The following is a 56,739-nucleotide window of genomic DNA, read 5'->3' on the forward strand; positions in this document are numbered from 1 at the left end:
ATGCGCTCGCCGATCAGGCGCCGGTCGGTTTCGAGCTGCGATTCACCGGGGCCGCGCAGGCCGATACCGCCTTTTTGACGCTCGAGGTGCGTCCACGCACGCACGAGGCGCGTGGACAGATATTGCAGTTGCGCAAGCTCGACCTGCAGCTTGCCTTCGTGACTGCGCGCACGCTGCGCGAAGATGTCGAGAATCAGGCTCGTGCGATCGACGACACGCCTGTTAAGCAAGCGCTCCAGATTACGCTGCTGCGCCGGCGACAAGGCGTGATTGAAGATGACGAGATCGATGTTGTTCGCTTCGCATGCGAGGCGCAATTCTTCCGCCTTGCCGCTGCCGACGAACAGCGCGGCGTCGGGGCTCGAGCGGCGGCCCGTCAGCGTGACGGCAGGATGGGCGCCCGCGCTTTGCGCGAGCAGACTGAGTTCTTCGAGACTGGCGACGAAGTCGATCTTGCCGAAATCGATGCCGACAAGTGCTGCGTTGGTCAAATTGGCGGGTGTCAAAGTGGAAGCGGCCGCATGGGCGCTATTGAAGCGGCCGGTGCGCAACGCCGTCAGGCGGCATGCGTCGACCGGCCGCGACAAGGTTTAGGACGATTCAGAATCCGGGTGGAAATTCACCGGACGCGCGGGCACGACCGTCGAGATAGCGTGCTTGTAGACCATCTGGGTAACCGTGTTACGGAGCAACACAACGTACTGGTCGAACGATTCGATGTTCCCTTGAAGCTTGATGCCGTTGACCAGATAGATCGAGACCGGCACGTGCTCTTTACGCAGCGCGTTCAAAAACGGGTCTTGTAACAATTGCCCTTTGTTGCTCATAGCAAACTCCGTGTTTTTTTGCAGGTTGACTTAATTGACGACGAAGAAAAAGAAATCCGCCGTCAATCGCTACACTATAGCCGATTTTCCTTTATGCGCGCTTTGCTGAGGCGTTCGGCCTAAAGCGGCCAAACCCAACGTGCACGGGGCTTTCAGCCTTTGTCCGCATAAGGGTTCGTCGACGATCGGAACTCTATTCGCAATGGAGTCCCAGTCAGCGCGAAAGTTTCCCTGAAGCGGTTTTCGAGGTAGCGCTTATAGGTGTCCGTCACCGCATCGAGCGCATTGCCATGAATGACGATGATCGGCGGGTTTTGTCCTCCCTGGTGCGCGTAGCGCAGCTTCGGACGCACCGGCCCTTTGCGGCGAGGCTGCTGGAATTCGACCGCGTCGATCAGCGCGCGCGTGAGCTTCGGCGTCGGCAGCTTCGCCATCGCGGCCGCATACGCGGCGTCGACCGAGCGCATCAACGGGCCGATGCCGGTCTTTTCCGCAGCCGAAATGAAATGGAACTTCGCGAAGTCGAGGAATTTTAGCTTGCGCTCCAGGTCGGCTTTCGTGCGCTCACGCACGTGCGGATCGAGCCCGTCCCATTTGTTTACGCCCACCACGAGCGCGCGGCCCTGCTCGACAACGAAGCCGGCGATATGCGCGTCCTGGTCCGAAATGTCCTGCTGCGCGTCGAGCAGCAGGATCACGACGTTCGCGTCGGAGATCGACTGCAGCGTCTTCACGACCGAGAATTTCTCGATCGCCTCGAAGACCTTGCCGCGCCGGCGCAAGCCCGCCGTATCGATCAGCGTGTACTTTTTCCCCTGGCGTTCGAAGTCGACGTAAATCGAGTCGCGCGTCGTGCCGGGCATGTCGAACGCGATCACGCGCTCTTCGCCGATCAGCGTGTTGACGAGCGTCGACTTGCCGACATTCGGGCGGCCGACAATCGCGATCTTCACGCCGTGCTGCGCTTTTTCTTCTTCGGATTCTTCCGGCTGGCCCGCGTAGGCAACGTCGAGCGCTTCGCCGATCATTTCGGCGACGCCGTCGCCGTGCGCGGCCGAAATCGCGCGCGGGTCGCCAAGGCCGAGTTCGTAGAATTCAGCCGAGACCATGCCGTACTTCATCCCCTCGGCCTTGTTGACCACGAGGAAGATCGGCCGGCCCGTCTTGCGCAGATAGTCGGCGATCGACTTGTCCTGCGGCGCAAGACCGTTGCGGCCGTCGACGATGAACACGATGATGTCCGACTCCTCGACCGCCTGGCGCGTCTGACGCGCCATCTGGTAGAGGATGCCCTCTTTCGCGACCGGCTCGAAGCCGCCCGTATCGACGACCAGATACGGCCGCTCGCCGCCGACGCGTCCTTCGCCGTAGTGGCGGTCGCGCGTGAGGCCCGGCAGGTCCGCGACAAGTGCGTCGCGCGAGCGCGTGAGACGGTTAAAAAGCGTGGATTTCCCCACATTGGGGCGCCCGACGAGGGCAATAACGGGTTTCATCTGATGTTGTTCACTGTGAGGCGCGGGCTTCCGGATCACGGTCATTCAGCGCCGATCTGGCGAGACGGCCGATGAGGCCCGCGCTGGGCCGCTGCCCGCGCGGCCCGCGCAACCATTGGGCGGCATTGAGTCGCCGCTACTTCATTTGTCGCAAATTAGCACGAAATCGGCCCGCTCCGGATGCGTGGACGGCGTGGGCGTAGGGGATGCAGGTTGATGGCTCGCGTTGGTGCAGCGATTTGCGCAGTCGCGGCGCGTTGGCTCGTGCGGTGCAAGTACGCTGCCCGGATGGCAACACGTACCGGCATCAAAATGCGCCTGGAACGAGCGGGCGGCTTGGGTGCCAAAACGTGGCAATGATGCGGTACCGCTGCCCGGCCCGGCCTTGACGCCGGCCGGCTACCGCGCCTTGACCGGATGTCGATGACGGCCCGGTCGCGCCGCGTTCCGGCCGTCGTATTGCTCGCACTGCAGTTCGCACTGTACGCGCACCACCGCGCACGATGGTGCGTTCAGCGTCGGCGCCGCACCCTCTGCTTAGCGCGGCCGGAACCCGTACAGGTCGCCGTCGTGCGTCTGCACGACGAGCGTATCGCCCGCCAGCACCGGCGCCGCGGTAATCTCGCTGCCGTCCGTTTTCATGCGCGCAATGAATGTACCGTCATCGCGCGACAGGAAGTGCACGAAGCCCTTGTAGTCGCCGACCACCGCTGCGTGGCCGAGCAGCGCCGGCACGCTGACGTCGCGGCTCTTCAACTGCTCGTTACGCCACAACTGCTTGCCGGTCGTGACATCGAACGCGGTCACGATCGACCAGTCGTCGCCGCCCACCACCACCTGTTCGTCCTGCGCGATACCGCTCGTGCTCGAAAATGCCTTTTCCCAGATCGCGCGCCCCGAGTTGGCGTCGAAGCAGCCGAGCTGTCCCTGGAACGTCACTGCGCAGGTTTCCGCGCCCACCAGCGTGGGCGGTCCGGTCACGTCGTTGATACGCTCGACTTCGGTCACACCCTTCGGATACGACACCGGCGTCTGCCAGTACGCATCGCCGTTTTGCAGATTGATCGCCGCGAACTGGCCGCCCGGGAAGCCCGCCAGCACGGCGGCGTCGCCCGCGAACGTCATGCCGGCCGTGACACGCAGATTGAGCGGCACGGCGCGGTTACGGAACACCCAGCGCTGCTCGCCCGTTTGCCCGTTGAACGCGATGATCTGGCCGTCGATCGTGCGCACGATCACGAGACCGTTGCCGACCAGCGGCGGCGACAGGATTTCACCCTGCACCGAGCCTCGCCACAGCAGCTTGCCGTCCGGCCCGAGCACGTTCACCGCGCCCTTGAGCCCGCCGACCGCGGTCAGGTTGCCGTCAGTGCCGACACCGGCCGACAGGTCGTCTTTCAGTTTCACACGCCAGATGTCATGGCCGGTCTTCGCGTCGATCTTCGCGACCGAGCCGTTCGCGCCCGCGGCATAGACGGCGTCGCCGACCGCGACCGGCGCGAACATGTAGCGGCCCGCCTTGCCGACGCTCGCCTTCCACGTCTGCTGCACGTCGAGCTGGGGTTTGAATTCAGTCAGCGGCGTCGGCACGCGGCGCTCGTCTTTCGACGACGAGCATGCCGCCATCGTGAGCACGGCGAGCGTACAGGCGACGGGCACGGCGTAACGTTTCAGCAGATTCATCGGTGAACGAAGCATGTCTGGTTTAATCAGTGAAGTGAAGGCGGAACGCGGCGCCGGCTCAGCGGCGCCAGATGACGTTTAGCCGCCCAACGCGTCGAGCTTGAACTGAATCAGCTGACGCGTCGAAATATCGTTTTTCGGCAGCGCATCGAGCGCGACCTTGTAGGCCGCGCGCGCGTCGTCGCGCTTGCCTTGCGCGGCAAGCAGATCGCCGCGGCTATCGGCGACAACACCCTTGAAAGCGTCCGATTCCGGTTGCGCGACGAGCGCGAGCCCCGCGTCGTAGGCCTTTTCATCGAGCAGCAGCGAGGCGAGACGCAGCTTCGCGATCTGCTTGAATTCAGCGTCTTTCGCGTGATCGGCCGCCCATTGCAGCTGCGCTTTCGCGCCGGGCTCGTCGCCGGCCTGATACAGCGCTTTCGCCGCGGCTAGCGCCGTCATCTGGGCGTAAGCGGTGCCGCCGAACTTGTCTTCCATGTCGGTGGCGATGCGCGTGACGGTTGCCTTGTCGGCCTTGTCGCCGGCTGCGGTCGCCTGCTGCAGCTGGTCGTAGAGCACCGCCGCTTCGGACGCCTGATGGCGCTGCCAGTAATTCCAGCCGTTCCAGGCCGCCGCCGCGACGACCGCCACCAGCAGAATCCACGTGGTCGCGTTACCCCAGCGCTCCCACCATGCCTTCACGCTTTCTAATGTTTCCTGCTCGTCGTGGTAACTCATCGCGAAGCGATTCCTTCCCTATTGATGCTTTAGCCGTTTTCAAATGTTTTCAACTGTTTTGCGCGCGAAAAGCGCCGAAAAACGCTGAAATCAGTCGGTCTCGTCGTCAGAGGACGCAACCATCGCATTGATTAGAAATTCGGTCAAGTCTTCGGCCGCTACCGTCTGCTGTTCGCTTTTTGCGCCAGCCGCGCCGACGTCGCGCAGCGGCTTCACGCCGACCGTGCCGTTGGCGATTTCGTCGTCGCCGAGAATCACCGCGTACGCCGCGCCGCTCGCGTCGGCACGCTTCATTTGCGACTTGAAGCTGGCCATCGCGCCGTCCGCACTGCAGTGCAGGATCACGTCGAGCCCTGTGTCGCGCAGCCGCTCCGCGATGATAAACGCCTGGTCGCGCGCCGCGTCGCCCTGATGCACCACGTAGACGTCGCAGCCCTCTTCCTCGGGCACGAGCTGCTCTTCCTTCAGCAGCTCGAGAATGCGCTCGACGCCCATTGCCCAGCCGCATGCCGCCGTCGGCTTGCCGCCCAGCTGCTCGATCAGCGGATCATAACGGCCGCCCGCGGCGACTGTGCCTTGCGCGCCAAGCTTGTCGGTGATCCATTCGAACACGGTCAGATTGTAGTAATCGAGCCCGCGCACGAGCCGCGGATTGATCGTGAACGGGATATTGTTCGCTTTCAGGATGCGCTGCAGCCCCTCGAAGTGCGCCAGCGATTCAGCGCCGAGGAAGTCGATCAGCTTCGGCGCATTGCGCGCGATGTCCTGCAGCGCCGGGTTCTTCGTGTCGAGCACGCGCAGCGGGTTCGTGTAGAGGCGGCGCTTCGCGTCCTCGTCGAGCGCATCCTGGTGCTGTTCGAGATACGCGATCAGTTCGACGCGGTGCGCGGCGCGCTCATGCGCGAGACCGAGCGAATTGATTTCGAGCTTGATGCCGGCAAGACCGAGGTCGTCCCACAGACGCTGGCACATCAGGATGATTTCCGCGTCCGCGTCCGGGCCCGCGAAACCGATCGCCTCGACGCCGACCTGGTGAAACTGACGGTAACGCCCGCGCTGCGGACGCTCGTGACGGAACATCGGACCCACATACCACAGACGCTTCGGACCGTCGTACAGCAGGTTGTGCTCGATCGCCGAACGCACGACCGCCGCGGTATTTTCGGGGCGCAGCGTCAGGTTTTCGCCGTTCAGCGCGTCGGTGAAGCTGTACATTTCCTTTTCGACGATATCGGTCACTTCGCCGATACCGCGCGTAAACAGCTGCGTATGCTCGACGATCGGCGTACGAATATTCTGGTATCCGTAAGAACGGAGCATCGACTTGACGGTCGATTCGAAAAATTCCCACAGTTGGGCGTCTTGCGGCAGGACATCGTTCATGCCCTTCACGCCGGACAGTTTTTCGAGCTTTTTCTTCTGTTCAGTCATCTGTATTCAGTCGCGGAGATTTAGCTGAGCACTTCGGTGCGGCCGTAACGGCGCTCGACGTAGTCGCTCACGATTTGCTGGAACTCTTCGGCGATGCGCTCGCCGCGCAGCGTCTTGACCTTTTCGCCGTCGATAAACACCGGCGCAGCCGGATTCTCGCCCGAACCCGGCAGGCTGATGCCGATATTCGCCTGCTTCGATTCGCCCGGCCCGTTGACGATGCAACCCATCACGGCGACGTGCATCTTCTCGACGCCAGGATAGAGATCGCGCCACACCGGCATCTGCGTACGCAGATACGTTTGAATTTGCGAGGCGAGCTCCTGGAACAGCGTGCTCGTCGTGCGGCCGCAACCGGGGCATGCGATCACCATCGGCGTGAACGAGCGCAGGCCCATCGTCTGCAGGATTTCCTGGCCGACGATCACTTCGCCCGTGCGCGACGCGCCCGGTTCCGGCGTCAGCGAAATGCGGATCGTGTCGCCGATGCCCTGCTGCAGCAGCACAGAAAGCGCGGCCGTCGACGCGACGATGCCCTTCGAGCCCATGCCCGCTTCAGTCAGCCCAAGGTGCAACGCGAATTCGCAGCGGCGCGCGAGCTCGCGATACACGGCGATCAGATCCTGCACGCCGCTTACCTTGCACGACAGAATGATCTTGTTGCGCGCGAGACCCAATTCGACCGCACGTTCGGCCGAGCCGATCGCCGACTGGATCAGCGCCTCGTACATCACGCTTTGCGCTTCCCACGGCTCGGGACGCGCGGCGTTTTCGTCCATCATCTTCGCGAGCAGGTCCTGGTCGAGACTGCCCCAGTTCACGCCGATACGCACCGGCTTGTCGTATTTGACAGCCGCTTCGATCATCTGCGCGAACTGCGTATCGCGTTTCGCGCCATGGCCGACGTTGCCCGGATTGATCCGGTACTTCGACAGCGATTCGGCGCACGCCGGATAGTCGCGCAGCAACAGGTGACCGTTGTAGTGAAAGTCGCCGACGAGCGGCACCGTGACGCCCATGCGGTCCAGCTGCTCACGGACGGCCGGCACGGCCGCCGCTGCTTCCGGCGTGTTGACCGTGATGCGCACGAGTTCCGAGCCCGCCTGCGCAAGTTCCTTGATCTGAATTGCGGTACCGATCGCGTCGGCGGTGTCGGTGTTGGTCATCGACTGCACGCGCACCGGCGCGTCGCCGCCGATCGTCACGAGGTTGCCGCCCCAACGGACGTCGACTGCGTTCGATGCGCGGCGCGGCGCATGGCCGCCGAAAACCGGCTCGGTCGAACAAATTTGACTGGTGGTGGATTGCATGGAATCGGAGTGCATCGATAAACCCGCCATTGAAGGCTGCGCCTTGAAGTGTGCCTTTGAAGCCGGCTCTGCTGTCGCAGTTCGCTGCAGTCTGGCTATGAAACGCTCTCTGCAGCGAGCCGGCTATTGAAATCTGCTGTTGGACCCGCTTTGAAACTCGTATCGAGCGGCGCGGCTCGCATTGCCTCGCGCTGGCCGCGCGCTCGTATTGTAACTATGCCGTATGCATCGGTCGGCGGGCGTAACGCCGGTTCGCTTCACCAGCTGTTTCACCGGTTTGTTATCGCTTCGCCCGCCGCCCGCCCGAGCCCGGCGATGAGCGTGGCGCACCACGCGAGCCGTGCAGAGACCGCCGCGCGGAGTCATCAAGGCAATGCGAAGCGTGCCACATTCCCCTTCGCCGATGCATATTTGGCCGGATCGACGGGCTGTCCGTCGAGCGTCATCGAATCGAGGCCGGCCTTGTTGCCGACCGTCACCTTGAACGGCGCCTCGCCGCTCACTTCCTTGCTGTCGCCCGCGTGCACGAGGCCCGAAAACATTTCCTTGCCGTCTTTCTGACGGATGCTGAACCAGCTGTCCTGCGTCACCTTGACCGTCACCGTCGATGAGCCCGCGGGCACGGCCGGCTGAGTCGCGCTTGCCGCGGCCGCGTTCGTTGCTGTCGTCGTCGCGCTGGCCTGCATTGCGGCGTTGGCCGTAGCCGCAGCCGCGTTCGCCGAACTTGCCGCCACGTTTGGCGCGGCCGCTGCCGGAGCCGCTGCCGCCGGTTGCGCCTGCTGTTCGTCAGACTGCGACGCCGCTTGTGCAGCACCCGCCGTCTGCGCATCCGATGCTTCGGCGTTGTCGGCCGCCTGCACCGTCGTCGAGCCCTGCGCCACATTGGCGGCTGCACCACTCGCGCCGCCCGCGGCACTCGTCGAGCCCACGCCGCTCGCGGTCGCCTTCAGGCGCGCGAGCCATGCGCTCGAGTCGCCCCCGTTCGTATGCCACATCGCCAACGCGATCAACGCGACGACCACGGCCGCCACGCCCCACAGCCATGAACGCCGACGCGGGCCGTTGCTGCCAAGCGACAGCGATACCTTGCCACGCGGTAAGTCGGCGCCCGACGACGCGGGCATCGTCAGGTCCGGCGCCGGCACGCCGCGTTCGCGGCGCAGCGCCTGCGTATAAGGCGCCGGATCGGCGCCGAGCATTTTCGTGTAGCTGCGCACGACGCCGAGCGCGAAGGTCGTATCCGGCAAATGACTCAGATCGCCCGCCTCGAGCGCGCGCAATTTGGTGACCGATACTTTCAGTCGCGCGGACACATCTTCGATCGACCAACCTTTCGATTCGCGCAACTGAGCAAGACGCGCCCCCACCGAAGCAAGCGACTCGTTACCCGCCTGCATGGCCGGCTGCAGCGTAGCAGGAGCGGCGACCGGCGCCGGACGCCCGGCATGTCTATCGGTGTCGTGCGGTTGCGGGTGCTGCGGCTCACTCATCCCAAATCCTTTCGCGTCGATTCTTCTTGTACGACCCGCTCAAGCTTATGACTCGAGCCGCAATCGCAGACCGTTTATAACAAAATGTGCGGGCCTATGTGCAGCTTTTCTGTGCGCCGCTCATGTGCCATTCATGCGCCACTCATGCGCCAGACAGACACTGCGGCCGGCCCCGCACAGTTACACGGCGCGAACCTCGATAACCTTCGCCGCCTTCCCCATACGTTCAGCAAGCCGCGTGCGATCCTTGATCGCACCGGCTAACTGGCCGCAGGCAGCATCGATGTCGTCGCCGCGTGTCTTGCGCACCGTCGTGACGACCCCTGCGTCGATCAGCACGTGCGCGAACCGCTTGATCTGTTCCTGTTTCGAGCGGAAAAGCCCCGACTCCGGGAACGGATTGAACGGAATCAGATTGAATTTGCACGGCACGTCGCGCGTCAGCGCGAGCAGTTCGCGCGCCTGCGCTTCGCTGTCGTTCACGCCGTCGAGCATGCAATATTCGAAAGTAATGAAATCTCGCGGCGCGACTTTCAGATACCGCTGGCACGCGGCCATCAGTTCGCGCAGCGGGTACTTCTTGTTCAACGGCACGAGCATGTCGCGCAGATCGTCGGTGGGCGCGTGCAGCGACACCGCGAGCGCAACCGGCAGATCGGCGCCGAGCCGGTCCATCATCGGCACGACGCCGGACGTGGACAGCGTGACGCGCCGGCGCGACAGGCCATACGCGTTGTCGTCGAGCATCAGGCGCATGGCCGGCACGACCGCGTCGTAGTTCAGCAGCGGCTCGCCCATGCCCATCATCACGACGTTCGTGACGACACGCTCGCCCTTGCCGTCGCCACCCGTTGCGCGGCCGCCATCGACACCGAGCGACGCGCGCAGCGCGAATTCCGCCATGCGCAGCTGGCCAATGATTTCGCCCGTGCTCAGATTGCGTGAAAAGCCTTGCTTGCCGGTCGAGCAGAACCGGCAATTGACCGCGCATCCGGCCTGCGACGACACGCACAGCGTGCCGCGCCCTTCTTCCGGAATGAACACGGTTTCGACTGCATTGCTATTGCCGACGTCGATCAGCCACTTGCGGGTGCCGTCGGCAGAAATATGGTCGCTGACAATGCCGGGCATCGTGATCGATGCGCGGCTTTTCAGCTTTTCGCGCAGCGACTTCGCGAGATCGGTCATGCCGTCGAAGTCCGCCGCGTTGTACTGGTGAATCCAGCGCTGCAATTGCTTGGCGCGAAACGGCTTCTCGCCGAGGCTGCCGCAGTATGCGGCGAGCCCTTCGGCGTCGAGATCGAGAAGGTTGACGGTGGGACTGCTCGTCATATCGAATCCTGCCATTTCAGTGCGAGACTGCGTTCACCCAGCAAGCTGCATGAACGCACTGCCGTTCGCGCCCGTTCCGGCGTTGTTACTACACCATCGCGGCTTAGCGCGAATAAACATTCACTTCCGGGAAGAAAAACGCGATTTCGACGCGCGCCGTTTCGGCCGCATCCGAACCATGCACCGCGTTCGCGTCGATGCTGTCGGCGAAATCGGCACGGATCGTGCCCTTCTCGGCCTTCTTCGGATCCGTTGCGCCCATCAGGTCGCGGTGCTTCAGGATTGCGTTTTCGCCTTCGAGCGCCTGCACGACGACCGGGCCCGAAATCATGAATTCAACGAGGTCCTTGAAGAACGGACGCTCACGGTGCACAGCGTAGAACTTCTCAGCGTCGGCACGCGACAGTTGCACCATCCGCGACGCCACGATCTTGAGGCCCGCGTTTTCGAAACGGGTATAGATCTGACCAATTACGTTCTTGGCCACAGCGTCCGGCTTGATAATCGACAGAGTGCGTTCGATCGCCATAAAAACTCCAAAAAATTAAGAAGTTACAAATTCAAATGAATCCGCTATTGTAGCATGTTCCAGGGTATGATTGCGATTGAACCCTTACATCTTGAAAGAATCAAAGCAGAGTGCCCACCGCGGCTTACAGAACCCAAGGAAACAGCCTCGCGTTTAAGGTTGCAATCGTCGCGAAGTGCATTGAAACTCCTGTGCGCCGCGCTTATCTTAGGGTTGGTGGGTCGAGTGACCGGCGGCAACCCGCTTGCCGGCACCGTAGAACAGATAGTGCAAACCACCGGGTAACACTGCGTCTCACGCAAGGAGAAACCATGAACGAATCACCCTATAACTTTGGCCGCAGTGGTTCCGTCACCACGGCCGAAACACGCAACCGCGTACTGCGCAACACCTACTGGCTGCTCGCGCTGTCGATGGTGCCGACGGTGCTGGGCGCGTGGGTGGGCGTCGTCACGGGCTTCTCGCTGTTCGCCGCCACCAGCCCCGCGATGAGCATGCTCGCGTTCTTCGCGATCGCGTTCGGCTTCATGTTCGCGATCCAGAAAACCAAGGACAGCGCTGCCGGCGTATTCGTGCTGCTAGGCTTCACGTTCTTCATGGGCCTGATGCTGTCGCGCCTGTTGAGCTTCATCCTCGGCTTTTCGAACGGTCCGTCGCTGATCATGCTCGCGTTCGGTGGCACCGGTGTGATCTTCGCCGCGATGGCAACGGTCGCCACGGTCAGCAAGCGCGATTTCTCGGGCCTCGGTAAGTGGCTGTTCGTCGGCGTGATTGTGCTGCTGCTCGCGATGGTCGCGAATCTGTTCCTGCAGTTGCCGGCGCTGATGCTCACCATCTCGGTGCTCGCCATCGTGATTTTCTCGGCGTACATGCTGTTCGACGTGCAACGCGTGGTGAACGGCGGTGAAACGAACTACATCACCGCAACGCTCGCGATCTACCTCGACCTGTACAACGTGTTCGTCAATCTGCTTGCGCTGCTCGGCATCTTCGGCGGCAACCGCAACTGACATCGTTGAAAGCCAGACCGGCGGCTTAGCGCGACATAGCACCGCCGGCTTCAGTTGGAAAAACGCCCGTGACGAATCGTCACGGGCGTTTTGTTTTTAGCGCTGGATATCTTGCCGAGCGAGCTTACGGACAACCGACACCGACTAAAGCGTCAGCCAGTCGAAGCCGCTGTCCTGGGACGCGACCACGACGTCCGCGGCCGCCGCGTTCAGCACCGCGGCCATCGCCGCCTGCGCCAGTTCCGGCAGATTATTCTGCTGGCTCAGATGCGCCGCGACCAGATGACGCAACCGCGACCGGTCGAGCGAAGCGAGGATCTCGGCCGCCGCGTCGTTGTTCAGATGCCCGTGGTTGCCGCCGATGCGCGCCTTCAACGACGCCGGATAACGGCTCGTCGCGAGCATCTCGACGTCGTGATTGCATTCGAGCACCAGTGCGTCGCAGCCGCTTAATACCGCGTTGATATGCGGCGTCGACGTGCCGACGTCGGTCAGTACGCCGAGCCGCGCCGCGCCGTTCGAGAACACATACTGCAACGGCTCGCGCGCGTCGTGAGGAACGGTATAAGGCAACACGCTGAGATCGCCGACCGCGACCGCCTCGTCGCCCCACAGCACGCGCAAATCGACGTTCGCGTCGTCGGCGCCGACCGCGCGGGCCGTGCCCCAGCTCATGTACAAGGGAACCGACCACTTGCGGGCGAGCGTCAGCGCGCTGCCGATATGGTCGCTGTGTTCGTGGGTAATGATGATGGCGGCGAACGGCTCGGCGTCGAGACCGATCCGCGCGAGCCGCCGTTCAACTTCCTTCGCCGAGAAGCCGCAATCGAGCAGAACGCGCGTAGTCGTCGTGCCGCTTTGCGCTTCGACGACCAGTGCATTGCCTTCGCTGCCGCTTCCCAGACTGGCGAACCGCACGGCCGCGTTAGTTCAGCTGTGCATGCAGCAGCGACACGATGCGCTGCGCGTCCGATGACGTATCAATCTGCCCGTTCGAATCGACCACGGCGACCTGCGTCATGGTGTCGCTCGTCGGGCGCACATTGACGAGGTATTCCGGGCTCTTCGATTTTTTCGGGTCGCTGGTAAAGATCTTGCCGAGCAGCCCCTCGCGCTTCACTTCCTGCAGGGAATCGGCGTAGCGGACGTAATAAATGCCCTTCTCGCGATCGCGATTGTCGACCGTGAAATTGGTCCGGTCGAGCGCAAGGCCGACGCGCAACCATGCGCGGTCGAACGACTCAGGCAGGTCGAGCGTCGTTTCGCCGGCCAGTTTCGCGCTCGCCGCCGCCGGACGCGCATCGGTGATCAGCTGCTTCGATTGCGCGTCGGTCAGGCCGAACTTCTGCATCAGCTTCGACAGGAAGGCCGCTTCAAGCGCCGGATCGCGCGGCTGCTCAACCCATTTCGACGATGTCTTGTCCATGCCCGTCAGCACTTCTTCCATCGAACTGTGCGTGATCGAGATATCGGTTGCGCCGCTCGCATCGCGCGAAACGAGCGTGCGGAAGCTGTCGCGCGTGCCCGACGAATACGCGAAATCGATCACGCGGCCGACCGTGCGGCGGAACCAGTCGTCCGGAATGTTCGCGCGATTTTCGGCCCAGTCGGTGGTCATGATGCCGGTGGACGGCGCGTTTGTTTTCAGCGAAAAACCGTTCTCCGTCCAGAATTCCTGCAGCTGCGGCCACAGCTGATCGGGCGTACGGCCGTCGACGACGAGCCAGCGGCGGTCGCCGTCGCGCTCGATGTGCATGCCGAGCGGATCCTGCGCGGTCGGCACGCCTTCGGTCAGATTGCCGGCTTCGGTCTTCGCGCGCTGCGGCGCGCTGCCGAGCGCGGTGCCAACCGGCGGCGCCTCATAGCGCTGGTCGATCTGCGCGGCGGTCAGATCGTTCGGCACGGCGAGCGGCGGCGCCGTCGGCGTGTCCTTGTAGTTGACCCGATCTGTGGCGAGCATGTCGTTCAGCGACTCGCAACCAGCAAGCGCCGACACAGCAAGCGTCAAAACCGCGACGCGCGTTGCGTGGATGGAGAGGGCGGAACGTTTCATGTGGTCCTTCGTGACGCTGGAACGCGTGCCAGGTTCGGATCCCGAACGAGGCGTGATCGTTATGGTTAAACAAAGCGCCGGTGTGGCCGGTCACGCGAGCGTGCGCATTGCGCAGCACGACTCGCGATACGGTCCTTCTAGCCCGGCAGTCCTGCTTCGCGCATCGCCGTGCGCACCACCTCGTGGTAGCGCGCGTCGAGCGGCGTAAGAGGCAAACGGATGCCGCCTTCCATGCGGCCCATTTGCTGCAGTACCCATTTCACCGGAATCGGATTCGATTCGATAAAGAGGTTCTTATGCAGCGACAGGAGTTTCAGATGAATCTCCCGCGCTGTTTTCGCATCGGCTGCGAGCGCCGCTGCGCACAACTGCGCCATCGCGCGCGGCGCGACGTTCGCGGTCACCGAAATATTGCCGTGGCCGCCGAGCAGCATCAGCGCGATCGCGGTCGGATCGTCGCCGCTGTAAATCCCGAAATGCTTTGGCGCGGCCTTGATCAGGTGCGCGGCGCGATCGATATTGCCGGTTGCTTCCTTCACGCCAACGATGCCCGGCACCTGCGCGAGACGCAAAACCGTCTCGTGCGCCATGTCCGCCACGGTGCGGCCGGGCACATTGTAAAGGATCACCGGCAGGTCGACGGTTTCCGCGATTTTCGCGAAGTGACGATAGATGCCTTCCTGCGTCGGCTTGTTGTAGTACGGCACGACCTGCAGCGTCGCATCGGCGCCGACTTCTTTCGCTTGCGCCGAGAGTTCGATCGCTTCGGCCGTCGAATTGCCGCCCGCGCCTGCGATGACCGGAATCCGGCCGGCTGCGTGCTCGACCGCGGTCTTCACCATCAGGATGTGCTCTTCCACCGACAGCGTCGCTGATTCGCCGCTCGTGCCTACGACAACGAGTCCGCTCGTGCCTTCTTCGATATGCCAGTCGATCAGTTTTCGGAACGCCGGCAGATCGAGGCTGCCGTCTTCGTGCATCGGGGTGACGATGGCAGGAATGCTGCCGCGAATCCAAATACTGTCGTTGCGCGCGCCGCGCGTGCTGCCGGCTCCGCCCTGGGTCTCGTTTGCCATTGAACTCGATGAATTTACTGAATAAACCGGAATTGTAGCGGATTAACCGGCCAAATCGTAACGCGGGGGAACCAGCAATTCAGGCGGAAAAGCAACACTTTCCGTTTTGTCCGCCTGCTTACTGCGAGATTCGTTCACGGCACAGATTCGTTGGATGAATGCAGGGCGCGGTTCAGCCAGAAAACCGTCCTGAAACGCGATCACGCGAAGCTGTCCGTGCACGGTATCGAGAAGCTCGCCGGGCTGCAAAAGAAAAGCGGGGTTCGAGGGCTTGCCGACGGTCTCGTTGCCTTGTGCGAAGGTTTCGTAGATCAGCACGCCACCCTCGCCAAGCGAGCGCAGCAACTGCGGAAAGAGCGGCCGATGCAGGTAGTTCGTGACGACGATCGCCGCGAAAGTCGCGTCACCGGCAAGCGGCCATGCCGCGTTTTCGATATCGGCCACAACCGTAGCGATATTCGGCTCGTCGCGCATCGTCGCGAGCGCGTTGGCATCGCGATCGATCGCAGTGACCGGATGTCCGCGCGCGGCGAACCAGCGCGAATGCCGCCCCGCTCCCGACGCTACGTCGAGCACAGCGCCGCCCGGCGCGACCAGATGCGTCCAGCGGCGCACCCAGCGCGACGGCTCGCCGAGCCCGTGCTGCGTCGTCGGCGCAGACGTGGACCCCGACACCGATGCCGACGCCGCGCTGTCCGACGGCTCGCCGTTCCCGGTCACGACGCGAGCCTCGCCCGCCACGAATACGCGCGCATCAGTTGTACGACAGCCCCATCGCCTCGCGCACGTCGCGCATCGTCTCCGTCGCAAAGCGGCGTGCCTTGTCGCAACCGTCCGCAACGATTGCACGCAACAGCGACGGATCGTCCATGTACTTCTGCGCGCGCTCGAGCATCGGCTGCTGCTCGCGCAGAATGCCTTCGATCACCGGCTGCTTGCATTCGAGGCAACCAATGCCCGCCGACCGGCAACCCTTCTGCACCCATTCGTGCGTCGCTTCGTCGGTATAGACCTGATGCAATTGCCACACCGGGCACTTGTCCGGATCGCCCGGATCGGTACGGCGCACGCGGGCCGGATCGGTCGGCATCGTGCGCACTTTCTTCGTGATCGTTTCCGCGTCTTCACGCAGGCCGATCGTGTTGCCGTACGACTTCGACATCTTCTGCCCGTCGAGGCCCGGCATGCGCGACGCCTCGGTCAGCATCGCCTGCGGCTCGACCAGAATGATCTTGCGCGAGCCTTCGAGATAGCCGAACAGCCGCTCGCGATCGCTCATCGAAAGACTTTGCGACTCCTGCAGCATCGCGCGCGCTTTTTCGAGCGCTTCGTCGTCGCCTTCCTGCTGATACGAATTACGCAGCTCGTGGTACAGCTTCGCGCGCTTACCGCCGAGCTTCTTCGCCGCTTCGGACGCTTTCTCCTCGAAGCCGGGCTCGCGGCCGTACAAATAGTTGAAGCGGCGCGCAATTTCGCGCGTCATTTCGACGTGCGGCACCTGGTCTTCGCCGACCGGCACGAGCGAGCCGCGATAAAGCAGGATGTCGGCCGCCATCAACACCGGATAGCCAAGGAAACCGTACGTGGACAGATCCTTGTCTTTCAGTTTCTCCATCTGCTCCTTATAAGTCGGCACGCGTTCGAGCCAGCCGAGCGGCGTGCTCATGCCGAGCAGCAGCGCCAGTTCCGCGTGCTCGGGCACGCGGCTCTGGATAAACAGCGTGGCCTGCGCCGGGTCGATGCCCGATGCGAGCCAGTCGATCAACACTTCCCAGACGTTCTTTTCGATCACCTCAGGCGTTTCGTAATGCGTCGTCAACGCGTGCCAGTCGACCACGCAGAAGAAACACGGGTATTCGGACTGCAGCCGCACCCAGTTTTTCAGTACGCCGTGGTAGTGGCCGAGGTGCAGCGAGCCGGTAGGCCGCATGCCGGAGAAAATTCGGTCTGGGTACATGGTTTGATCAGAAAAGCGAGACGAGGGGGGTCAGGATGGCGGTCACGGCATCGTAGCCGAGACTGACGAGCGGCCGTAGCCAGAATTTCGTCAGCGTGCCGGTCAGCACAAGCGCCATCACGATGAAAAAGCCGTAAGGCTCGATGCGCGACAGCGCAATCGACGGCCGCGGCGGCAACAGTGCGGCGAGCACGCGGCCACCGTCGAGCGGCGGCAACGGAAACAGGTTTAACACACCAAGCACGAGATTGATGCCGACACCGGCCGACGCCATGCGGGTGAAAAACGGTTCTTCGATATTCATCGCGGCCAGCGCAACGCCGAACACGCCCCACACGAGCGCCTGGATGAAATTGCACAGCGGCCCGGCGAGCGCCACCCATAGCGAGCCCCAGCGCGGATTGCGCAGATTGCCGAACGCGACCGGCACCGGCTTCGCATAGCCGAACATGAACGCGCCGCTCGTCGCGAAATACAGCAAAAGCGGAATCGCGATCGTGCCGAGCGGATCGATATGACGCATCGGATTAAACGAAACGCGGCCAAGCACGTAGGCGGTATTGTCGCCGAGCATGCGGGCGACGTAACCGTGAGCGGCCTCATGCAACGTGATCGCGAAAACGACCGGCAGCGCATAGACGACGATTGTTTGTATCAGGGAAGATTCCATAGCGCGGCTATTGTAGCAACGCGGCTTGCCGCGTCTGTCCGGTTTGCGTTATCACGTTCGAATTATCGCCGCTGGGGTCGTTGCCGGGGATTGTTGGCGCTGCAGTTGTCACGCGCTGTCGTGGTCACGGTAAGTCGGCCGTTCGTTATGCCGGCTGCTCGAGGCCGAACGGCGCGAGACTGCCGCGACCCGCACGCACCAGCACCGGCTCTTCGCCCGTCAGATCGATCACTGTCGACGGTTCGCAGGCACACGCACCGCCGTCGATCACGAGATCGACCTGCTTTTCGAGGCGCTCGCGAATCTCTTCCGGGTCGTTCAGCGGCCGCGTCTCGCCGGGCATGATCAGCGTCGTGCCGAGCAGCGGCTGACCCAGCTCTTCGAGCAGCGCCAGCGTGATCGCGTGATCGGGCACGCGCAGGCCGATCGTCTTGCGCGACGGATGCGACAGACGCCGCGGCACTTCCTTGGTGGCTTCGAGCACGAACACATACGGACCCGGCGTCACCGATTTGATCAGCCGGTACTGACGGTTGTCGACCATCGCGAAGCTCGCGAGCTCCGAGAGGTCGCGCACGAGCAGCGCGAGCAGCGCCTTGTCGTCGAGGCCCCGAATGCGCCGCAGACGTTCGGCCGCCTGCTTGTCGTCGAGCCGGCAGCCGAGCGCGTAGCTCGAGTCGGTCGGCAGCGCGACAAGGCCACCGCCGCAGACGATCTGCGCGGCCTGTTTGATGAGGCGCGGCTGCGGATTGTCAGGATGGAGCCGAAAGTATTGGGACATGATGACTGGCGGTTCGGTGGACGGGGTGCCGATCGGTCACGCACGGTGCGTGCCCATGCGGCGCGGGCGTCACAGCCAGCGTTCCCAGACCGGCTTCAGGTCCGAAGGCAGCGGCGGCAGGCTGCCGATCTCGACGCGGCCTTCGCCTGCCGCGTGGAAATCCGAGCCGCGCGATGCCTCGAAACCGAAGCGGCGCGCCACATCAGCGTATTCGCGATACTGGTCGGGCGTGTGACTGCCCGTGACCACTTCGATCGCCTTGCCGCCGAGATCGATAAATTCGCCGAACAGCGCGTCGAATTCGAGCGGCGTGTAGTCGTAGCGCCCCGGATGCGCGATGATCGCCTCGCCGCCGGCCAGCTGGATCCACTTCACCGCGTCCGCCAGCTTCGACCAGCGGTGCGCGACGTAACCGGGCTTGCCGTCCGCGAGATAGCGATCGAACGCGTCCTGGGTCGACTTGCAGTGCCCGTTTTCGACGAGACAGCGCGCGAAGTGCGTACGCGAAATCATGTCCGCATTCGGCGCGAGTTTCAGTGCGGCTTCGTACGTGTTCGGAATGCCGAGCGCGTCCAGTTGCTCGCTCATCGCTTCGGCGCGCGCCTGGCGGCCGTTGCGCGTGCGCTCGAGGCCTTCGACCAGCGCCTGACACGCCGGATCGATGTGGAGGCCGACGACGTGCACCGTGCGTGACGCCCATGTCACCGAAATCTCGACGCCGCACAGATAGTCCATGCCGAGCGCCTGCGCCGTTTTACGTGCTTCGACCTGCCCGCCGACTTCATCGTGATCGGTCAGCGCCCACAGCGTCACGCCGTGCTCATGCGCGCGGCGGGCTACGTCGGCAGGCGCGAAGGCGCCGTCGGAGACGGTGGAATGGCAATGCAGATCGGCGTTCAAAACGGCGCTCATCACTATCTTGAAAAGGTTATCCGGCCATTTTACTGCAATGCACTAAGCAAACGCAGAGGATTTGTGAACGTCGCAGCGGGCCGATTCGAACCCGTGTTGAACCGGCGCTGAACGACTGTTGAGTGCAGGTTGAAGCGCGCGTTCGCGCGGCGCTCGATATGGCTCGCGTGGGTTCGCCGGACATCGATTTTTATGCGCAAAAACTCATGCGCAGAACGCATCGATGAGCGCGGCAATTCGCTCGGGTTGATCGTGATGAACCATATGACCGGCGTCGTCGATTGTCGCTTCGCGCCAGTCCGGAAACGCGCGAAAACGCGCCTTGAATTCGTCGAGCGGAATATCGCCGGCGATGCTCGCGAGCGTCGGCGAGCCGGTCGCTTCGATATGCAGCACCTTCGCGCTGACCTGCTCCCACACGGCCATCACCTCGTCGATGCGATAAAGCTGCGGGCTGCGGATCTTGTGCGCGGGATCGGCGAGCAACCCGTAACCGCCCTCGCCGTCCGGCTTCGACCAGTGCTGCGCGAGAAAGCGCGCGCGGTCCGGTTGCAGGCGCGGGTTGTTCGCGACGAGACGCGCCGCGACATCGTCGAGCGACGCATAGCGGCGCAGTTGCGGCGGGTCGCGCAATTCGTCGAGCCAGTTGCGCAGACGCCGCGGTGCCTGCGCGGCGCGCGCGGGCGCAAGACCGAAGCCTTCGAGATCGACCACGCGCCGCACGCGTTCGGGCCGCACGCCCGCATACAGGCAAACCACGTTCGCGCCCATGCTGTGGCCGACGAGGTTCACCGCACCGGACGGCGCATAGTGGTCGAGCAAGGCATCGAGATCCGCGAGGTATTCGTGGAACCAGTAGTGGCCGCCGCCTTTCGCGGCGACGGGCCAGTCCGACAGGCCGAAGCCGCGCGCATCGGGCGCGACGACCTGCCATTTGTCGCCCGCACGGTTGCAAAGCGCGTCAACGACGAACTGGAATGACGCCGCGACATCCATCCAGCCGTGCAGCATGAACAGCATCGGCGCATCCGCGCGGCCCCAGTGACGCACATGCAGACGCACGCCGCGGACGGAAACTAATTCTGAACGGGATTCGGTCATCGGCGATCCGGGCTTAAAAAGAATGATCGTTCGATTATATTGAGATAAGCGGCGTGCGTCTGCTTATGCCGATCGAGGGACGATTCAGTTTTCTCGCGCGGAATCGGTCGATCCTGCCGATTCCGCCGATTCTTGCGAGTTAGCTGCCGCTGGCGCATCGAGCCCCGCCAGCGCGGCCAGCTCGGCCTCATCAAAGCCGGCGGCGCGGCGCGCGTCGAAATTGAACGGGCCACGTAACCTCGGCGCACGATATTCATCGGCGAGCCGCATATATGTTTGATGCGGATCGAGCTGCGCGTGCTCGCATAGATAGCGGAACCAGCGGTTACCGATCAGCACATGACCGATTTCGTCGCGCAGGATCACATCGAGAATCGCCGCCGACGCGTGGTCGCCCGCCTGCTGCAGCCGCGCGCGGATCGGCGGCGATGCGTCGAGGCCGCGCGCCTCGAGCGTGCGCGGCACGAGCGCCATCCGCGCGAGCACGTCGTCGCGCGTGCGGTCGCACATTTCCCACAAACCGTCGTGTGCGGGAAAGTCGCCGTACGCGTGGCCGAATTCCGCGAGGCGCGCGCTGAGCAGCGAGAAGTGATGCGCCTCTTCGGCCGCGACTCGCAGCCAGTCCGTGTAGAACGCGGCCGGCATGCCGACGAAACGCCAGACCGCATCGAGCGCGAGATTGATCGCGTTGAATTCGATATGCGCGAGCGCGTGCAACAGCACCGCGCGGCCCTCCTCCGACTGCATGCTGCGCCGCCCGAGCTTGCGCGGCTCGACGAGTTCGGGCCGCGCCGGGCGCCCGGGCAAGCCCGGCGGCTCGTCGAACCCGCGCTGTGTGTCCCATTGTGCGGTGCCGTCGGCGACGTGGGTATGCAGAATCTGCGCGGCCTGCGCCTTCGTGGCTGGTTCGGCTTCACGGAGGATGACAAGCGCCTCGGCGCGTGCGCAGCGGGAGCAGAGCGACGAATCGGCGGTGGCGGGAACAGGAACGGCGGGGTGCATGTTCGATAAACGGATCAACGGATCAGAACGACGTCACACGCGCCGCATACAAGCGCCGGACACAAGCGCGCGTGGCAAGCGCGCGCTGATCAAACGCGGGGACAAAGCGCGGAGACCCCGCGCAGCGACACAGCGCAGGAACCGGGCACGAGGATTCAACACGAGAATCCAACGCACGAATGGGCCAGGCTCAGGCCGGCCGGTAAAGCGCCAGATGGTACCCGAACGCGCCCATCGGCCGTCACGCGGAGAATGTGCACAAACGTTTACAATACGCGCTTCAACCCTCCGGCATGATGTCGCCGCTGTCGTACGACGCGCGGCCTTGCCGGCAGCGGCCGACGCCTACCCAGATCACCCGGGAGACCCAGTGGCAATCTACAAGCTTGGCGATGCAGCCCCCACCGTTCATGAAAGCGTGTTCGTCGCGGACACCGCGACGCTGATCGGCAAAGTCACCGTCGAAGAGAATGCGAGCATCTGGTTCGGCGCGTCGCTGCGCGCGGACAACGAGCCGATCGTGGTCGGCGCCGGCAGCAACGTTCAGGAGAACGCGGTACTGCATACGGACCCCGGCTACCCGCTCACGATCGAAGCGAACGTAACGGTCGGCCATCAGGCGATGCTGCACGGCTGCACGATCCGCGAAGGCGCGTTGATCGGCATTCAGGCCATCGTCTTGAATGGGGCGGTAATCGGCCGCAACTGTCTGGTCGGCGCGGGCGCGGTCGTGACCGAGGGCAAGCAGTTTCCGGACAATTCGCTGATTCTGGGCGCGCCGGCCAAAGTCGTGCGCGAACTGACCGAAGCCGATATCGCCAATCTGCGGCGCGCAGCAGAAGGCTACGTCTCGCGCCGCGAGTTCTACAAGAAGCAGCTCGTGCGGATCGGGTAAATCCGACCGGCGCGTAGCATTGGCCGGCGCAAACCCGCCGCGCGACATCATCGAGGGAAAGTTGTGAGTGACCAGTTGCAAAAATTCATGTTCAGCGCGGCACCCGTTCGCGGCGAAATCGTCTCGCTGCGCAACACGTGGCAGGAGGTGCTGACGCGCCGCGACTATCCGACGCCCGTGCGCACGATACTCGGCGAGATGATGGCCGCGTGCGCGCTGCTGTCGGCCAACCTGAAGTTCGACGGGACGCTGATCATGCAGATCTACGGCGACGGTCCCGTGAAAATGCTCGTCGTGCAGTGCAATTCGAACCTGTCGCTGCGCGCGACGGCGAAGTTCTCCGCGCAGTTTTCGGGCGACGCGGCAAGGCACATCAGCGATGACGCGACGCTGCCTGAACTCATCAACGCAAGCGGCCACGGCCGCTGCGTGATCACGCTCGATCCGCACAACAAGCAGCCGGGCCAGCAGCCGTATCAGGGCATCGTGCCGCTGTCCGGCGACGATGGCCCGTTCGAGACGATCGCGCAGGTGCTCGAGCACTACATGCATCATTCGGAGCAGCTCGATACGCGGCTGTGGCTCGCGGCGAACACCGACCGCGCGGTCGGCATGCTGCTGCAAAAGCTGCCCGGCGACGGCGGTATCGTCCCGCATCCGAGTGAGCTCGACGCCGATACATGGGAACGCGTCTGCACGCTCGGCGGCACGCTCAAGCACGACGAATTGCTGAGCGAGGAACCGGCAACGCTGTTCCGGCGCCTCTTCTGGCAGGAAAACGTGCACCATTTCGAGCCGGCCGGTACGCGCTTCGAATGCACGTGCTCGCGCGAAAAGGTCGGTGGAATGCTGAAGATGCTCGGCCGCGAGGAAGTCGACAGCGTGATCGAGGAACGCGGTCACGTCGAGATTCACTGCGAATTCTGCAATCAGCGCTACGAGTTCGATCCGGTCGACGTCGCGCAGCTTTTCGTCGCCAGCGGCTTGTCCGAGGGCATCGCGCCGGCGGCCGATCAACGCCATTGACAGACACGCGTCCGCGCGCTTTTACTTAGGTATCCAACTCAGACAGATGGAGGAAGACATGAACATGCTTTCGTCACTGCCTTTTGTTCGGATGAGAAGCGATCGGACGCGACGCGTGCGGACCATAAGCGTGCAGATGCGCAGCGCCGCGACGCTGCTCGTCGCCGGCGGCGCGCTGATGCTTGCCGGCTGCACGTTGGACCCGCCCGGTCCGTCGCCGATCTATAGCCGCCTGCCGGCGAGCCAGCTCGAAGCGACCGCCGCCGCCCATCCGCTCACGCCTGAAGAACGCGCGCGCTATGACGCAATCGACCGGCAGGTGCTAGCGGAACAGGATCAGGCGATGGCGGCCGAAGCCGCGGCGCAGGCGTGGTCGCGGTATTACGCGCCACCGGTCACCGTCTTCGGCAGCTACTCGAGCGGCGGTTGGGGCAATGGATGGGGCGGCGGAATCGGCTACGGCTATCCGGGCTGGGGGTGGGGATGGTGACGGGGGCTGGTGACGGGTTTGCTGACGGCATCGGTGCCGGGATTGGTAACGGGGCCGACGACTTAACCCGCGCCCTTCTTCTTCGCTTCTTCGTTGGCGCTCTTCTTCGCGCCGTGTTTCTTCTCAGGCTTGGCCCGCGATTCCGGGTTCGGCACCACGCGCAACGGCGCGGCCGACATCTGCCCGCGCGTCGATGTCGCGGCGGCCGGTGAATTCGACGCCGGCAGCGGCGCATTCGGCGACACGAACTGCACGAACACCTCGCTGTCCTTGACCATGCCCATCTCGTAGCGGGCGCGCTCCTCGACCGCGGCGGTGCCGTTCTGCAAGTCCTGAACTTCGCCTTCGATGCGCTCGTTGCGAACCTTTTCGTCCGCGTTTTTCTTCAGCTGCTGGTCCAGCTCTTCGCGCAGTTCGTGAACGCGAAGCCAGCCTCCGTGCCCCCACCAGAGCGGGAACTGGATCAGCACCAGCAGGACGACCAGAGCGACAGTGACAAGGCGCATGAAGTTAGATCTGTGAATACGCGCCGCCCTGCGCTAAACGCAGGGCGGCGGGGTGAACCACCCAACTGCGACTCAACCGCGACTCAACTGCAAGTTAACATCGAGTCAGTGCTAAGCACAATACGCGAATCAACGCAGGTTGTAGAACGCGGATTTGCCCGGGTAGCTCGCGATATCGCCGAGATCTTCCTCGATACGCAGCAACTGGTTGTACTTCGAGATGCGGTCGCTGCGCGACAGCGAACCGGTCTTGATCTGCCCGGCGTTCAGGCCGACCGCGATATCGGCGATCGTCGAATCCTCGGTTTCGCCCGAACGGTGCGAGATCACGGCCGTGTAGCCGGCGCGCTTGGCCATTTCGATCGCCGCGAAGGTTTCGGTCAGCGTGCCGATCTGGTTGATCTTGATCAGGATCGAGTTCGCGATGCCCTTCTCGATGCCTTCCTTCAGGATGCGCGTGTTCGTCACGAACAGGTCGTCGCCGACCAGCTGGATCTTTTTGCCGAGCTTGTCAGTCAGGAGCTTCCAGCCTTCCCAGTCGCTTTCGTGCATGCCGTCTTCGATCGACACGATCGGGAATTTGTCGGCGAGCGTCGCCAGATAGTCGGTGAATTCCGCCGACGACAGTTGCAGGCCTTCGCCCGCCAGCTGGTATTTGCCGTCGTGGTAGAACTCGCTCGCCGCGCAGTCGAGCGCGAGCAGCACGTCTTCGCCGGCGCGGTAGCCGGCCTTTTCGATCGCCTGCAGGATGGTGGACAGGCACTCGTCGTTGCTGCCGAAGTTCGGCGCAAAGCCGCCTTCGTCGCCCACCGCCGTGCTCATGCCGCGGTCGGACAGGATTTTCTTCAGCGCGTGGAACACCTCGGCGCCGCAGCGCAGCGCTTCACGGAACGTCGGCTGGCTAACCGGAACGATCATGAATTCCTGGATGTCGAGGCTGTTGTTCGCGTGCGCGCCGCCGTTGACGATGTTCATCATCGGCACCGGCAGTTGCATCGCGCCCGAGCCGCCGAAGTAGCGGTACAGCGGCAGGCCGGCTTCTTCCGCAGCGGCCTTCGCGACCGCCATCGAAACCGCCAGCAGCGCGTTCGCGCCGAGACGCGACTTGTTGTCGGTGCCGTCGAGCTCGAGCAGCGTTTTATCGAGGAAAGCCTGTTCCGACGCGTCGAGGCCCATGATCGCCTCAGAGATTTCGGTGTTGATGTGCTCAACCGCCTTCAGCACGCCCTTGCCGCTATAGCGGCCGGTTTCGCCGTCACGCAATTCGATCGCTTCGCGCGAGCCGGTCGATGCGCCCGACGGCACCGCCGCGCGGCCCATCGTGCCCGACTCCAGCAGCACGTCGCACTCGACGGTGGGGTTGCCTCGCGAATCGAGAATCTCGCGACCGATGATATCTACGATAGCACTCATGGTTTCCTCAAGAAGTTACGGTGGATTCGTTACGGTGAAACGTGCGGCGCGCACAGAGCCTTGCGGCTTCTTCAGCGCCGACCGTTTCGACAACCATCGGTTGGTACGCGACATGCGTGAGCCGCATCGGAGCTGACCGGATACGGGAACGCACGGCGCGCGGCATCAGTTGAAATCGTGCTCGAGGAACGGCGCGCGCTTCACAGCCTGATCGAGCGTGATCAACGTCTCGAGCAGATCGGCCATGCGGTGCAGCGGCACAGCGTTCGGTCCATCCGACTTCGCTTGCGCGGGGTTCGGATGCGTTTCCATGAAAAGTCCCGCGACCCCGGTTGCGACCGCCGCGCGTGCCAGCACCGGCACGAATTCGCGCTGGCCGCCCGAGCTCGTGCCCTGGCCGCCCGGCAATTGCACCGAGTGCGTCGCATCGAACACGACCGGCGCGCCGGTCTCGCGCATGATCGCGAGCGAACGCATATCGGACACCAGGTTGTTATAGCCGAACGACACGCCGCGTTCGCAGGCCATAAAGCGGTCTTCCGAGAGCCCCGCTTCGCGAGCCGCGTCGCGCGCCTTGTCGATCACATTCTTCATGTCGTGCGGCGCGAGGAACTGCCCTTTCTTGATATTGACCGGCTTGCCCGAACGCGCGCACGCGTGAATGAAATCGGTTTGACGGCACAGGAAAGCCGGCGTTTGCAGCACGTCGACCGCCGCCGCGACCTGCTCGATTTCTTCGATGCTGTGCACGTCGGTCAATACGGGCACGCCGAGCTGACGCTTCACTTCGGAAAGAATACGCAGGCCTTCGTCCATACCGAGACCGCGAAACGACTTGCCGCTACTGCGATTCGCCTTGTCGTACGAAGACTTGTAGATAAACGGAACCTTGAGCTTCGCGCAGATTTCCTTGAGCTGGCCCGCGGTGTCAATCGTCATCTGTTCCGATTCGACGACGCAGGTGCCGGCGATCAGGAAGAGCGGTTGATTGAGCCCGATCTCGAAATCGGCGAGCTTCATACCTTTTCCTCTTTCTTCTCTTCCGCGCCGGCCTGCAACTGATGCGCCGCATTGTGCTGCTGCGCGGCTTCGACGAACGACTTGAAGAGCGGATGCCCGTCACGCGGCGTGGACGTGAACTCCGGGTGGAACTGCACGCCGACGAACCACGGGTGCATATCGCGCGGCAACTCCATCATTTCCGGCAGATCTTCGCTCGGCGTACGCGCGCTGATAATCAGGCCGCCCGCTTCGAGTTGCGGCACGAAGCGGTTGTTGACTTCGTAGCGGTGACGATGCCGCTCGTTCACATCCTTGCCATAAATTTCGGACGCCATCGTGCCCGGCTTGATCGGGCAGCGCTGCGAACCGAGGCGCATCGTGCCGCCGAGATCCGATTCCTCGGTGCGCTTCTCGACCTTGCCTTCGCGGTCGTACCACTCGGTGATCAGCGCGACGACGCGATTCGGCGTAGACGCATCGAACTCGGTGCTGTTTGCATCCTTGAGACCGACGACGTCACGCGCGAATTCGATCACGGCCAGTTGCATGCCGAGGCAGATGCCGAGATACGGCACCTTCGCTTCGCGCGCATAGCGGATCGCGGCGATCTTGCCCTCGGTGCCGCGCCGGCCGAAGCCGCCCGGTACGAGCACGCCGTCCAGATGCTTGAGGCTGTCGACACCGTTCGCTTCGATCTCTTCGGAATCGATGTATTCGATGTTGACCTTCGCCGACGTGTGAATCGATGCGTGGCGCAGTGCTTCGATCAGTGACTTGTACGACTCGGTCAGCTCGACGTACTTGCCGACCATGCCGATCGTCACTTCGTGCTTCGGGTGCTCGAGCTTGTCGACGAGTTGCGCCCACATCGACAGATCGGCCGGTTGCGGCGTGAGCTTCAGTTCTTCGCAGATCAGGCCGTCGAGCCCCTGGTCGTTCAGCATCTGCGGAATCTTGTAGATGCTGTCGACGTCCCACACCGAGATCACGGCGTCTTCGGGCACGTTGGAGAACATCGAGATCTTCGCGCGCTCGTCGTCGGGAATGCGGCGGTCCGCGCGGCACAGCAGCACGTTCGGATAGATACCGATTTCGCGCAGCTTCTGCACGCTGTGCTGCGTGGGCTTGGTTTTCAGTTCGCCCGCGGTGGCGATGAACGGCACGAGCGTGAGGTGCACGAAGCACGCGCTATTGCGACCGAGGCGCAGACTCATCTGACGCGCGGCCTCGAGGAACGGCAGCGATTCGATGTCACCGACGGTGCCGCCGATTTCGACGATCGCGACATCGGGCTCACCGCATGTCGCCGATGCGGCGCCGCGTTCGATGAATGCCTGGATCTCGTTTGTGATGTGCGGAATGACCTGCACGGTCTTACCGAGATAATCGCCGCGGCGTTCCTTGCGGATAACCGATTCGTAGATCTGGCCGGTGGTGAAGTTATTGGCCTTGCGCATCTTCGTGCTGATGAAGCGCTCGTAGTGGCCGAGGTCGAGATCCGTCTCCGCACCGTCTTCCGTCACGAACACTTCGCCGTGTTGAAACGGGCTCATCGTGCCAGGGTCGACGTTGATGTAGGGATCGAGTTTGAGGAGGGTGACTTTGAGACCGCGCGATTCGAGGATCGCGGCGAGGGAGGCGGCGGCAATACCCTTGCCGAGGGAAGACACTACGCCGCCGGTGACGAAAACATATTTGGTCATCGCTGGATGCTCGCGGGAAAAACGGATTATACCTGAAAGCAGGGTCCCGACCCAGCAATAAAAGCTCGATCCGGGGCGTTTTTACGGGTGCTTTAGCGCTTGCTTCGGTCCCATGCAAAGACAATGACAGCGTGGTTTCGTTCGTCGCCAGATTACCCGTTCGCGTTCCGCTCAGGCGTCCGCTCATGCACCCGCTCATGCACCGCCAGTTCGCGCAGCATTCGCTCCACTGCGCGCGCCGTTTCGATCGGCTTTTCCATCGGAAACAGATGACTGCCGTCGATCCATTCGAGATGGTCGCCCGTCGCTCGCCGTGTCGCCGCAAGCCCTACCTGGCGGATCTCCTTCGACCGCGTGCCGGCGATAAAACCGACCGGCACCGGTGCGCCGTGTACGAGGCGCGAGCCGAGCGTATGCGGCAGCGTCCGGTAGATCAGGTATTCGATGCGGCGATCGAACGCGAGCGTGCGCGCCCCGTCGGCCGCCGCCTGCGGCATGCCGAAGTCGATGTAGTCCGACAGCACGCGTTCGTCCCAGCGCGCGAAGGCGGCCTTCGCATGGAAGTGCCGCCACGCGTCGTCGCGGCTTGCCCAGTGCGTGCGGCGCGTGCGCGTCGCGGCCGCGGGCGACAGGCGCTCGTCGAGTCCCGTCCACTGCGATACGCGCAGCATGCCGCTGCGCCAGCCGGCGATCACGGGCGAATCGAGCATCACGACGCCGCGCACCCACTGCGGTTTTCTCAGCGCCGCCATCAGCGACAGATAGCCGCCTAGCGAATGCCCGACCAGCCAGACCGGCTGCTCGTACGTGCGCCCGACGTCGTCGAGCAGTTGTTCGACGAGATGCGGCCAGTCGCGCGTGACCGGATAGCGCGGATCGTGGCCAATGCGTTCGATGTAGCGCAGCTCGTACGCGTCGCCGAGTTCGGCGAAAAGCGTGCGATAGATCGACGCGGGAAAGCCGTTCGCATGCGAAAAGTGGATGACCTGTTTCAAGCGCTGCTGTCTCCGTTTTTTGTGATGAGGTCTGCTTCGCTTGCTTGTTGCGTGTGTGTCGCTTGTTGCCTGTCGCCTGTTGCTTGCGTGCGGATGTTGTGCACACGAACCCATCGAAGCCGATGGTTCGCGCCGGGTCGTCTCACCCAGTCGTGACGCTGATTCGTGTTAATCCATCCAGTATCGATGATGCGTCTGTCGATACCGCTCGAGCGTCAGTACGACTTGCTGTGTGCCGGGCGCGCTGGCATTCGCTTCAACGCGCACTGCTCCGTCGTCGTCACTGCGCGGCAGCTCGATATGCCGTGCGACATATCGCGAAAAAACACCGGGATGCGGGTGATGAAACCGATTTCTGTAGCCTACCTGAAATATCGCGATGAGCGGCTCGATCGAGTCGAGGAAAGGCTCAGTCGACGAGGTCTTGCTGCCGTGATGAGGCACCAGCAGAATCTGCGCGCGTAGCGCATTGCGATCGCGCGCGAGCAGAGTGCGTTCGACAGCCGCTTCGATGTCTGCTGCAAGCAGTGCGGCAACGTGCGGACTGGCGTTGGCGTTGGCGTTGGCGTTGGCACTGGCACTGGAGTTGGCGTCGGTCCGCGCCGCGACATCCAGGGCTTGTCCCTTTGCATGCGTGCTCGTACTTACACTCACGCGCAGTACGCAGCAATGAGCATTGGGCTTGCCACGTAGCGAACCCGCGTCCGGCCACAGCATCGCAAAGTCCACGCCGTCCCATTGCCAATGCTGTCCGGCCGCGCACGGCACCGTCTCCGCACCGGCAGTCCGCGCGCTCTGCCAAAGCCCGTGATTGGGCGGCAACGCTGCCAGCAACTGGCGCACCTCGACACCCGCGAGCACCGCCGCGGCGCCGCCCGAGTGATCGGAATCCGCGTGGCTAACCACGAGCGTATCGAGCGTCTGTACGCCCGCAGCCTGCAGATACGGCACAACCACGCGTTCGCCCGCATGCGTCGACTCGGGCCCCGGTCCTGCATCGAACAGCAGTGCGTGATGCGCCGTCTCGACGACGATTGCCGAGCCCTGGCCGATATCGAGCGCGGTCAGCTGGAACGTGCCGTGCGGCGGCCCCGACGGCGGCGGCACCAGCAGCGGCAACCACGCAATCGGCGCGGCCCAGCGCAGCGGCCAACCGCGCGGCGCGAGACACCAGGCGACGCCCGCCGCTGCGGCGGCGAGCGCCCATGCATCCGGCTGCGGCAGCCGCCAGAGCGTCCAAGCGGGCCCCGATACGAGATGCAAGCCCGCAGCCAGCACATCGAGCAGCCGGTGCGCGCCATGGAATGCGACTGCATCGAGCGGAGCCGGCAAGGCGACGCCCGCGAGCACGAGCGGCGTGACCAGCACGCTGACCCATGGAATCGCAAACGCATTCGCAAAAGGCCCGATCAGCGGAATTTGCGCGAACCAGTAGGCCGTGAGCGGAGCGAGCGCAACCGTGACCGCGAACTGCACACGCGCGCCGCTTCGCATGCGCGCGGCGAAGCGGCGCATCAGCGCGCGGCTCCGTACACGGAATGTGGAAGCGATGCCGATTGGGCGCGCGTTGAGCATTTTGCGGACGACGTGTTCATGCGTATCGCCTGGGCTTCGCGCTTCAACCGGCGGGTTCGAGTCGGTCGGGTTGCGGGCAACGGGGGCATTACGTTCTCGCGCCTCACGTTCTCGCCCGTCACGTTCGCGTGCGTCACCTGCGGCGGAGCCTTCCGCTAGTGCGTCTACGTTAATCAGATCTTCATCATCGAGGCCGCCATGCGCATGCCGTCGATCGTCGTCGGTGCGCACCGCGGCGCGGCCCGACATCGCGAACAGGATCGCCGCTACTGCGCAGAACGACAGCCAGAATCCGGCCGCGAGCACAGCCCACGGGTCGACCAGCAGCACGAGCCCGAGCGCCCACGCCAACACGACGGACGGCGCGACCGTACGGCCGCTGACGAACGCAAGCGCGACGACCGTGAGCATCCAGAGCGCCCGCTGCGCCGGCACGTTGAACCCGGCCAGTGCCGCGTGAAACGCGGCGAATAACGCGCCGCACGGAACCGCAACCTTCTGAGCCGGCAGCACGAGCGGCCAGGCGACGCCGAACCGCGCGCCGATCAGTCCCGAGCGCCGCCAGATCGCACCGGCGAGCCACGCGGCAAGCCCCGCGACGAAGCCGATGTGCAGTCCTGAAATCGCCACGAGGTGACTCGTGCCGGTCGCCCGCATCAGTTGCCAGTCAGCGGCGCTGACAGCATCCTGCGCGCCGATCGCGAGCGCGACGACGATGCCGCGATGCGGCGCGTCCGCGAGCACGCTATCGATACGCGCGCGCAGCATCGCGCGCCAGCGGTCCACGGTCACGCCGACGCCGCGCGCGTCGCCCGGCAGGCGCTGCGCCGCGGCGGGGCGCGTGACGTAGCCGGTCGCGCGGATATTGCGAGCGAAGAGTGTCGCCTCCGAGTCGCGCACGCCAAAGTTCGCGTTGCCATGCGCGCGTTTAAGGCGTACGAACAGATGCCAGCGCGCGCCTGGCGTCAAACCTTGCGGCAGCGGCGCATCCTGAGCGATCCACGACAGCTGTAACTTGCGAGGAAAGTTCGCGACCGGCGTGTCGGTCGACTCGACGTTGAACAGAAAGCGCAAACCTGCGTCCTGGCTACCGTCCGCGCCTTGAGGCACTGCTTCCGCCGAGCCGCTATTCGGCCCGCTATTCGGCCCGCTACTCGTCGCGTTACTCGCGCCAGCGGCTTCGCGATTGCGCGCACCGGCGTCCGGCCCGCGCCCGCCCGCATCGTCGCGTGCACCTTTATTAACGACATGGCTCGCGCGATTGCTCATGCTGTTGGTCAGCGAAATCGGCAGTCCTTCGATATACCCACGCACTTCGATATCGCGCCCTTCCGATTCGACGGGCAGCGCATACGCGAGCCGGGCTTGCGCGCGCCACGCCGCATAGCCGAAGCCGATGCATACGGCCGCAAGCCACACCGCGCACCACCCTGCCCGCCGGCACACCGCGCTGCCGCTGCCGCTGCCGCTGCCACGATTACGCAGCCCCCATAGCGCGACTCCAATCGCCCCGCACGTCACGACACCGAGCACCGCCGCGCCGAACCCTCCCGGCAGCGCCGCCTGCTGCTGCAACAACACGACACCTAACGCAAATCCGCACCACACCGCGCGCATATCCCCTCCGCCGCCACCGAATGGCGCGCGCAGGGCAAGCGCGATAAAGCCGCATCAGCACACGCGGCCGCCGGCACCCAGCGCCCGCCGCGCATCACCGCCGGTGATTATGCAGAGGAAAGTGCGAGCCGCGGCAACGCGGCGTGCGCGTTGGCCGTTGTGCATAGCGCAAGCTCGTGTTCGTCGATGTTGCGCTGTTGCGCAAGGCTCGCGCCAATCGCCGGAATCTGGTCCGGCGTATTGCGCTGCCGATAGAGCCATGCAGGAGGAATATCGGGCGCATCGGTTTCGACGACGATCGCATCGAGCGGCAATTGCGCCGCGAGACGCCGGATCTGCAGCGCGCGCTCGAACGTCAGATTGCCGCCGAAGCCCAGGTGCATGCCGTGATCGATAAAGGCTTGCGCCTGCTGGAAGCTGCCATTGAACGCATGCGCGATGCCGCGATGCACCTGCTGCCGGCGCAACCCCTTCAGCACCTGATCCTGCGACTTGCGCACATGGCAAATAACGGGCAAGTCGAACTCGTGCGCGAGCTTCAGCTGCTCGTTATAGAAGAATTGCTGACGCGCATCGTCGAGGCCCGGCACGAAATAGTCGAGGCCGATTTCGCCGATGCCGACAAAGCGCGGATCGTCGAGGCTCGCTTCGATCTCCATTCGCAATGCATCGAGATCGGCTTCCTGTGCCTGCGGCGTGAAAAGCGGATGGATGCCGAGCGCGTAGGCGCCGCCCTCGACGCGGTGTGCGAGTTCGCGCACCCGCGCGCACCAGGCGCGAGACACACCCGGAATCACGATGCGCGCGACACCCGCATCGCGTGCCGCCGACGCAACCGCATCGCGGTCCGCGTCGAATTCGGAAGCGTCCAGATGGCAGTGCGTGTCGATCCACATGCGGCAAACCTCGCAGGCGTTGACGTTGGCGATGACTTTGGCGTTAGCGCCGGTCAGACCGGAACCGGCGGCTCCTCGTACAGCACGCCTTCGCGCAGACGCAGTATCCGGTCGCAGCGCGCGGCCAGATCCTGATCGTGCGTGACGATCACGAAGCTCGTCTCGAGCGTGCCGGACAATTCGAGCATCAGGTTGAACACCGTGTCGGCCGTGCCGCCGTCAAGGTTGCCGGTCGGCTCGTCGGCGAGCACGCAGGCCGGCTTCGTGACAAGCGCGCGCGCAATCGCGACGCGCTGCCGCTCGCCGCCCGATAGCTCGCCCGGCCGATGCTTCGCGCGGTGCGCAAGGCCGACGCGCTCGAGCATCGAGTGGGCTTCGCGGCGAGCGTCCTCGGTGGTCATGCGGCGAATGCGCAGCGGCATCGCGACGTTGTCGAGCGCCGTGAATTCCGGCAGCAGGTGATGGAACTGGTAGACGAAGCCGAGCGCGCGGTTGCGCAAATCGTTGCGCTCGCGCTCGGAGAGCTTCGTGAACGGCTTGCCGAGCAGCGACACTTCGCCGGCGCTCGGGTCGTCGAGGCCGCCCAGCACATGCAGCAGCGTGCTCTTGCCGGAGCCGGATGCGCCGACGATCGCGAGTTTCTCGCCGCGCCGCACCGACAGCTGCGTATGGTTGAGCACGGATACGTTGAGGCCGCCCTGCACGAAGGCCTTCGAGATGCTGGTCGCTTCGAGTACGTACGGATGACGTTCGGGGGTATTGCCGGAGTTGAGCATGGCTTGCGGGTTCGGACGGTCATTCATAGCGGAGCGCCTCCGCCGGACGCACCTTCGCACCGCGCCAGCTCGGATATAGCGTCGCGAGCGACGACAGCACAAAAGCGATCACGCCGATCTTGATCACATCGCTGGCCACGAGCTCGGACGGCAGCTCGCTGATGAAGTACACCGACGGCGGCAGAAACTGGACGCCGAACAGATGCTCGATCATCGGCACGAGCCACGGAATGCTCCACGCGATCAGACAGCCGAGCGCGACGCCGAGCGCCGTGCCGACGAAACCGATCGTCACGCCCTGCACGACGAAGATTTTCATGATCGAGCCCGGCTGCGCGCCGAGCGTGCGCAGAATGGCGATGTCGGCCTGCTTGTTGGTCACCGTCATCACGAGCGACGACACGAGATTGAACGCCGCGACCGCGATGATCAGCGTGAGGATGATGAACATCATGCGTTTTTCGATCTGCACGGCGGAGAACCAGGTCTTGTTCTGCTGCGTCCAGTCGCGAATGTAGAGGTCGCCTGAAAGCGTGCGCGCGAGTTCGTGCGCGACCTGCGGCGCGCGCTGCATGTCTTTGAGCTTGAGTCGCACGCCGGTCGGCGCGGGCAGCCGGAACAGCGCCTCGGCATCGCGGATATTGATCAGCGCAAGCGTGCTGTCGAATTCGTAATGGCCGGACTCGAAGACGCCGACCACAGTGAACTGCTTGAGGCGCGGCAGCATGCCGGCCGGCGTGATCGTGCCTTCGGGCGCGACCAGCGTGATCTTGTCGCCGGCCGTCACGCCGAGGCTCGCGGCAAGATCCGCGCCGAGCACGATGCCGAAGTCGCCGGGAATCAGATCCATGAGGCGGCCGACGCGCATTTCCTTGCCGATATCGGACACCTCGGGTTCGAGCGACGGATCGACGCCGCGCAACGCGACGCCGCTGACCGCGTCCTGGCGCGTGAGCAGCGCCTGGGCTTCGACGTACGGCGCCGCGCCGATCACTTCCTTGTTCTGGCGCGCTTCCTTCGCGGTCAGTTGCCAGTTGGGCATCGAGCCGGTCGGCGAAAAGATTTCGACGTGGGCGAGCACGGACAGCATGCGGTCGCGCACCTCTTTCTGGAAACCGTTCATCACGGACAGCACGACGATCAGCGCCGCGACGCCGAGCGCGATGCCCGACATCGACACGAGCGCGATGAACGAAATAAAGCCGTTGCCGGTCGTGCGTTTGCCGGCGCGGGTGTAGCGCCAGCCGATCTGCCATTCGTACGGAAGTTTCAAGCGAGTCCTTGTCTGCGGGTTATGCAACTGCGAGGTTCTGCTGCGCGGCGTGGTTTGAGCCTGGGTGAGCCATTCAATTTCGGTTGCTGCCGGTGGTTGCCGGTGGTCGCCCGTGGCAGCGGGTTGTTGCGATTAACGAATATCGAAGGTTCCTTACGGCTTGCAGGCCGCGCCCTACTGCGTACTGGTTTGGCGCGAATTATGACGGATGGTTCAGCGCTGCGGCGGATTGACCGCACCGCGTCGTTGAATCTTCAGTCCTGCGCCCAACAATCGACCACGAAACGCCGACAAAGCGACGGCGAAGTTTGCCATACATTGTCGCCGAATCGGCCGAGAGGGCGCTTGGCGGGCTACTCGCGGGCTATTTTGAGATGGTGGAGCCGGTAGTATCCGCGATCGGGGTCATATGACATCGATCACGGAGCGCAAGTGGAAACGGAACTGAGAGCGGATTCGTGGTACCGGTACATGCTGTACAGGCGCGAGGCATACACGCGCAGCGTGATTGCGTCGGACGAGGAACGTCTGGCGATCGAGGCGGGACGAAAGTTCGCGCTCGCGGCGTACGCAGATGTTTGGGCTGACGATGCCGATCTCGTCGAGCGCGTGAGGCACTTTTTGCGCGACAACTTTCACTGGCAGGAGCGGCTCGCGAAAACGGGCTCCGCGCTGGAGGTTGTGCAGACGCTGCAGGATATGGTGCGAGGCGGCTCGGTCGTCGTGATTCCGGAGCGGGCGACGCCTGCCGCCGGGCTTGCGTGGCCGCCGGGGGGCCCAGCCCCGGCGGCATCGTTGTTCTGGGGCGTCGAGAACTACGATGCAGCGCTCGACGTGCCAGTCATGGAGCGCTACCGGGCGCAGCGCTTACGTTTCGAAGCGGAACGCACGACGTGGAGCGAGGCGTCGGCGATGATGGATGGCATCAACGAGCGCTTCATGCATGCGGCGGTGCTCGCCGATCCGGTCGGCACATTGCCGGTGTTTGCGAAGGCTGGGTGGGTTAGCAAGTATGGGTTGCCGGATTTGTCGGGGTATGGTGCTGCGATTTCTGAAGCCGACGATAGGGTCGGCAGCAACATCGCGTTGCTTTCGGAAGCAAGCCCTTTCGAGTATCGACCCATCGAGCCAATCGGCGACACGTTTGATCTAGCCAAGACTCCCAACAGGGGAACGCCGGGCACGTGGTACACCAATCCCGGAAGCGGGCAAATGCGGCTATATGGAACAGACGGCGGAGCCGCAGTTGACCTCGACTTTGATCATTCCCACAACGGTCTTCGGCCGCATGCGCACAATTGGAACGACGGCGTTCGCGACGGAGGTAATGACGTGGTGCCGTTCAGCCCGTGGAATCAATAAAGGAACACTGACAATGAACATCATCGAAAAATACGAATCTTTTCACGACTGGTATCTGCTTGGCGTGGCCGCAGACAGGGACAGGAAACTCGTCGAACTGCAACTGATATTCGACAACAAAATCGACCGCGTCCGTTTGCTGTTCCAAGGCGCGTCCCGATGCCTCGTCGACGACTTCCTGATCCAGAACATCATCTACTCGCTAAAAGTACTAGACGATCGCGAGTCGGATGCATACAAGCAAGCGCTGGCCCGTCTCGATGAGTCATACCCTTGGGGCGAGAATCAGCCATTGAAAAATATCGCTTCAATTCAAGCCACGCTCGGCGCCGAATTGCTAGTGGAATTCGAAGCGATGGAAGTAGAACCTGCAACCACGGAATGATCGATGTCGACGAACGAAAAGGAAATCGCATTTGTCAGCTTCTATGACGAAGAGACGCAACTGGTGAAGTGCTGCCTCGTCCCTCGCCACAAGGTGCGTGCTGCAATTGACCACGCGTCTCCAGTAAGCATCCCGCTTAGCGCACCGGATGACTCACGAGCGCCGATCACCGATGAGGATGCCCGCCACCTTGGCGGCATAGCGTTGGTGTGCCATACAAAGCTCCATCCCGAGCTTCTCGATCGATTGCAGATCACGTTCGCAGCGCCTGTTCAGTGGACGCCCGTCGCTCGTCCTTCGGTCGATTAGGCAATGCCGCGCCAGGTCTCCAACGCAACGCGAGCAGCAACCCGTATCGATCGGCGCCGCAGATTGCCCTACAATGCGCACCATCATGCCCGCCACCCGTCTTCATCTGCTCATCCCTTTCGCGCTGCCGTCCGCAGCCGACGCCTCCACCGCCCTGCACGACCTCCACACGCCCGCCTTCGACAAGCTGGTCGCGCGCGCGGCTCTCGTCGAGCGTGTGATCGGCGAAGACTTCCAGCGCACGTTGCCGCATGAGCGATGGGTCGCGCGCCAGTTCGGCGCGTTGCAGGGTCCAGGCACAGCCGCGACGCAAAAAGGCGCACCGAACACCAGCGGTTCCGCCGACGACGAAGCCCCCCTCGCCCCCTACATGCTGCTCGCCGACGGCGGCGATCCGGGCTCGGCAAGCTGGGCCTGCGTGCAGCCGGTGCACGTGCGCATCGCGCACGACCACCTCGTGCTGATCGACCCCGCGTCGCTCGAACTGTCCGATGACGATGCCGCAACGCTGCTCGCGCTCGCCCGTCCGCTGATCGAAGAGCTCGGCGTGCGCATCGAAGCACCGCAGCCGTCGCGCTGGTATCTGTCCAGCAACGAATTCAGCACGCTCGCCGGCGCATCGCCGCTGCGCGCGAGCGGCCGCAATATCGAAATCTGGCTGCCGCACGAAGCGCACAGCGGCGAGCGCTCGCGCGCGTGGATGAAATTGCAGAACGAAGTGCAGATGGCCTGGTTCGAGCATCCGGTCAACGAAGCACGCGAAGCGCGCGGACTGCCCGCGGTCAACTCGATCTGGTTTCACGCGCAAGGCATCGCACGCCCGGTGACGAGCCCGTTCACGCGCGTGTTGTCCGATGCCGCCGCGACACGCGGGCTCGCGCTCGCCGCGCACGCGGCGACGGGTGAACCACCGCATTCGTTCGCGCAAATGCAATCGCAAACGCAGGCACAAGCGCAAGCGGCCAACGCATCGTCCGCATCCGCAACACTGGTCGAAATCGACCCATTCTCGACGCCCTATATCTCGCAGGACTGGGCCAACTGGAACACCGCTTTCGCCGCGCTCGAGCACGACTGGTTCGCGCCCGCGCTCGCCGCGCTCGAATCGGGCGATCTCGCCGAACTCGGTCTCACGCTATGCGGCGACACGGGCTCCGTCACGCTCACCATCACGCGCGGCGATCTGCGCAAGTTCTGGCGGCGGCGCCTGTTCGCTTCGCTATTCATCGAATGACAACCCAATTTTCCGCAGGCCGCGCCGGCCTCACCGTCACCGCATGATCCGCATCGTTACCCGCGCGTGTCCGCCCGCCGACGCCGAAGCCCTCACCCGTCACGGTCTGCATCCGGTGCTCGCGCGTCTGTACGCCGCGCGCGGCGTGTGTCTGCCCGATGAAATCGAAACCGGCCTCGCGCGCCTCGTGCCGCCCGCCGCATTGCACGGCTGCGATACGGCCGCCGCGCTGCTCGCCGACGCGCTCGAAGCAGGCCGCCGCATGCTCGTGGTCGCCGACTACGACTGCGATGGCGCGACCGCGTGTGCCGTCGCCGTGCGCGGACTACGCATGTTCGGCGCGCAGATCGACTATCTCGTGCCGAACCGCTTCGAGTACGGCTATGGCCTGACGCCCGAGATCGTCGCGCTCGCCGCCGCGCGGCCGAGCGGAAAGCCCGATCTGCTGATCACCGTCGACAACGGCATTGCGAGCGTCGACGGCGTCGCCGCGGCGAACGAACTCGGCATCGACGTGCTCGTCACCGACCATCACCTGCCCGGCGACGAACTGCCCGCCGCGCGCGCGATCGTCAATCCGAACCAGCCGGGCTGCACGTTCCCGAGCAAGTGCCTCGCCGGCGTCGGCGTGATGTTCTACGTGCTGCTCGCGCTGCGCGCGGAGTTGCGCAAGCGCGGTGCGTTCAACGACGCACGCCCCGAACCGCGTCTCGATGGCCTGCTCGATCTCGTCGCGCTCGGCACGGTCGCCGACGTCGTGAAACTCGACGGCAATAATCGCGTGCTCGTCGCGCAAGGCCTGCAGCGGATCCGCAACGGCCGCATGCAGCCGGGCATCGCTGCGCTGTTTCGCGCCGCCGGCCGCGAGGCGCGCAGCGCGTCGGGCTTCGATCTCGGCTTCGCGCTGGGCCCGCGGCTCAATGCGGCCGGACGCCTCGCCGACATGTCGCTCGGCATCGAGTGCCTGACGACCGACGACATCGGCCGCGCGTGGCAACTCGCGCAGGAACTCGACACGATGAACCGCGAGCGTCGCGAAATCGAAGCCGGCATGCAACAGCAGGCGCTCGACGACCTCGCCGCGGTCGATCCGGCCGGCGCCACGACCATCACGCTCTTCAACGCGAGCTGGCACCAGGGCGTGATCGGCATCGTCGCCGGGCGGTTGAAGGAAAAATTCAACCGCCCGTCGTTCACGTTTGCGCTCGCCGACGACAGCGGCACGACGATCAAAGGCTCGGGCCGCTCGATCGCGGGCTTTCATCTGCGCGATGCGCTCGATCTGATCTCGAAGCGCGAGCCCGATCTGATCGTGCGCTTCGGCGGTCACGCGATGGCGGCCGGCATGACGCTTGCAGCGGCCGACCTGCCGCGCTTCGCGGCCGCCTTCGAAGCGGTCGGCCGCGAGTGGCTGTCTGACGACGCGCTCGCGCGCACCGTCGAAACCGACGGCGATCTCGAAGATGCCTACTTCACGCCGCAATTCGTCGAGATGCTCGAGGCGGCCGTCTGGGGGCAAGGCTTTCCGGCACCGCTTTTTTCCGGCGAATTCAACGTGATGTCACAGGCGCTCGTGAAAGACAAGCATCTGAAGCTGCAGCTGATGCGCGGCCGCCAGCGCTTCAACGCGATCTGGTTCAACCATACCGACACGCTGCCGGCGCGCGCGACCGTCGCCTACCGGCTGACGAGCGATACGTGGAACGGCGTATCGCGCGTGCAGCTGATCGTCGAGCACGCGCTCGGGTAAGCGCGACTCAACGCCGCGCCGGGGTCGGGACAAACGCGGGACAACCGCGGAGCAAGTCGGACAACTCGCGCGCGAACGACGCCCGGAATCTGCCGCAAATCCAGCCCGATTCCACGCCGGACAGGCCGGATCGGGCCGTCGATCGGCTATAATTTCAGCTTTTGGCGAATCAAAAGATCGAAATGGAAGCGGAACGTCTCAACGCGATCGAAGCCTCTCTGGCCGACCTGCGCACGCGCGCAGGCGAGCTACGGGGGTATCTTTGACTACGATGCCAAAGCAGTAAGGCTCGTCGAAGTCAACCGCGAACTCGAAGACCCGAACGTCTGGAACGACTCGCAGCACGCTCAGGCGCTCGGTAAGGAAAAGAAGCTGCTCGAAGGCGTGGTCGACGTGCTTTCGTCGCTCGATAACGACTTGCGCGACACGCAGGACCTGTTCGACATGGCGCGCGAAGAAGACGACGAAGCGACGCTCGTCTCGTGCGATGAAGATGTCGCAAAACTCACCGCGCGCATCGAAGACCTCGAATTCCGCCGGATGTTCTCGAATCCGGCCGACCCGAACAACGCGTTTATCGACATCCAGGCCGGCGCAGGCGGCACCGAAGCGTGCGACTGGGCATCGATGCTGCTGCGTCAGTACCTGCGCTACTGCGAGCGCAAGGGCTTCAAAACCGAAGTGCTCGAAGAATCGGAAGGCGACGTCGCCGGCATCAAGAGCGCGACGATCAAGGTCGAAGGCGAGTACGCATACGGTTTTCTGCGCACGGAAACGGGCATTCACCGCCTCGTGCGCAAGTCGCCGTTCGATTCGTCGGGTGGCCGCCATACGTCGTTTTCGTCGGTGTTCGTCTATCCGGAAATCGACGACTCGTTCGAGATCGAGGTCAACCCCGCCGATCTGCGCATCGACACGTTCCGCGCATCGGGCGCGGGCGGTCAGCACATCAACAAGACCGATTCGGCGGTGCGGATCACACATATGCCGAGCGGCATCGTCGTGCAGTGCCAGAACGACCGCTCGCAGCACCGCAACCGAGCCGAAGCGATGGCCATGCTGAAATCGCGTCTCTACGAAGCGGAAATGCGCAAGCGCCAGTCCGAGCAGGACAAGCTCGAAGCGGGCAAGTCGGACGTGGGCTGGGGTCACCAGATCCGCTCGTACGTGCTCGATAACAGCCGCATTAAAGACCTGCGCACCAACGTCGAAATCAGCAACACGAAGAGCGTGCTCGACGGCGATCTCGACGCGTTTATCAGCGCGAGCCTGAAACAGGGCATTTGAGTTACAGCCCCCCGCATACCGAACAAGATCATGACCGAACCGACGATAGAGACGTCCGCCGCGGCCGACGACGACAACCAGATCATCGCGGAACGCCGCGAAAAGCTGCGTGCGCTGCGCGAGCAAGGCGTCGCCTACCCGAACGATTTCCAGCCGACCCACCACGCCGCCGATCTGCAAGCGCAATACGCGGACACCGACAAGGAAACGCTCGAAGCGCAAGCCCCCGGTGTCGCGATTGCCGGCCGCATGATGCTTAAACGCGTGATGGGCAAGGCGAGCTTCGCGACGGTGCAGGACGGCTCGGGTCAGATCCAGTTCTTCGTCACGCCGGCCGACGTCGGCGAGGCGACCTACGACGCGTTCAAGAAATGGGACCTCGGCGATATCGTCGCGGCGCGCGGCGTGCTGTTTCGTACGAACAAGGGCGAGCTGTCAGTGCGCTGCACGGAACTGCGGCTGCTGTCGAAGGCGCTGCGGCCGCTGCCCGACAAGTTCCACGGCCTCGCCGATCAGGAAATGCGCTACCGCCAGCGCTACGTCGACCTGATCGTCACGCCGGAAACGCGCAAGACGTTTACCGCGCGCACGAAGACGATCTCGTCGATCCGCCGTTTCATGTCGGACGCCAGCTTTATGGAAGTCGAAACGCCGATGCTGCACCCGATTCCGGGCGGCGCCGCGGCGAAGCCGTTCGTCACGCATCACAACGCGCTCGATATGCAGATGTTCATGCGTATCGCGCCGGAACTGTATCTGAAGCGGCTGATCGTGGGCGGCTTCGAGCGCGTGTTCGAGATCAACCGGAATTTCCGTAACGAGGGCGTGTCGCCGCGCCACAATCCGGAATTCACGATGATGGAGTTCTACGCCGCGTACACGAACTACACGTGGCTCATGGACTTCACCGAGCAGCTGATTCGCCAGGCGGCGATCGATGCGCTCGGCACCGCGACGATCAACTACCAGGGGCGCGAGCTCGATCTGTCGAAGCCGTTCCATCGGTTGACGATCACGCAGGCGATTCTCAAACACGCACCGCAGTACACGGAAGCGCAGTTGTCGGATGCCGCGTTCGTGCGTACGGAATTGAAGAAGTTCGGCGTCAACACGAACGAGCCGAAGTTCCTGAACGCCGGTCTCGGTTCGTTGCAGCTCGCGCTGTTCGAAGAGACCGCCGAAGCGCAGTTGTGGGAGCCGACGTACATCATCGACTACCCGGTCGAAGTGTCGCCGCTTGCGCGTGCGTCGGATTCGGTCGAGGGCATTACCGAGCGCTTCGAGCTGTTCATCACGGGCCGCGAAATCGCCAATGGTTTCTCGGAGCTCAACGACCCCGAAGATCAGGCTGCGCGTTTCCGCAAGCAGGTCGATCAGAAGGACGCCGGCGACGAAGAAGCGATGTATTACGACGCCGACTATATCCGCGCGCTCGAATACGGCATGCCGCCGACCGGCGGCTGCGGCATCGGTATCGACCGCCTCGTGATGCTGATCACCGATAGCCCGAGCATTCGCGATGTCATTCTGTTCCCGCATCTGCGCCGCGAAGATTAAACGCGCGGCCGCGGCTTCGACTGCATGACGAAACGCCCGCATACGGCTTGTTGCCGTATGCGGGCGTTGTCTTTTATGCTCGCCTTGCTGATCGTTTGTAACTATCAGTAAGAAGTGCGGGTAGGAGGCGGGGGGAGGACGCGGGGCGCATGCGACGCCGCCGTTCATTCGATACAGAAGACGTTACAAATTGAAACGATGCCGGTGGCCAGTTGTCGGACACTGTACGCATCATCAATGGCTGACTCTGCTTGAGACGGAGGCTAAATATGGACAATCCGAAAAACACACCCTCTTCGTCGCCGCGCCGTTTGCATCCGCTGATCGCTACTGCGGCGGGCGCTGTGATCGTCGCCAGCCTCGCGGCCACGGTCGCCATCACCGGCCTGTTCCCGAAGGCATCCAGCGACAGCGAGCAATCGAATCAGACGCAAGCCGCGCAGATCGCTTCGCAACCCGTCGTCGATACCGCGCAGCAGGCTAATCCGGCGCAGTACGCGCAACAGCAGCAACAGCAGCAGCAGGCTGCACAGCAAGCCCAGCAGCAGGCCGCGCAACAGGCGCAGCCCGCGCCCGCCCCCGCTCCCACGCAACCTCCGGCGCAGCCTCAATATGCGCAGCAGACGCAGCCGGCGCCTCAGCCGCAACAGTACGCACCGCCGCAACAGGCGCCCCGCCCCGCGGTGTGCTCGAGCTGCGGCACGGTCATCGCCATTTCGGAAACGCGCCAGGAAGGCCACGGCACGGGTATCGGCGCGGTCGGCGGTGCGGTTGCGGGCGGCGTGATCGGCAACCAGTTCGGCAGCGGCGGCGGACGCACTGCGATGACGCTGCTTGGCGCCGTCGGCGGTGGATTCGCCGGCAACTCGGTCGAAAAGCATCTGCGCACGACCACGAGCTATTCAGTGCGTGTGCGGATGCAAAACGGCCATATCCGCTACTTCACGTACCATCAGCCGCCGCCGTTCCAGCAAGGCCAGCCCGTGCGGATCGAAAACGGCACGCTGGTTGCGGGTTGACGTAACGCGCGCCCGCTTAAGGACGCATCACAAGAAAAAAGGCGATTCCCACAGGAATCGCCTTTTTGTTTGCCTCGTGCGTGCTGCTATTGCGAGCCGCGTATTGCGTACGCGTGTCGCGAGTGACGTCTATCAGTAATCAGCGTCCTCAATCCAGGCCGCCTGAATCGCTTCGAGAATCTTCTCGTTCGAGCGGTTAGGATCGTCGTCGAAACCGTCGAGCTCCATCACCCAGCGATGCAGATCCGTGAACCGCACCTGCTGCGGATCGATGTCCGGGTGCTTGTCCGTCAACGCCATCGCGATGTCCTGCGTATCGGTCCACTTCATGGCTGCATGCTCCTTGTTAGTGATTTTCCTTCGCGTGATTGATCGAGTAGCGCGGAATCTCGACGACGAGGTCGTCGCTTTCCGGCACGATCGCCTGACACGACAGCCGCGACTCGCGTTCGAGCCCCCAGGCTTTGTCGAGCAGGTCGTCTTCGTCTTCCTCCGACGGCTCGAGCGCATCGAAGCCCTCGCGCACGATCACATGACACGTGGTGCACGCGCACGACTTCTCACACGCATGCTCGATTTCGATGCCGTTCTCGAGCAGCGTGTCGCAGACGCTCTTGCCCGGCACGGCGTCGATCACCGCGCCCTCGGGGCACAGCTCGACATGAGGCAATACAACGATTTGAGGCATAGATGTTCCGTTTGATACCGCTTGATACCGCTTGATGCACGTTCGGCTTTGCGTGCTGATGTCTGACTTCGCACGCGGATGCCGCCCGGCAGCACCTTCGTTATTTTACTGACAGCGCGCGCGATTTTCGCATGCGCCTCGTGATGTCGCCTCATGAAGCCGCCTCATGAAGCCGCATCACGTTCAGATCTCGTCGAGCTTGCGGCCCGCGAGCGCCCGGCGAATGCCCTTGTCCATCCGGCGCGCCGCGAATTCGTCGGTGCCGGCGGCCAGCGCCTTGGTCGCCGATTCGATCGCGTCCGCGTCGTTGCTTTGCGCGACGTTGCGCAGCGCGGTCAGCAGCGTATCGAGCGCGCCGCGTTCGTCTGCGTCGAGCAGATCGGCGTCCACGGCCAGCGCGGCGTCGGTTGCTTCGACGAGACGCTGCGCCTCCACCTGCGCTTCGCGCAGCGCGCGGGCGCGCATATCGACTTCAGCGGCGCTGAAACTGTCTTCGAGCATGCGCGCGATGTCGTCGTCGGCGAGACCGTACGACGGCTTGACGACCACCGACGCCTCGACGCCCGAATGCTGCTCGCGCGCGAACACCGACAGCAGCCCGTCCGCGTCGACCTGATAGGTCACGCGGATGCGGGCCGCGCCCGCCGCCATCGGTGGAATGCCGCGCAGCTCGAAGCGCGCAAGCGACCGGCAATCCGACACCAGTTCGCGCTCGCCCTGCACGACGTGGATGGCCATCGCGGTCTGGCCGTCCTTGAACGTCGTGAAATCCTGCGCGCGCGCGACCGGAATCGTCGAATTGCGCGGGATGATCTTTTCGGTGAGGCCGCCCATCGTTTCGACGCCGAGCGACAGCGGAATCACGTCGAGCAGCAACCACTCGTCGCCCTCGGCGCCCCGGTTGCCGGCAAGCAGATCGGCCTGGATCGCGGCGCCGAGCGCGACGACCTGATCCGGATCGAGATTGATCAACGGCGGCTGGCCGAAGAACGATTCGACCGCGCGGCGCATCACCGGCATACGCGTCGCGCCGCCGACGAGCACGACGCCCTTGATATCGGCCGGCGTCACTTTCGCGTCGCGCAGCGCTTTGCGCGTGGGCCCGAGCGTGCGTTGCACCAGCGCTTCGGTAATCGCGGCGAACGTCGGTTCGTCGATCGTCTGATCGATCCGCACGCCGTTCGACAGCGCGACGTCGACTGTTGCCTGCGGCGCGCTCGACAACGCCTCCTTGGTCGAACGCACGGTGTCGAGCAGGAGGCGCACGTCTTCAGGCTTGAGCGTCTCGCGCGCGATATTCGCCTGGGCGAGTACGTGACGGAACAGTGCATGGTCGAAATCATCGCCGCCAAGCGCCGAATCGCCGCCCGCTGCAAGCACTTCGAACACGCCTTTGGTGAGCTTCAGAATCGACAGGTCGAACGTGCCGCCGCCGAGGTCGAAGACGGCGTAAAGCCCTTCAGCGCCGTTATCGAGCCCGTACGCAATCGCCGCGGCGGTCGGTTCGTTCAGGAGGCGCAGCACATTGAGGCCGGCGAGGCGCGCGGCATCCTTCGTCGCCTGGCGCTGCGCTTCGTCGAAATAGGCGGGCACCGTGATCACCGCGCCGACCAGTTCGTCACCGAGTGTGTCTTCGGCGCGCTGACGCAGCGTTGCGAGAATTTCGGCCGATACCTCGACCGGGCTTTTCACGCCGTCGACGGTACGAATCTGCACCATGCCGGGCGCGTCGACGAAATCGTAGGGCGCGTTTTCGGCGCCCTCCACTTCGCTCTTGCCGCGACCCATGAAGCGCTTGACCGACACGATCGTGTTGCGCGGATCGGTCGCCGCTTCGGCCTTCGCCGTGCGCCCGATGCGGCGGCGGCCGTTCTCCAGATAGCGGACCACCGAAGGCAGCAGCATGTGGCCGTCTTCATCGGGCAATACATCGGGCACACCACTGCGCACCGCCGCGACGAGAGAATTGGTCGTGCCAAGATCGATACCGACCGCGAGGCGCCGCTGATGCGGCGCGGGCGCCATGCCGGGTTCAGAGATTTGCAGTAAAGCCATCTGGAGTCTTCTTCGGGGAACGTTACGCCCCGTGCTGGATTATTTTGTGTTTGCGGGATTACAAGGCTGCGCTCAATCTTCGAGCTTCTCGATCTGCGCGCCGATTTCCGACGCGACGCGCTCGATAAACATCAACTGCCGCACCGCCTCGCTCGCGGCCTGGTCGGAGCCGCTGTCGAGCAGCGCCGCGAGCTTCGTGAAGCGCAGGCCTTCTTCTTCGCGCAGTTCGGCAAGCAAGGCATCGAGTTCGTCGATGTTTTTCGCGCCTGCCGCGTCTTCGATGCGCTCGCGCCATTCCATCTGCTGCATCAGAAACGCCGGTTCCATCGCCGTGTTGTTTTCGGCGCCGACATCGATGCCGCGCAGCGACAACAGGTACGTCGCGCGCTTCAACGGATCGCGCAGCGTGCGGTAAGCCTCGTTCGTACGCGTGGCCCATTGCATCGCGATGCGCTTTTGCGCGTCGCCGGCCGCGGCGAAACGGTCCGGATGCACCTGCGCCTGCACGGTGCGGTACGCGTCGTCGAGCGCCTGCGTATCGAGCGCAAATTGCGCAGGCAGATGGAACAGGTCGAAGTGACTGTCGGTGAGCGATGCCATCAAAATGCTTTGTCCGTCGAATTGAAAAAAGGCGGCACAGGCCGCCTTTTCGATCCTACCCGCCCGCTTACACGCGGAACGATTCGCCGCAGCCGCACTCGTCCTTGGCGTTCGGGTTGTTGAACCTGAAGCCTTCGTTCAACCCTTCGCGCGCGAAATCGAGTTCGGTGCCGTCGATATACGCGAGACTCTTCGGATCGACGATAAGCTTCACGCCGTTGCATTCGAACACTTCGTCTTCGGCTGCGAGTTCATCGACGTACTCGAGCTTGTACGCAAGGCCCGAACAGCCGGTCGTGCGCACGCCGACTCGCAGCCCGACGCCCTTACCGCGCCGGGACAGGTACTTCTGCACGTGTTGTGCTGCTTTTTCGGTCAACGTAATTGCCATAGCGTTTCTCTTTGCGCAGCGCGTTGCCTGCTGATTTCTGCCCTTACCGCCCTTACTACCCATTCCCGGCAGCACGCTGCGATCCTGCCTGCTTCAAACCTTGAGTCATGAACCTCGAATCTCAAGCCGCCTGCTTGTCGCCCGCGGGCGCCGCAGCTTCGCCGCCGTGACGCTGCTTGTAGTCGGCGACCGCTGCCTTGATCGCGTCTTCCGCGAGAATCGAGCAGTGAATCTTCACCGGCGGCAGCGCCAGTTCCTCGGCGATCTGCGTGTTCTTGATCTCGAGCGCCTGATCGAGCGTCTTGCCCTTCACCCATTCGGTGACGAGCGAGCTCGACGCGATCGCGGAGCCGCAACCGTAGGTCTTGAACTTCGCGTCTTCGATCACGCCGTCCGCGCCGACGCGAATCTGCAGCTTCATCACGTCGCCGCACGCCGGCGCGCCGACCATGCCGGTGCCGACCGTGTCGTCGTCCTTCGAGAAGGAACCGACGTTGCGCGGGTTTTCGTAGTGGTCCAGAACCTTATCGCTGTAAGCCATGTTGACACTCCTTGATTCGTTTCAAGCTGCCGGTTCGCCTGCGTTCGCAGCGTTCTCCGGCATTTATTGTTCCCGGCGCGCTAGTGTGCGTTAGTGCGCGGCCCACTGAATCGTCGACAGGTCGACGCCGTCCTTGTGCATTTCCCACAGCGGCGAGAGGTCGCGCAGCTTCGCAATCTTCGTGTTCAGCAGATTGATCACGTAATCGACGTCCTGCTCCGTCGTGAAGCGGCCCACCGTAAAACGGATCGAGCTGTGCGCGAGCTCGTCGTTGCGGCCGAGCGCGCGCAGCACATACGACGGCTCGAGCGACGCGGACGTGCACGCCGAACCCGACGACACCGCGACATCCTTCACGGCCATAATCAGCGACTCGCCTTCGACGAAGTTGAAGCTGATGTTCAGGTTGTGCGGCACACGGCTTTCCATGTCGCCGTTCACATACACTTCCTCGATCTGCGACAGGCCGCGCAGCAGACGGTCGCGCAGCATGCGAATGCGCTCGTTCTCGGTCGCCATTTCTTCGCGCGCGATACGGAACGCCTCGCCCATGCCGACGATCTGGTGCGTGGCCAGCGTGCCCGAACGCATGCCGCGCTCGTGGCCGCCGCCGTGCATCTGCGCCTCGATGCGCACGCGCGGCTTGCGGCGCACATACAGCGCGCCGATGCCCTTCGGGCCATACGTCTTGTGTGCCGAGAACGACATCAGGTCGACCTTGAGCTTCTGCAGGTCGATTTCGACCTTGCCCGTCGCTTGCGCGGCGTCGACGTGGAAAATGATGCCCTTTTCGCGGCAGATTTCGCCGATCGTCGCGATATCCTGGATCACGCCGATCTCGTTGTTCACGTGCATCACCGAGACGAGGATCGTGTCCGGACGCAGCGCGGCCTTGAACACGTCGATATCGATCAGACCATCATCCTTCACGTCGAGATACGTGACCTCATAACCTTCACGCTCGAGCTCGCGGGTCGTGTCGAGCACGGCCTTGTGCTCGGTCTTCACCGTAATGATGTGCTTGCCCTTGCCCTTGTAGAAGTGCGCGGCGCCCTTGATCGCAAGGTTGTCCGACTCCGTTGCGCCCGACGTCCAGATGATTTCGCGCGGGTCTGCGTTGACGAGCGCGGCGACGTTTTCGCGTGCTTCTTCAACCGCGCGCTCCGCGTCCCAGCCGTATGCGTGGCTGCGCGATGCGGGGTTGCCGAACTGCTCGCGCAGATACGGGATCATCTTGTCCACCACGCGCGGATCGACAGGTGTCGTCGCGCTGTAGTCCATGTAAATGGGCAGGTGGGGAATGTCGTTATTCATCAATCGCTCCGGGGACATCGTTGCTTTTGGCTACTGTGGTTCTAGCGCAAGCGCCGCGTACGCTATGAATGCGTCTTGTGCGGCAGCGCCCTGCTTCACGCTTAAGAACCAGCCATATTGAAAACAGAATTCGGCCCTTTCGGCAGGACCCGCGTCGGCTCGACCGCCGGGGCCTCCGAACGCCTGTCGCGCAGCACCGTGGCCGGTGCGGCTTCACGTGCGCGCTGCTGATCGACCAGATCTTTCAGCGAGACCGAATCGAGGTATTCGACCATCTTCTGGTTCAGCGTGGACCAGAGCTCGTGGGTCATGCAATGGCCGTCGCGCTGCTTGGTGCCTTCGCACGTGCCCTTGCCGCCGCATTGCGTGGCATCGAGCGGTTCGTCGACAGCGATGATGATGTCGGCCACCGTGACGTCTTCGGCGCGGCGCGCGAGGTTATAACCGCCCCCCGGACCGCGCACGGACTCGACGATCTCGTGACGGCGCAGCTTCCCGAACAGCTGTTCGAGATAGGACAGGGAGATGTGCTGGCGCTGGCTGATACCCGCAAGCGTCACCGGGCCCTGCTCCTGGCGCAGTGCCAGGTCAATCATCGCCGTGACGGCGAAACGGCCTTTCGTGGTGAGTCTCATGATGTGTGGGAACCGCAATTCTCGACAAGTTTGCTCAAGTATAAATACATGAGCTATTTAGTCAAGTATCCCTATCCCGATTTGGGTCATTACTTAAAAATTTTGGGGCCGAAGTGGAGGATTCTGACGCGACGCGCTTTCGCTTCGGACGTTGCTTGGCCGGAACCGGATTTATCTTGTTCGGCCTACGCTCAACCGGCCTGAAGCTGGACGCGTAGCGCAGCAACCAGCCCGCTGCACGCCGCCTCGCACTGATCCAGTACGGTCTCGAATCCGTTCGCACCGCCGAAATACGGGTCGGCGACTTCGCGCGCGTCGGCTTGCGGCGCAAATTCCATCAGCAAGCGGATCTTGTCGCGATGAGCCGGGGGACAGATCCGGTTCAATGCGGCGACATTCGCGTCGTCCATCGCGATCAGCAGGTCGAAACGCTCGAAGTCGGCGGCGCCGATCTGACGGCCGCGCAATTGCGACAGATCGTAACCGCGACCACGCGCAGCGTACTGGGCACGCTCGTCGGGCGCCTCACCGATATGCCAATTGCCGGTGCCGGCTGAGTCGACGATCACACGGTCCGACAGTCTCGCCGCAGCCAGCTGGTAGCGCATCACGCCCTCCGCCGTCGGCGAGCGGCAGATATTTCCTAGACAGACGAAGCAGACGGCAATCGGTTTCATCAATAGATCAAGGTAGGCCGCGTGACAGGCAGGCGCTTACAGCGGCTGCGACTGCAGCGTGACGTTCGTGTGCATCGACTGCGCCGTGGCTGCGTGGTCGTCGTCGACGAATCCGTACGACACGGTGCGCGCCAGTTCGGCGGTCACTTCGCTTGCGGCCAGCGGCGCCGAGCTCGCGTGCTTCACAGCCGTGCTGCACAGGTGCAGGAATGCGACTGCTGCGAGGGGCAGAACGATCGCCAAAGGCCAGTACATCGATATTGTCTTTTTCATGATGGCGCTCTCTCTCAATGGGGTCAAGGCTGCAGGCTATTAGCCCACTTCGCCCGATTGAGATTATAGATAAGGACGCAATCAGGAAAAACCCACCCCTGCGGAATAGACCGTTCTGCTTCCGCGAACAATGCGATGCCCTAAGTCAACGCAAACAGAACGATCAACGTTGACTGCAGCAGCGAAAGGAATCCTTACAAACACATACAAAGGTAACGATGCAAAGTGAGACGATGGCTTTAGTTGCATTTGCCTTGCATCGTTAAGCGAACCTACCCGATGAAACCGCCCGCCTCTCTTTTCCTTCTTTCGGCCGTCACGGCTGCCGCCCTGTGCGGCGGTTGCGCGGTCTATCCGTCGAATGCACCGGCCGGCTATGGCAGCTACGGTTACGACGACGGTGGCTACGATGCCTATGGCGGCTACCCGCCCTATGGTTACGGCTATGCACCGGCCCCGCCGCCGAACGTTTATCTGGGCTTTGGCGGCTACTCGGGATACCGCGAGCCGTACTATGGACGCGGCTATCGCGGTGACTGGAATGGCGGCGGAAGACACTGGAACGGCGGTGGCGGCCGGCCGCCTCCGAACAATCAACCGCCTCCGCCGCATGCCGGTGGAGGGGGTGGACCGCCTCCGGGCGGTGGCGGTGGACATGCGCCGCCTCCACAGGGCCCGCGCGGCGGTGGACGGGCGCCGGCGGCGCCGGCTGTCGATGTTTCGCCGAACAACGGCTCGCGCGCGACTAACCACTGATCACTGATCGATAGCGGCGCCTGCCTATGCGCCGAGAGTCGAACCCGGCCGGTCGGCGGTTGCCTTTACCTCACCGCGCGTCGGGCGACGTCTGGAGCAGATCGCCCCGACAAATCGCGCTACATCGGCGCCATCGCGCACGCAGGCGCCGGACCTCCATCACCCCCGATGGCTACGCTGCGCCGCGTACAGTTCGCGAAACGTCCTGCCAACCGGCGCGGGCATCTCGCGCGTCTTCGTCCAGCCGGCGCCGAACGGCAGACGCGCGATCGTGCGCTTCTCGCCGCCGATCTTCTCGAGCACACGCACCGCGAGCTTCGTGAAGAGCGCGTAAGCCGCCGGATGCAGCGCGAAGTAGCCCCACACCGCGAGCCCGAACCGCTCGCGCCACGGACGCAAATGGCGCTCGACCTGCCTCTCGCGCAGCTTGCGCAGCAGATCCGACAGCGGAATGCCGACCGGACACACGCTGTTGCACTCGCCGCACAACGTCGCCGCCTGCGGCAAATCGAGCGCCTTGTCGATGCCGACGTAGCTCGGCGTCAGCACCGACCCCATCGGCCCCGGATATACCCAGCCGTACGCATGCCCGCCGACCTTCTGATAGACAGGACAATGGTTCATGCACGCGCCGCAGCGAATACAGCGCAGCATCTCCTGGAAGTCGCCGCCGATAAGTCCGGTGCGCCCGCCGTCGACGAGCACCACATACATATGCTCCGGCCCATCCTGGTCGCCGGCGCGGCGCGGGCCTGTCAGCAGCGAAAAATAGTTCGACGTGGTTTGTCCCGTCGCCGAACGCGGCAGGAGACGCATCGCGGTCGCGAGATCCTCGAGCGTCGGCAGCACTTTTTCGATGCCGGTTACCGACACGTGCACGCGCGGCATGACCGTGCACATTCCTTCATTGCCCTCGTTCGTCACGAGCGCAATCGAGCCTGTTTCCGCGATCACGAAGTTCGCGCCCGTCACACCCATGTCCGCGGTCATGAAATGCGGCCTCAGCATTTCGCGCGCTTCATGCGTCATTTCCGGGATCTCGGTGAGCCGCGGCCGGTTGTGCGTCTTCGCGAACAGGTCGGCGATCTCCTCCTTATCCTTGTGCACCACCGGCGCGATGATGTGACTCGGCGGCTCGTTGTTGTTGATCTGCAGGATGTATTCGCCGAGGTCCGTTTCGATCGATTGCACGCCCATCTTGCCGAGCACTTCGTTTAAACGCATTTCCTCGGAGACCATCGACTTCGTCTTGATCACCTTCTTCACGTCGTGCTTGCGCGCGATGTCGGCGACGAGGTTCGCCGCATCCTGCGTCGACTCCGCGTACAGCACCGTGACGCCGCGCCGCGTCGCTTCGCGCTCGAATCTTTCGAGCCACACGTCCAGATTGTCGATCGCGCGATTGCGCCGTTCCTTGAGCGCGGCGCGCGTCGCCTGAAAGTCGATCGCGGTCATCACCTGCGCGCGCGCCGACACGAACTTCGTCGACAGCTTCGTGAGGTTCTGCTGCAGGCGCTGATCGGCGAGCTTCTGACCCGCGCGCGCCTTGAACTGCATCGATTGAACTTGCATGACGGTCTTTTTTATCCGATGCCGGACGTTCCGGCGTGCCGGGCGTCCCTGCGTGATTGGGCAGACGGGGCCGCGCGGCTTACGCGTCGCCGGCCAGCACCTGTGCGATATGCAGCACACGCGTCGTCGTATCGCCGGTGCGACGCAAGCGCCCTTCGATGTTCAGGATGCAACCGAGGTCGCCGAGCACGACCGCGTGTGTCCCGCTCGCGTGAATGTTGTCGCACTTCTCGTCGACGATCGCCGTCGAGATGTCGCCGTACTTCAGCGCGAAGGTGCCGCCAAACCCGCAGCAGTGCTCGCAGCCCTTCATCTCGGTCACGGCGACGCCCGCTTGCGCGAGCAGCGTGCGCGGCTGGGTTTTCACGCCAAGTTCGCGCAGCCCGGCGCACGAATCGTGGTACGTCACCGGTCCCGCGAATTCTCCGGGGCTCAGTTCGACTTTCGCGACCGTGACGAGAAAATCGGTCAGTTCATACACCTTCGCGCGCAGACGCGCAAAGCGTCCCATCAGTTCCGGGTCGTCGCCGAACAGATCGCCGTAGTGCGTGCGGACCATTCCACCGCACGAACCCGACGGCACGACGACGTAGTCGAACTGCTCGAACTCGCGCAGCATCTTCTCAGCGAGATCGCGCGCGATGCCGCGTTCGCCCGAGTTGTACGCCGGCTGTCCGCAGCAGGTCTGCGCGGGCGGCACGACGACTTCAAAGCCAGCGCGCTCGATCAGCTTGATGGCCGAAAAACCGATTTCCGGGCGCATCAGGTCGATCAGGCAGGTGACGAAAAATCCGACTCGCATGAGTCCTCCTCCGGGGAAACGTCCCCGATTATCCGACGTTTCCCGAACGATACCAACGCGTGGCGCCCCTGGTCTTCGCAAAAAACCGATCCGCGCAAAACCGCGGACGGCGTTCGCTTTTTTCACGATACGAGATACAATCGGTTTTCCGTCGTGTGACGTGTCATCGATTTGTCCCCCATGAGCGATACGAACCCGGATCCCAAAACCTCGATCCAGGTGATCGAGCGCATGATGCGCCTGCTGGACGCGCTCGCTGCGCACAGCGACCCGGTCAGCCTGAAAGAACTCGCGCAACGCACCGAGTTGCACCCGTCGACTGCGCACCGCATTCTCAACGATATGGTGACGTGCCGGCTCGTCGACCGTTCCGATCCCGGCACCTACCGGCTCGGCATGCGGCTGCTCGAGCTCGGTAACCTGGTAAAGGCGCGATTGTCGGTGCGCGACGCGGCGCTGATGCCGATGCGCGAACTGCATCGGCTGACGGGCCAGACGGTCAATCTGTCGGTACGCCAGGGCGATGAGATCGTTTATATCGAGCGCGCCTATTCGGAGCGCTCGGGCATGCAGGTGGTCCGCGCCATTGGTGGCCGCGCGCCGTTGCATCTCACGTCGGTCGGCAAGCTGTTTCTGGCCGCGGACGAAGCGGCGCGCGTGCGTGCCTACGCCACGCGCACCGGGCTATCGGGGCATACGCAAAACAGCATCACCGATCTCGCGAAGCTCGAACGCGAACTCACGCATGTGCGTCAGCAGTCCTGCGCGCGTGATAACGAAGAGCTCGAGCTCGGCGTGCGCTGCATCGCGGCCGGCATTTATGACGACACAAACCGGCTGGTTGCCGGGCTGTCGCTGTCGGCGCCGGCGGACCGGCTGCAGGATTCGTGGTTGAATCAGCTCAGCAAGACCGCGCTCGTGATTTCCGAGTCGCTCGGCTATCACCCGGAAGCGGCACAGCCCGACGCGACCGCGCATTCGGCGTGAGAGGCGTCCAGGCGCATGAGCGTCCGAGCGCCTGAACGCCCGAACGTTTGAGGGCCGCGCCGCGGCTGGACGCACAGCGAAATCGCGCCGCTGCAGTACTGCTCGCAGCCGTATCGACATAAAAAAACCCCGCAGAAATCCCGCGGGGTTTTCCATTTGTTGGCTGCGCGTTCGATCAGGTCCCTGCGCCGTTTGCATCCGCGCTCGTCACGCGCTGCTCGCCGCCGTTGTCGATCCACGTGCGCAGACGCGTCGCATCGGCAAAGCGCGAATACTTGCCGGCCGAGTCGAGCAACACCATGATCATCGGGCGATTGTCGATGGTTGCCTGCATCACGAGGCACTCGCCTGCTTCGTTGATAAAGCCGGTCTTCTGCAGACCGATATCCCACGACGGATTACGCACCAGCGCATTCGTGCTGTTATACGCGAGCGTACGCTTGCCCGTGTACACCTCGTAGCTGCGGTCGGTGGAGAAGCGGCGGATCATCGGATACTGATACGCGGCGTTGACCATCTTCACGAGATCGCGCGCCGTCGACACGTTCTGGCTCGTGAGCCCGGTCGGATTCTCGAAGTGCGTATCGACCATGCCGAGCTGCTTCGCTTTCGCATTCATCGCTGCCATGAACGCCGGGCGGCCGCCCGGGTAATAGCGCGACAACGCGGCAGCGGCGCGGTTTTCCGACGCCATCAGCGCGATATGCAGCATATCTTCACGCGACAGCACGGAACCCACCGACAGACGCGAGCCCGTGTTCTTTTCGTAGTCGCGATCTTCGTCGGTGACTTCGATCTGCTCGGTCATCGGCTCTTTCGAATCGAGCACGACCATCGCGGTCATCAGCTTCGTGATCGATGCGATCGGCACGACCGCGCGCGAGTTCTTGTCGAAGACCGGTTCGGACGTGTTCTGATCGACCACGTACGCGACCGTCGAGCGCAGCGCGACGCCTTCAGGCGATTCATGCAGACCGAACGCCTGGCCCGCCGTCGGCGAGCGC

56 protein-coding genes (2 of these 56 only partly in view) are annotated in these 56,739 nt (G+C 63.6%); 14 read left to right on the top strand and 42 right to left on the bottom strand.

Annotated elements, in window-relative coordinates:
- From hflX to ndk, 10 genes are all read right to left on the bottom strand, one after another.
- Positions 1–506: the 5' end (the start) of a GTPase HflX gene (gene hflX / locus KZJ38_RS13965; RefSeq protein WP_246641770.1), read on the bottom strand. The gene continues 823 nt to the left of window position 1, outside the view; 506 of the gene's 1,329 nt are visible here — the first part of the coding sequence; it begins with the start codon at positions 504–506; the stop codon falls past the left edge of the window.
- Positions 507–590: 84 nt separating this feature from the next.
- Positions 591–827, bottom strand: a complete 237-nt coding sequence (gene hfq, locus KZJ38_RS13970; RefSeq protein ID WP_007580427.1) for an RNA chaperone Hfq — start codon at positions 825–827, stop codon at positions 591–593.
- A gap of 152 nt (positions 828–979) precedes the next feature.
- Positions 980–2,320, bottom strand: a complete 1,341-nt coding sequence (gene der / locus KZJ38_RS13975) for a ribosome biogenesis GTPase Der (RefSeq protein WP_219796474.1) — start codon at positions 2,318–2,320, stop codon at positions 980–982.
- 537 nt (positions 2,321–2,857) lie between these two features.
- The gene (gene bamB / locus KZJ38_RS13980; protein WP_219800331.1) at positions 2,858–4,003 is read right to left on the bottom strand and encodes an outer membrane protein assembly factor BamB; all 1,146 of its coding nucleotides are present in this window, start codon (positions 4,001–4,003) and stop codon (positions 2,858–2,860) included.
- Positions 4,004–4,081: 78 nt separating this feature from the next.
- Positions 4,082–4,720, bottom strand: a complete 639-nt coding sequence (locus KZJ38_RS13985) for a tetratricopeptide repeat protein (RefSeq protein WP_219796475.1) — start codon at positions 4,718–4,720, stop codon at positions 4,082–4,084.
- Between the two features lie 90 nt (positions 4,721–4,810).
- A complete protein-coding gene (hisS, locus tag KZJ38_RS13990) occupies positions 4,811–6,151 on the bottom strand; it encodes a histidine--tRNA ligase (protein ID WP_219796479.1) in 1,341 nt (446 codons plus the stop codon).
- A gap of 20 nt (positions 6,152–6,171) precedes the next feature.
- Complete coding sequence (ispG, locus tag KZJ38_RS13995; protein ID WP_425518252.1) at positions 6,172–7,461, bottom strand: flavodoxin-dependent (E)-4-hydroxy-3-methylbut-2-enyl-diphosphate synthase; 1,290 nt, start codon at positions 7,459–7,461, stop codon at positions 6,172–6,174.
- A gap of 365 nt (positions 7,462–7,826) precedes the next feature.
- On the bottom strand, positions 7,827–8,951 hold the full coding sequence (locus KZJ38_RS14000; RefSeq protein ID WP_219796482.1) for a helix-turn-helix domain-containing protein: 1,125 nt from the start codon (positions 8,949–8,951) through the stop codon (positions 7,827–7,829).
- Positions 8,952–9,131: 180 nt separating this feature from the next.
- The gene (gene rlmN / locus KZJ38_RS14005) at positions 9,132–10,283 is read right to left on the bottom strand and encodes a dual-specificity RNA methyltransferase RlmN (RefSeq protein WP_219796483.1); all 1,152 of its coding nucleotides are present in this window, start codon (positions 10,281–10,283) and stop codon (positions 9,132–9,134) included.
- Positions 10,284–10,386: 103 nt separating this feature from the next.
- Positions 10,387–10,812: a nucleoside-diphosphate kinase gene (gene ndk / locus KZJ38_RS14010; RefSeq protein ID WP_219796484.1), complete on the bottom strand. Its 426-nt coding sequence runs from the start codon at positions 10,810–10,812 to the stop codon at positions 10,387–10,389.
- Between the two features lie 311 nt (positions 10,813–11,123).
- Between ndk and KZJ38_RS14015 the strand changes: the two genes are divergently transcribed.
- Positions 11,124–11,822, top strand: a complete 699-nt coding sequence (locus KZJ38_RS14015) for a Bax inhibitor-1/YccA family protein (RefSeq protein WP_219796485.1) — start codon at positions 11,124–11,126, stop codon at positions 11,820–11,822.
- 144 nt (positions 11,823–11,966) lie between these two features.
- Here the strand turns inward: KZJ38_RS14015 and KZJ38_RS14020 are convergent, their stop codons facing one another.
- The 10 genes from KZJ38_RS14020 to KZJ38_RS14065 all read right to left on the bottom strand — a co-directional run bounded on the left by KZJ38_RS14020 (position 11,967) and on the right by KZJ38_RS14065 (position 21,374).
- On the bottom strand, positions 11,967–12,740 hold the full coding sequence (locus tag KZJ38_RS14020; RefSeq protein ID WP_219796487.1) for an MBL fold metallo-hydrolase: 774 nt from the start codon (positions 12,738–12,740) through the stop codon (positions 11,967–11,969).
- A 7-nt stretch (positions 12,741–12,747) separates the two neighbouring features.
- On the bottom strand, positions 12,748–13,875 hold the full coding sequence (gene bamC, locus KZJ38_RS14025) for an outer membrane protein assembly factor BamC (RefSeq protein WP_219796489.1): 1,128 nt from the start codon (positions 13,873–13,875) through the stop codon (positions 12,748–12,750).
- Between the two features lie 137 nt (positions 13,876–14,012).
- Complete coding sequence (dapA, locus tag KZJ38_RS14030; RefSeq protein ID WP_219796490.1) at positions 14,013–14,951, bottom strand: 4-hydroxy-tetrahydrodipicolinate synthase; 939 nt, start codon at positions 14,949–14,951, stop codon at positions 14,013–14,015.
- Between the two features lie 42 nt (positions 14,952–14,993).
- Positions 14,994–15,626: a class I SAM-dependent methyltransferase gene (locus KZJ38_RS14035; RefSeq protein ID WP_219800332.1), complete on the bottom strand. Its 633-nt coding sequence runs from the start codon at positions 15,624–15,626 to the stop codon at positions 14,994–14,996.
- A gap of 79 nt (positions 15,627–15,705) precedes the next feature.
- On the bottom strand, positions 15,706–16,908 hold the full coding sequence (locus KZJ38_RS14040; RefSeq protein ID WP_219796492.1) for a tryptophan--tRNA ligase: 1,203 nt from the start codon (positions 16,906–16,908) through the stop codon (positions 15,706–15,708).
- Positions 16,909–16,915: 7 nt separating this feature from the next.
- Complete coding sequence (locus KZJ38_RS14045; protein ID WP_219796494.1) at positions 16,916–17,578, bottom strand: site-2 protease family protein; 663 nt, start codon at positions 17,576–17,578, stop codon at positions 16,916–16,918.
- 145 nt (positions 17,579–17,723) lie between these two features.
- Positions 17,724–18,359, bottom strand: a complete 636-nt coding sequence (locus KZJ38_RS14050) for an L-threonylcarbamoyladenylate synthase (RefSeq protein WP_219796495.1) — start codon at positions 18,357–18,359, stop codon at positions 17,724–17,726.
- Between the two features lie 69 nt (positions 18,360–18,428).
- Complete coding sequence (locus KZJ38_RS14055) at positions 18,429–19,259, bottom strand: 3',5'-nucleoside bisphosphate phosphatase (protein WP_219800333.1); 831 nt, start codon at positions 19,257–19,259, stop codon at positions 18,429–18,431.
- Between the two features lie 216 nt (positions 19,260–19,475).
- On the bottom strand, positions 19,476–20,372 hold the full coding sequence (locus KZJ38_RS14060) for an alpha/beta fold hydrolase (protein WP_219796496.1): 897 nt from the start codon (positions 20,370–20,372) through the stop codon (positions 19,476–19,478).
- A gap of 84 nt (positions 20,373–20,456) precedes the next feature.
- Entirely contained in the window at positions 20,457–21,374 is a 918-nt protein-coding gene (locus KZJ38_RS14065) for a ferritin-like domain-containing protein (protein ID WP_219796498.1), read from the bottom strand.
- A gap of 370 nt (positions 21,375–21,744) precedes the next feature.
- Between KZJ38_RS14065 and KZJ38_RS14070 the strand changes: the two genes are divergently transcribed.
- The 3 genes from KZJ38_RS14070 to KZJ38_RS14080 all read left to right on the top strand — a co-directional run bounded on the left by KZJ38_RS14070 (position 21,745) and on the right by KZJ38_RS14080 (position 23,785).
- Positions 21,745–22,269 carry a gamma carbonic anhydrase family protein gene (locus tag KZJ38_RS14070; RefSeq protein ID WP_219796500.1) on the top strand — a complete coding sequence of 175 codons (525 nt, stop codon included), beginning with the start codon at positions 21,745–21,747 and terminating at the stop codon, positions 22,267–22,269.
- A gap of 63 nt (positions 22,270–22,332) precedes the next feature.
- Entirely contained in the window at positions 22,333–23,295 is a 963-nt protein-coding gene (hslO, locus tag KZJ38_RS14075) for an Hsp33 family molecular chaperone HslO (protein WP_219796501.1), read from the top strand.
- 136 nt (positions 23,296–23,431) lie between these two features.
- A complete protein-coding gene (locus KZJ38_RS14080) occupies positions 23,432–23,785 on the top strand; it encodes a hypothetical protein (protein WP_246641771.1) in 354 nt (117 codons plus the stop codon).
- Positions 23,786–23,847: 62 nt separating this feature from the next.
- Here the strand turns inward: KZJ38_RS14080 and ftsB are convergent, their stop codons facing one another.
- The 9 genes from ftsB to KZJ38_RS14125 all read right to left on the bottom strand — a co-directional run bounded on the left by ftsB (position 23,848) and on the right by KZJ38_RS14125 (position 35,541).
- Positions 23,848–24,291 (bottom strand): cell division protein FtsB, encoded by a 444-nt coding sequence (ftsB, locus tag KZJ38_RS14085; protein WP_219796505.1) that lies wholly within the window; start codon positions 24,289–24,291, stop codon positions 23,848–23,850.
- Between the two features lie 129 nt (positions 24,292–24,420).
- The gene (eno, locus tag KZJ38_RS14090; protein WP_075156776.1) at positions 24,421–25,704 is read right to left on the bottom strand and encodes a phosphopyruvate hydratase; all 1,284 of its coding nucleotides are present in this window, start codon (positions 25,702–25,704) and stop codon (positions 24,421–24,423) included.
- 165 nt (positions 25,705–25,869) lie between these two features.
- Positions 25,870–26,724: a 3-deoxy-8-phosphooctulonate synthase gene (gene kdsA / locus KZJ38_RS14095; protein ID WP_219796507.1), complete on the bottom strand. Its 855-nt coding sequence runs from the start codon at positions 26,722–26,724 to the stop codon at positions 25,870–25,872.
- Complete coding sequence (gene pyrG / locus KZJ38_RS14100; RefSeq protein ID WP_219796509.1) at positions 26,721–28,409, bottom strand: CTP synthase; 1,689 nt, start codon at positions 28,407–28,409, stop codon at positions 26,721–26,723. The genes kdsA and pyrG overlap by 4 nt, the downstream gene beginning before the upstream one ends.
- A 152-nt stretch (positions 28,410–28,561) precedes the next feature.
- Positions 28,562–29,404 (bottom strand): alpha/beta fold hydrolase, encoded by an 843-nt coding sequence (locus tag KZJ38_RS14105; RefSeq protein WP_219796511.1) that lies wholly within the window; start codon positions 29,402–29,404, stop codon positions 28,562–28,564.
- A gap of 168 nt (positions 29,405–29,572) precedes the next feature.
- Complete coding sequence (locus KZJ38_RS14110; RefSeq protein WP_246641472.1) at positions 29,573–32,596, bottom strand: ComEC/Rec2 family competence protein; 3,024 nt, start codon at positions 32,594–32,596, stop codon at positions 29,573–29,575.
- A gap of 107 nt (positions 32,597–32,703) precedes the next feature.
- Positions 32,704–33,492: a TatD family hydrolase gene (locus KZJ38_RS14115; RefSeq protein ID WP_219796513.1), complete on the bottom strand. Its 789-nt coding sequence runs from the start codon at positions 33,490–33,492 to the stop codon at positions 32,704–32,706.
- A gap of 53 nt (positions 33,493–33,545) precedes the next feature.
- Complete coding sequence (gene lolD, locus KZJ38_RS14120; protein WP_219796515.1) at positions 33,546–34,295, bottom strand: lipoprotein-releasing ABC transporter ATP-binding protein LolD; 750 nt, start codon at positions 34,293–34,295, stop codon at positions 33,546–33,548.
- A complete protein-coding gene (locus KZJ38_RS14125) occupies positions 34,288–35,541 on the bottom strand; it encodes a lipoprotein-releasing ABC transporter permease subunit (protein WP_219796517.1) in 1,254 nt (417 codons plus the stop codon). The genes lolD and KZJ38_RS14125 overlap by 8 nt, the downstream gene beginning before the upstream one ends.
- 432 nt (positions 35,542–35,973) lie before the next feature.
- Here KZJ38_RS14125 and KZJ38_RS36535 point away from each other — a divergent pair, with 432 nt between their 5' ends.
- The 8 genes from KZJ38_RS36535 to KZJ38_RS14165 all read left to right on the top strand — a co-directional run bounded on the left by KZJ38_RS36535 (position 35,974) and on the right by KZJ38_RS14165 (position 44,444).
- Positions 35,974–36,903, top strand: a complete 930-nt coding sequence (locus KZJ38_RS36535) for a hypothetical protein (RefSeq protein ID WP_246641473.1) — start codon at positions 35,974–35,976, stop codon at positions 36,901–36,903.
- 13 nt (positions 36,904–36,916) lie between these two features.
- On the top strand, positions 36,917–37,288 hold the full coding sequence (locus KZJ38_RS14135) for a hypothetical protein (RefSeq protein WP_219796518.1): 372 nt from the start codon (positions 36,917–36,919) through the stop codon (positions 37,286–37,288).
- 3 nt (positions 37,289–37,291) lie between these two features.
- A complete protein-coding gene (locus KZJ38_RS14140) occupies positions 37,292–37,597 on the top strand; it encodes a hypothetical protein (RefSeq protein ID WP_219796520.1) in 306 nt (101 codons plus the stop codon).
- Between the two features lie 73 nt (positions 37,598–37,670).
- A complete protein-coding gene (locus KZJ38_RS14145) occupies positions 37,671–38,831 on the top strand; it encodes a regulator (RefSeq protein WP_219796521.1) in 1,161 nt (386 codons plus the stop codon).
- A 43-nt stretch (positions 38,832–38,874) separates the two neighbouring features.
- Complete coding sequence (gene recJ / locus KZJ38_RS14150; protein WP_219796523.1) at positions 38,875–40,581, top strand: single-stranded-DNA-specific exonuclease RecJ; 1,707 nt, start codon at positions 38,875–38,877, stop codon at positions 40,579–40,581.
- Between the two features lie 182 nt (positions 40,582–40,763).
- Positions 40,764–41,868, top strand: a protein-coding gene (gene prfB / locus KZJ38_RS14155; RefSeq protein WP_219796524.1) for a peptide chain release factor 2 whose coding sequence is annotated in 2 segments (ribosomal slippage) — positions 40,764–40,844 and positions 40,846–41,868 — 1,104 coding nt in all. Because the reading frame shifts where the segments join, the coding sequence is not laid out codon by codon here.
- 30 nt (positions 41,869–41,898) lie between these two features.
- Positions 41,899–43,425, top strand: a complete 1,527-nt coding sequence (lysS, locus tag KZJ38_RS14160; protein WP_219796526.1) for a lysine--tRNA ligase — start codon at positions 41,899–41,901, stop codon at positions 43,423–43,425.
- Positions 43,426–43,694: 269 nt separating this feature from the next.
- Positions 43,695–44,444 carry a glycine zipper 2TM domain-containing protein gene (locus tag KZJ38_RS14165; protein ID WP_219796528.1) on the top strand — a complete coding sequence of 250 codons (750 nt, stop codon included), beginning with the start codon at positions 43,695–43,697 and terminating at the stop codon, positions 44,442–44,444.
- A 132-nt stretch (positions 44,445–44,576) separates the two neighbouring features.
- On the opposite strand, the gene iscX is transcribed toward KZJ38_RS14165, so the two are convergent.
- The 10 genes from iscX to KZJ38_RS14215 all read right to left on the bottom strand — a co-directional run bounded on the left by iscX (position 44,577) and on the right by KZJ38_RS14215 (position 51,618).
- Positions 44,577–44,774, bottom strand: a complete 198-nt coding sequence (iscX, locus tag KZJ38_RS14170; protein WP_075156764.1) for a Fe-S cluster assembly protein IscX — start codon at positions 44,772–44,774, stop codon at positions 44,577–44,579.
- 16 nt (positions 44,775–44,790) lie between these two features.
- Positions 44,791–45,132 carry an ISC system 2Fe-2S type ferredoxin gene (fdx, locus tag KZJ38_RS14175; RefSeq protein WP_219796529.1) on the bottom strand — a complete coding sequence of 114 codons (342 nt, stop codon included), beginning with the start codon at positions 45,130–45,132 and terminating at the stop codon, positions 44,791–44,793.
- Positions 45,133–45,315: 183 nt separating this feature from the next.
- Positions 45,316–47,187, bottom strand: a complete 1,872-nt coding sequence (gene hscA / locus KZJ38_RS14180; protein ID WP_219796531.1) for a Fe-S protein assembly chaperone HscA — start codon at positions 47,185–47,187, stop codon at positions 45,316–45,318.
- A gap of 72 nt (positions 47,188–47,259) precedes the next feature.
- Positions 47,260–47,787 carry a Fe-S protein assembly co-chaperone HscB gene (hscB, locus tag KZJ38_RS14185; RefSeq protein ID WP_219796533.1) on the bottom strand — a complete coding sequence of 176 codons (528 nt, stop codon included), beginning with the start codon at positions 47,785–47,787 and terminating at the stop codon, positions 47,260–47,262.
- Positions 47,788–47,854: 67 nt separating this feature from the next.
- A complete protein-coding gene (gene iscA, locus KZJ38_RS14190; protein ID WP_219796535.1) occupies positions 47,855–48,178 on the bottom strand; it encodes an iron-sulfur cluster assembly protein IscA in 324 nt (107 codons plus the stop codon).
- Positions 48,179–48,299: 121 nt separating this feature from the next.
- The gene (iscU, locus tag KZJ38_RS14195; RefSeq protein WP_219796537.1) at positions 48,300–48,719 is read right to left on the bottom strand and encodes a Fe-S cluster assembly scaffold IscU; all 420 of its coding nucleotides are present in this window, start codon (positions 48,717–48,719) and stop codon (positions 48,300–48,302) included.
- Positions 48,720–48,809: 90 nt separating this feature from the next.
- Positions 48,810–50,033: an IscS subfamily cysteine desulfurase gene (locus KZJ38_RS14200; RefSeq protein ID WP_219796538.1), complete on the bottom strand. Its 1,224-nt coding sequence runs from the start codon at positions 50,031–50,033 to the stop codon at positions 48,810–48,812.
- Between the two features lie 101 nt (positions 50,034–50,134).
- Positions 50,135–50,668: a Fe-S cluster assembly transcriptional regulator IscR gene (iscR, locus tag KZJ38_RS14205; protein WP_219796540.1), complete on the bottom strand. Its 534-nt coding sequence runs from the start codon at positions 50,666–50,668 to the stop codon at positions 50,135–50,137.
- Positions 50,669–50,859: 191 nt separating this feature from the next.
- Positions 50,860–51,345: a low molecular weight protein-tyrosine-phosphatase gene (locus KZJ38_RS14210; protein ID WP_219796541.1), complete on the bottom strand. Its 486-nt coding sequence runs from the start codon at positions 51,343–51,345 to the stop codon at positions 50,860–50,862.
- Between the two features lie 36 nt (positions 51,346–51,381).
- Positions 51,382–51,618: a hypothetical protein gene (locus tag KZJ38_RS14215; RefSeq protein WP_219796543.1), complete on the bottom strand. Its 237-nt coding sequence runs from the start codon at positions 51,616–51,618 to the stop codon at positions 51,382–51,384.
- Between the two features lie 279 nt (positions 51,619–51,897).
- On the opposite strand from KZJ38_RS14215, the gene KZJ38_RS14220 reads away from it, so the two are divergent.
- Positions 51,898–52,374, top strand: a complete 477-nt coding sequence (locus KZJ38_RS14220; protein ID WP_219796545.1) for a hypothetical protein — start codon at positions 51,898–51,900, stop codon at positions 52,372–52,374.
- Between the two features lie 159 nt (positions 52,375–52,533).
- Here KZJ38_RS14220 and KZJ38_RS14225 read toward each other — a convergent pair whose 3' ends face one another.
- Positions 52,534–53,946 (bottom strand): LutB/LldF family L-lactate oxidation iron-sulfur protein, encoded by a 1,413-nt coding sequence (locus KZJ38_RS14225; RefSeq protein ID WP_219796547.1) that lies wholly within the window; start codon positions 53,944–53,946, stop codon positions 52,534–52,536.
- A gap of 79 nt (positions 53,947–54,025) precedes the next feature.
- Positions 54,026–54,748, bottom strand: a complete 723-nt coding sequence (locus KZJ38_RS14230) for a (Fe-S)-binding protein (RefSeq protein ID WP_219796549.1) — start codon at positions 54,746–54,748, stop codon at positions 54,026–54,028.
- Positions 54,749–54,928: 180 nt separating this feature from the next.
- Here KZJ38_RS14230 and KZJ38_RS14235 point away from each other — a divergent pair, with 180 nt between their 5' ends.
- Complete coding sequence (locus KZJ38_RS14235) at positions 54,929–55,735, top strand: IclR family transcriptional regulator (protein ID WP_219796551.1); 807 nt, start codon at positions 54,929–54,931, stop codon at positions 55,733–55,735.
- Between the two features lie 175 nt (positions 55,736–55,910).
- Here the strand turns inward: KZJ38_RS14235 and pbpG are convergent, their stop codons facing one another.
- Positions 55,911–56,739, bottom strand: the 3' portion of a protein-coding gene (gene pbpG, locus KZJ38_RS14240; protein ID WP_219796553.1) for a D-alanyl-D-alanine endopeptidase. It continues 362 nt past the right edge of the window; only the last 829 of its 1,191 coding nucleotides appear in the window; its start codon lies beyond the right edge, outside the window; its stop codon occupies positions 55,911–55,913.

The organism is Paraburkholderia edwinii (assembly GCF_019428685.1).
GTDB lineage: Bacteria > Pseudomonadota > Gammaproteobacteria > Burkholderiales > Burkholderiaceae > Paraburkholderia > Paraburkholderia edwinii.

What these genes read in the sequence shown, in the direction of transcription:
- ndk (WP_219796484.1), bottom strand. Translation starts at nt 10,812, where the DNA reads ATGGCGATCGAACGCACTCTGTCGATTATCAAGCCGGACGCTGTGGCC.
- eno (WP_075156776.1), bottom strand. Translation starts at nt 25,704, where the DNA reads ATGAGTGCTATCGTAGATATCATCGGTCGCGAGATTCTCGATTCGCGA.
- KZJ38_RS14000 (WP_219796482.1), bottom strand. Translation starts at nt 8,951, where the DNA reads ATGAGTGAGCCGCAGCACCCGCAACCGCACGACACCGATAGACATGCC.
- KZJ38_RS14080 (WP_246641771.1), top strand. Translation starts at nt 23,432, where the DNA reads ATGCGCAGCGCCGCGACGCTGCTCGTCGCCGGCGGCGCGCTGATGCTT.
- KZJ38_RS14235 (WP_219796551.1), top strand. Translation starts at nt 54,929, where the DNA reads ATGAGCGATACGAACCCGGATCCCAAAACCTCGATCCAGGTGATCGAG.
- KZJ38_RS14065 (WP_219796498.1), bottom strand. Translation starts at nt 21,374, where the DNA reads ATGCACCCCGCCGTTCCTGTTCCCGCCACCGCCGATTCGTCGCTCTGC.
- hfq (WP_007580427.1), bottom strand. Translation starts at nt 827, where the DNA reads ATGAGCAACAAAGGGCAATTGTTACAAGACCCGTTTTTGAACGCGCTG.
- KZJ38_RS14165 (WP_219796528.1), top strand. Translation starts at nt 43,695, where the DNA reads ATGGACAATCCGAAAAACACACCCTCTTCGTCGCCGCGCCGTTTGCAT.
- iscU (WP_219796537.1), bottom strand. Translation starts at nt 48,719, where the DNA reads ATGGCTTACAGCGATAAGGTTCTGGACCACTACGAAAACCCGCGCAAC.
- bamB (WP_219800331.1), bottom strand. Translation starts at nt 4,003, where the DNA reads ATGAATCTGCTGAAACGTTACGCCGTGCCCGTCGCCTGTACGCTCGCC.
- pyrG (WP_219796509.1), bottom strand. Translation starts at nt 28,409, where the DNA reads ATGACCAAATATGTTTTCGTCACCGGCGGCGTAGTGTCTTCCCTCGGC.
- iscR (WP_219796540.1), bottom strand. Translation starts at nt 50,668, where the DNA reads ATGAGACTCACCACGAAAGGCCGTTTCGCCGTCACGGCGATGATTGAC.
- recJ (WP_219796523.1), top strand. Translation starts at nt 38,875, where the DNA reads ATGATCCGCATCGTTACCCGCGCGTGTCCGCCCGCCGACGCCGAAGCC.
- kdsA (WP_219796507.1), bottom strand. Translation starts at nt 26,724, where the DNA reads ATGAAGCTCGCCGATTTCGAGATCGGGCTCAATCAACCGCTCTTCCTG.
- bamC (WP_219796489.1), bottom strand. Translation starts at nt 13,875, where the DNA reads ATGAAACGTTCCGCCCTCTCCATCCACGCAACGCGCGTCGCGGTTTTG.
- lysS (WP_219796526.1), top strand. Translation starts at nt 41,899, where the DNA reads ATGACCGAACCGACGATAGAGACGTCCGCCGCGGCCGACGACGACAAC.
- hscA (WP_219796531.1), bottom strand. Translation starts at nt 47,187, where the DNA reads ATGGCTTTACTGCAAATCTCTGAACCCGGCATGGCGCCCGCGCCGCAT.
- KZJ38_RS14135 (WP_219796518.1), top strand. Translation starts at nt 36,917, where the DNA reads ATGAACATCATCGAAAAATACGAATCTTTTCACGACTGGTATCTGCTT.
- dapA (WP_219796490.1), bottom strand. Translation starts at nt 14,951, where the DNA reads ATGGCAAACGAGACCCAGGGCGGAGCCGGCAGCACGCGCGGCGCGCGC.
- KZJ38_RS14045 (WP_219796494.1), bottom strand. Translation starts at nt 17,578, where the DNA reads ATGGAATCTTCCCTGATACAAACAATCGTCGTCTATGCGCTGCCGGTC.
- KZJ38_RS14145 (WP_219796521.1), top strand. Translation starts at nt 37,671, where the DNA reads ATGCGCACCATCATGCCCGCCACCCGTCTTCATCTGCTCATCCCTTTC.
- iscX (WP_075156764.1), bottom strand. Translation starts at nt 44,774, where the DNA reads ATGAAGTGGACCGATACGCAGGACATCGCGATGGCGTTGACGGACAAG.
- ftsB (WP_219796505.1), bottom strand. Translation starts at nt 24,291, where the DNA reads ATGCGCCTTGTCACTGTCGCTCTGGTCGTCCTGCTGGTGCTGATCCAG.
- iscA (WP_219796535.1), bottom strand. Translation starts at nt 48,178, where the DNA reads ATGGCAATTACGTTGACCGAAAAAGCAGCACAACACGTGCAGAAGTAC.
- KZJ38_RS14210 (WP_219796541.1), bottom strand. Translation starts at nt 51,345, where the DNA reads ATGAAACCGATTGCCGTCTGCTTCGTCTGTCTAGGAAATATCTGCCGC.
- rlmN (WP_219796483.1), bottom strand. Translation starts at nt 10,283, where the DNA reads ATGACGAGCAGTCCCACCGTCAACCTTCTCGATCTCGACGCCGAAGGG.
- KZJ38_RS14200 (WP_219796538.1), bottom strand. Translation starts at nt 50,033, where the DNA reads ATGAATAACGACATTCCCCACCTGCCCATTTACATGGACTACAGCGCG.
- KZJ38_RS14050 (WP_219796495.1), bottom strand. Translation starts at nt 18,359, where the DNA reads ATGTCCCAATACTTTCGGCTCCATCCTGACAATCCGCAGCCGCGCCTC.
- KZJ38_RS14115 (WP_219796513.1), bottom strand. Translation starts at nt 33,492, where the DNA reads ATGTGGATCGACACGCACTGCCATCTGGACGCTTCCGAATTCGACGCG.
- KZJ38_RS14110 (WP_246641472.1), bottom strand. Translation starts at nt 32,596, where the DNA reads ATGCGCGCGGTGTGGTGCGGATTTGCGTTAGGTGTCGTGTTGTTGCAG.
- fdx (WP_219796529.1), bottom strand. Translation starts at nt 45,132, where the DNA reads ATGCCTCAAATCGTTGTATTGCCTCATGTCGAGCTGTGCCCCGAGGGC.
- hisS (WP_219796479.1), bottom strand. Translation starts at nt 6,151, where the DNA reads ATGACTGAACAGAAGAAAAAGCTCGAAAAACTGTCCGGCGTGAAGGGC.
- KZJ38_RS14015 (WP_219796485.1), top strand. Translation starts at nt 11,124, where the DNA reads ATGAACGAATCACCCTATAACTTTGGCCGCAGTGGTTCCGTCACCACG.
- KZJ38_RS14060 (WP_219796496.1), bottom strand. Translation starts at nt 20,372, where the DNA reads ATGACCGAATCCCGTTCAGAATTAGTTTCCGTCCGCGGCGTGCGTCTG.
- KZJ38_RS14220 (WP_219796545.1), top strand. Translation starts at nt 51,898, where the DNA reads ATGAAACCGCCCGCCTCTCTTTTCCTTCTTTCGGCCGTCACGGCTGCC.
- der (WP_219796474.1), bottom strand. Translation starts at nt 2,320, where the DNA reads ATGAAACCCGTTATTGCCCTCGTCGGGCGCCCCAATGTGGGGAAATCC.
- KZJ38_RS14140 (WP_219796520.1), top strand. Translation starts at nt 37,292, where the DNA reads ATGTCGACGAACGAAAAGGAAATCGCATTTGTCAGCTTCTATGACGAA.
- ispG (WP_425518252.1), bottom strand. Translation starts at nt 7,461, where the DNA reads ATGCAATCCACCACCAGTCAAATTTGTTCGACCGAGCCGGTTTTCGGC.
- KZJ38_RS14225 (WP_219796547.1), bottom strand. Translation starts at nt 53,946, where the DNA reads ATGCAAGTTCAATCGATGCAGTTCAAGGCGCGCGCGGGTCAGAAGCTC.
- KZJ38_RS13985 (WP_219796475.1), bottom strand. Translation starts at nt 4,720, where the DNA reads ATGAGTTACCACGACGAGCAGGAAACATTAGAAAGCGTGAAGGCATGG.
- hscB (WP_219796533.1), bottom strand. Translation starts at nt 47,787, where the DNA reads ATGGCATCGCTCACCGACAGTCACTTCGACCTGTTCCATCTGCCTGCG.
- lolD (WP_219796515.1), bottom strand. Translation starts at nt 34,295, where the DNA reads ATGAATGACCGTCCGAACCCGCAAGCCATGCTCAACTCCGGCAATACC.
- KZJ38_RS14230 (WP_219796549.1), bottom strand. Translation starts at nt 54,748, where the DNA reads ATGCGAGTCGGATTTTTCGTCACCTGCCTGATCGACCTGATGCGCCCG.
- KZJ38_RS14215 (WP_219796543.1), bottom strand. Translation starts at nt 51,618, where the DNA reads ATGAAAAAGACAATATCGATGTACTGGCCTTTGGCGATCGTTCTGCCC.
- KZJ38_RS14040 (WP_219796492.1), bottom strand. Translation starts at nt 16,908, where the DNA reads ATGTACCCAGACCGAATTTTCTCCGGCATGCGGCCTACCGGCTCGCTG.